The sequence below is a fragment of the Comamonas sp. SY3 genome, from assembly GCF_041730275.1.
Classification (GTDB): Bacteria; Pseudomonadota; Gammaproteobacteria; order Burkholderiales; family Burkholderiaceae_C; genus Comamonas; species Comamonas sediminis.
This window is the reverse complement of the sequence record NZ_JBGTYN010000008.1, coordinates 1-56,695: the sequence shown is the minus strand read 5'-3', so window position 1 is coordinate 56,695 and position 56,695 is coordinate 1. Positions and strand designations below refer to the sequence as shown.

General features: G+C 65.8%; 47 protein-coding genes and 1 tRNA gene (1 of these 48 cut by a window edge). 31 read left to right on the top strand and 17 right to left on the bottom strand.

Annotated elements, in window-relative coordinates:
• The 3 genes from ACCQ08_RS12360 to ACCQ08_RS12350 all read left to right on the top strand — a co-directional run.
• A protein-coding gene (locus ACCQ08_RS12360; RefSeq protein ID WP_021025922.1) for a GNAT family N-acetyltransferase crosses the window boundary here: on the top strand, positions 1-170 show its final stretch. The gene continues 361 nt to the left of window position 1, outside the view; the window shows 170 of its 531 coding nt (coding positions 362-531); the start codon falls outside the window, past its left edge; its stop codon occupies positions 168-170.
• A gap of 141 nt (positions 171-311) precedes the next feature.
• The gene (locus tag ACCQ08_RS12355; protein ID WP_373449962.1) at positions 312-1,532 is read left to right on the top strand and encodes a methyltransferase; all 1,221 of its coding nucleotides are present in this window, start codon (positions 312-314) and stop codon (positions 1,530-1,532) included.
• Positions 1,533-1,588: 56 nt separating this feature from the next.
• Positions 1,589-2,584, top strand: coding sequence for a tRNA dihydrouridine synthase (locus tag ACCQ08_RS12350; protein WP_373449961.1), 996 nt, complete (start codon positions 1,589-1,591; stop codon positions 2,582-2,584).
• On the opposite strand, the gene ACCQ08_RS12345 is transcribed toward ACCQ08_RS12350, so the two are convergent.
• The gene (locus tag ACCQ08_RS12345; protein WP_373449960.1) at positions 2,581-4,413 is read right to left on the bottom strand and encodes a phosphatidylserine/phosphatidylglycerophosphate/cardiolipin synthase family protein; all 1,833 of its coding nucleotides are present in this window, start codon (positions 4,411-4,413) and stop codon (positions 2,581-2,583) included. The two genes, ACCQ08_RS12350 and ACCQ08_RS12345, sit on opposite strands and share 4 nt — an antisense overlap.
• A gap of 250 nt (positions 4,414-4,663) precedes the next feature.
• On the opposite strand from ACCQ08_RS12345, the gene ACCQ08_RS12340 reads away from it, so the two are divergent.
• The gene (locus tag ACCQ08_RS12340) at positions 4,664-4,915 is read left to right on the top strand and encodes a hypothetical protein (protein ID WP_373449959.1); all 252 of its coding nucleotides are present in this window, start codon (positions 4,664-4,666) and stop codon (positions 4,913-4,915) included.
• 129 nt (positions 4,916-5,044) lie between these two features.
• Here ACCQ08_RS12340 and ribD read toward each other — a convergent pair whose 3' ends face one another.
• On the bottom strand, positions 5,045-6,169 hold the full coding sequence (gene ribD / locus ACCQ08_RS12335) for a bifunctional diaminohydroxyphosphoribosylaminopyrimidine deaminase/5-amino-6-(5-phosphoribosylamino)uracil reductase RibD (protein WP_373449958.1): 1,125 nt from the start codon (positions 6,167-6,169) through the stop codon (positions 5,045-5,047).
• Between the two features lie 223 nt (positions 6,170-6,392).
• On the opposite strand from ribD, the gene ACCQ08_RS12330 reads away from it, so the two are divergent.
• Genes ACCQ08_RS12330 through ACCQ08_RS12300 form a run of 7 tightly spaced genes read left to right on the top strand, consistent with a single transcriptional unit; the run spans position 6,393 to position 13,410 of the window.
• Positions 6,393-6,929: a GspH/FimT family pseudopilin gene (locus ACCQ08_RS12330; protein WP_373449957.1), complete on the top strand. Its 537-nt coding sequence runs from the start codon at positions 6,393-6,395 to the stop codon at positions 6,927-6,929.
• Positions 6,930-6,949: 20 nt separating this feature from the next.
• Positions 6,950-7,636, top strand: coding sequence for a type IV pilus modification protein PilV (gene pilV / locus ACCQ08_RS12325; protein ID WP_373449956.1), 687 nt, complete (start codon positions 6,950-6,952; stop codon positions 7,634-7,636).
• 1 nt (position 7,637) lies between these two features.
• The gene (locus tag ACCQ08_RS12320) at positions 7,638-8,543 is read left to right on the top strand and encodes a PilW family protein (protein ID WP_373449955.1); all 906 of its coding nucleotides are present in this window, start codon (positions 7,638-7,640) and stop codon (positions 8,541-8,543) included.
• On the top strand, positions 8,540-9,331 hold the full coding sequence (locus ACCQ08_RS12315) for a pilus assembly protein PilX (RefSeq protein ID WP_373449954.1): 792 nt from the start codon (positions 8,540-8,542) through the stop codon (positions 9,329-9,331). Before ACCQ08_RS12320 ends, ACCQ08_RS12315 begins: the two co-directional genes overlap by 4 nt.
• A gap of 9 nt (positions 9,332-9,340) precedes the next feature.
• The gene (locus tag ACCQ08_RS12310) at positions 9,341-10,414 is read left to right on the top strand and encodes a hypothetical protein (protein WP_373449953.1); all 1,074 of its coding nucleotides are present in this window, start codon (positions 9,341-9,343) and stop codon (positions 10,412-10,414) included.
• A 36-nt stretch (positions 10,415-10,450) separates the two neighbouring features.
• Positions 10,451-12,970, top strand: a complete 2,520-nt coding sequence (locus ACCQ08_RS12305; protein WP_373449952.1) for a pilus assembly protein — start codon at positions 10,451-10,453, stop codon at positions 12,968-12,970.
• 11 nt (positions 12,971-12,981) lie between these two features.
• Positions 12,982-13,410 carry a type IV pilin protein gene (locus ACCQ08_RS12300; RefSeq protein WP_373449951.1) on the top strand — a complete coding sequence of 143 codons (429 nt, stop codon included), beginning with the start codon at positions 12,982-12,984 and terminating at the stop codon, positions 13,408-13,410.
• A gap of 43 nt (positions 13,411-13,453) precedes the next feature.
• On the opposite strand, the gene ACCQ08_RS12295 is transcribed toward ACCQ08_RS12300, so the two are convergent.
• From ACCQ08_RS12295 to ACCQ08_RS12285, 3 genes are read right to left on the bottom strand one after another with little or no spacing between them, the layout of a single operon-like run.
• The gene (locus ACCQ08_RS12295; protein ID WP_230775004.1) at positions 13,454-13,900 is read right to left on the bottom strand and encodes an RNA-binding S4 domain-containing protein; all 447 of its coding nucleotides are present in this window, start codon (positions 13,898-13,900) and stop codon (positions 13,454-13,456) included.
• Positions 13,866-15,335 (bottom strand): sensor histidine kinase, encoded by a 1,470-nt coding sequence (locus ACCQ08_RS12290; protein WP_239809137.1) that lies wholly within the window; start codon positions 15,333-15,335, stop codon positions 13,866-13,868. Before ACCQ08_RS12290 ends, ACCQ08_RS12295 begins: the two co-directional genes overlap by 35 nt.
• Positions 15,325-16,020 carry a response regulator transcription factor gene (locus ACCQ08_RS12285; RefSeq protein WP_312527746.1) on the bottom strand — a complete coding sequence of 232 codons (696 nt, stop codon included), beginning with the start codon at positions 16,018-16,020 and terminating at the stop codon, positions 15,325-15,327. The genes ACCQ08_RS12290 and ACCQ08_RS12285 overlap by 11 nt, the downstream gene beginning before the upstream one ends.
• A 134-nt stretch (positions 16,021-16,154) precedes the next feature.
• Here ACCQ08_RS12285 and ACCQ08_RS12280 point away from each other — a divergent pair, with 134 nt between their 5' ends.
• The 4 genes from ACCQ08_RS12280 (at position 16,155) to ACCQ08_RS12265 (ending at position 20,501) form a co-directional block, all read left to right on the top strand.
• Positions 16,155-17,114 (top strand): tripartite tricarboxylate transporter substrate-binding protein, encoded by a 960-nt coding sequence (locus tag ACCQ08_RS12280; protein ID WP_312461999.1) that lies wholly within the window; start codon positions 16,155-16,157, stop codon positions 17,112-17,114.
• A gap of 154 nt (positions 17,115-17,268) precedes the next feature.
• Positions 17,269-17,853 (top strand): tripartite tricarboxylate transporter TctB family protein, encoded by a 585-nt coding sequence (locus ACCQ08_RS12275; protein ID WP_239809134.1) that lies wholly within the window; start codon positions 17,269-17,271, stop codon positions 17,851-17,853.
• Positions 17,853-19,367, top strand: coding sequence for a tripartite tricarboxylate transporter permease (locus ACCQ08_RS12270; RefSeq protein WP_369460824.1), 1,515 nt, complete (start codon positions 17,853-17,855; stop codon positions 19,365-19,367). Before ACCQ08_RS12275 ends, ACCQ08_RS12270 begins: the two co-directional genes overlap by 1 nt.
• 192 nt (positions 19,368-19,559) lie before the next feature.
• Positions 19,560-20,501 (top strand): DedA family protein/thiosulfate sulfurtransferase GlpE, encoded by a 942-nt coding sequence (locus tag ACCQ08_RS12265; RefSeq protein WP_373449950.1) that lies wholly within the window; start codon positions 19,560-19,562, stop codon positions 20,499-20,501.
• 19 nt (positions 20,502-20,520) lie between these two features.
• On the opposite strand, the gene ACCQ08_RS12260 is transcribed toward ACCQ08_RS12265, so the two are convergent.
• From ACCQ08_RS12260 to ACCQ08_RS12235, 6 genes are all read right to left on the bottom strand, one after another.
• Positions 20,521-21,768, bottom strand: coding sequence for a putative Na+/H+ antiporter (locus ACCQ08_RS12260; RefSeq protein ID WP_373449949.1), 1,248 nt, complete (start codon positions 21,766-21,768; stop codon positions 20,521-20,523).
• 230 nt (positions 21,769-21,998) lie between these two features.
• On the bottom strand, positions 21,999-23,030 hold the full coding sequence (locus tag ACCQ08_RS12255; protein WP_373450040.1) for a transporter: 1,032 nt from the start codon (positions 23,028-23,030) through the stop codon (positions 21,999-22,001).
• 116 nt (positions 23,031-23,146) lie between these two features.
• Positions 23,147-23,311: a hypothetical protein gene (locus tag ACCQ08_RS12250; protein ID WP_239809129.1), complete on the bottom strand. Its 165-nt coding sequence runs from the start codon at positions 23,309-23,311 to the stop codon at positions 23,147-23,149.
• A 15-nt stretch (positions 23,312-23,326) separates the two neighbouring features.
• A complete protein-coding gene (locus tag ACCQ08_RS12245) occupies positions 23,327-24,424 on the bottom strand; it encodes a YeeE/YedE thiosulfate transporter family protein (RefSeq protein ID WP_373449948.1) in 1,098 nt (365 codons plus the stop codon).
• 83 nt (positions 24,425-24,507) lie between these two features.
• Positions 24,508-25,467: a rhodanese-like domain-containing protein gene (locus ACCQ08_RS12240; RefSeq protein ID WP_373449947.1), complete on the bottom strand. Its 960-nt coding sequence runs from the start codon at positions 25,465-25,467 to the stop codon at positions 24,508-24,510.
• A gap of 141 nt (positions 25,468-25,608) precedes the next feature.
• Positions 25,609-26,154: a DUF4256 domain-containing protein gene (locus tag ACCQ08_RS12235; protein WP_373449946.1), complete on the bottom strand. Its 546-nt coding sequence runs from the start codon at positions 26,152-26,154 to the stop codon at positions 25,609-25,611.
• Positions 26,155-26,260: 106 nt separating this feature from the next.
• Here ACCQ08_RS12235 and ACCQ08_RS12230 point away from each other — a divergent pair, with 106 nt between their 5' ends.
• On the top strand, positions 26,261-27,151 hold the full coding sequence (locus ACCQ08_RS12230) for a plasmid replication/partition related protein (RefSeq protein ID WP_239809125.1): 891 nt from the start codon (positions 26,261-26,263) through the stop codon (positions 27,149-27,151).
• A gap of 30 nt (positions 27,152-27,181) precedes the next feature.
• On the opposite strand, the gene ACCQ08_RS12225 is transcribed toward ACCQ08_RS12230, so the two are convergent.
• The 3 genes from ACCQ08_RS12225 to hemH form a co-directional block, all read right to left on the bottom strand.
• Positions 27,182-29,902, bottom strand: coding sequence for an AAA family ATPase (locus ACCQ08_RS12225; protein ID WP_373449945.1), 2,721 nt, complete (start codon positions 29,900-29,902; stop codon positions 27,182-27,184).
• A 90-nt stretch (positions 29,903-29,992) separates the two neighbouring features.
• The gene (locus ACCQ08_RS12220; RefSeq protein WP_373449944.1) at positions 29,993-30,460 is read right to left on the bottom strand and encodes an N-acetyltransferase family protein; all 468 of its coding nucleotides are present in this window, start codon (positions 30,458-30,460) and stop codon (positions 29,993-29,995) included.
• Positions 30,461-30,497: 37 nt separating this feature from the next.
• Positions 30,498-31,547 (bottom strand): ferrochelatase, encoded by a 1,050-nt coding sequence (gene hemH / locus ACCQ08_RS12215; RefSeq protein ID WP_373449943.1) that lies wholly within the window; start codon positions 31,545-31,547, stop codon positions 30,498-30,500.
• Positions 31,548-31,676: 129 nt separating this feature from the next.
• Here hemH and ACCQ08_RS12210 point away from each other — a divergent pair, with 129 nt between their 5' ends.
• The 3 genes from ACCQ08_RS12210 (at position 31,677) to ACCQ08_RS12200 (ending at position 34,545) form a co-directional block, all read left to right on the top strand.
• Entirely contained in the window at positions 31,677-32,420 is a 744-nt protein-coding gene (locus ACCQ08_RS12210) for an HAD-IA family hydrolase (protein ID WP_373449942.1), read from the top strand.
• 127 nt (positions 32,421-32,547) lie between these two features.
• Entirely contained in the window at positions 32,548-33,522 is a 975-nt protein-coding gene (locus ACCQ08_RS12205; RefSeq protein ID WP_373449941.1) for a quinone oxidoreductase, read from the top strand.
• A gap of 87 nt (positions 33,523-33,609) precedes the next feature.
• Entirely contained in the window at positions 33,610-34,545 is a 936-nt protein-coding gene (locus ACCQ08_RS12200) for a LysR family transcriptional regulator (protein WP_312835380.1), read from the top strand.
• Between the two features lie 7 nt (positions 34,546-34,552).
• Here the strand turns inward: ACCQ08_RS12200 and hpnE are convergent, their stop codons facing one another.
• Entirely contained in the window at positions 34,553-35,866 is a 1,314-nt protein-coding gene (gene hpnE / locus ACCQ08_RS12195) for a hydroxysqualene dehydroxylase HpnE (RefSeq protein ID WP_373449940.1), read from the bottom strand.
• Positions 35,867-36,709, bottom strand: coding sequence for a presqualene diphosphate synthase HpnD (gene hpnD / locus ACCQ08_RS12190; RefSeq protein ID WP_133855478.1), 843 nt, complete (start codon positions 36,707-36,709; stop codon positions 35,867-35,869).
• A 582-nt stretch (positions 36,710-37,291) separates the two neighbouring features.
• Between hpnD and ACCQ08_RS12185 the strand changes: the two genes are divergently transcribed.
• The 5 genes from ACCQ08_RS12185 to ACCQ08_RS12165 all read left to right on the top strand — a co-directional run bounded on the left by ACCQ08_RS12185 (position 37,292) and on the right by ACCQ08_RS12165 (position 43,823).
• Positions 37,292-37,975 carry a response regulator transcription factor gene (locus tag ACCQ08_RS12185; protein ID WP_312835382.1) on the top strand — a complete coding sequence of 228 codons (684 nt, stop codon included), beginning with the start codon at positions 37,292-37,294 and terminating at the stop codon, positions 37,973-37,975.
• Positions 37,972-39,309, top strand: coding sequence for an ATP-binding protein (locus tag ACCQ08_RS12180; protein WP_373449939.1), 1,338 nt, complete (start codon positions 37,972-37,974; stop codon positions 39,307-39,309). Before ACCQ08_RS12185 ends, ACCQ08_RS12180 begins: the two co-directional genes overlap by 4 nt.
• A 255-nt stretch (positions 39,310-39,564) precedes the next feature.
• A complete protein-coding gene (locus ACCQ08_RS12175) occupies positions 39,565-40,533 on the top strand; it encodes a Bug family tripartite tricarboxylate transporter substrate binding protein (protein ID WP_373449938.1) in 969 nt (322 codons plus the stop codon).
• A 6-nt stretch (positions 40,534-40,539) separates the two neighbouring features.
• On the top strand, positions 40,540-42,189 hold the full coding sequence (locus ACCQ08_RS12170) for a thiamine pyrophosphate-binding protein (RefSeq protein WP_373449937.1): 1,650 nt from the start codon (positions 40,540-40,542) through the stop codon (positions 42,187-42,189).
• 86 nt (positions 42,190-42,275) lie between these two features.
• Complete coding sequence (locus tag ACCQ08_RS12165) at positions 42,276-43,823, top strand: DegQ family serine endoprotease (RefSeq protein WP_373449936.1); 1,548 nt, start codon at positions 42,276-42,278, stop codon at positions 43,821-43,823.
• A gap of 182 nt (positions 43,824-44,005) precedes the next feature.
• On the opposite strand, the gene hpnC is transcribed toward ACCQ08_RS12165, so the two are convergent.
• A complete protein-coding gene (gene hpnC, locus ACCQ08_RS12160; protein ID WP_373450039.1) occupies positions 44,006-44,884 on the bottom strand; it encodes a squalene synthase HpnC in 879 nt (292 codons plus the stop codon).
• A gap of 198 nt (positions 44,885-45,082) precedes the next feature.
• Between hpnC and ACCQ08_RS12155 the strand changes: the two genes are divergently transcribed.
• The 7 genes from ACCQ08_RS12155 to lon all read left to right on the top strand — a co-directional run bounded on the left by ACCQ08_RS12155 (position 45,083) and on the right by lon (position 56,503).
• Positions 45,083-46,294 carry an efflux RND transporter periplasmic adaptor subunit gene (locus tag ACCQ08_RS12155; protein WP_373449935.1) on the top strand — a complete coding sequence of 404 codons (1,212 nt, stop codon included), beginning with the start codon at positions 45,083-45,085 and terminating at the stop codon, positions 46,292-46,294.
• A 9-nt stretch (positions 46,295-46,303) separates the two neighbouring features.
• The gene (locus ACCQ08_RS12150) at positions 46,304-49,540 is read left to right on the top strand and encodes an efflux RND transporter permease subunit (protein WP_373449934.1); all 3,237 of its coding nucleotides are present in this window, start codon (positions 46,304-46,306) and stop codon (positions 49,538-49,540) included.
• Between the two features lie 280 nt (positions 49,541-49,820).
• Positions 49,821-49,907: transfer RNA gene (locus ACCQ08_RS12145), tRNA-Leu, on the top strand.
• A 489-nt stretch (positions 49,908-50,396) separates the two neighbouring features.
• Positions 50,397-51,710 carry a trigger factor gene (gene tig, locus ACCQ08_RS12140; RefSeq protein ID WP_230774937.1) on the top strand — a complete coding sequence of 438 codons (1,314 nt, stop codon included), beginning with the start codon at positions 50,397-50,399 and terminating at the stop codon, positions 51,708-51,710.
• A 151-nt stretch (positions 51,711-51,861) separates the two neighbouring features.
• The gene (gene clpP, locus ACCQ08_RS12135; RefSeq protein ID WP_239809109.1) at positions 51,862-52,470 is read left to right on the top strand and encodes an ATP-dependent Clp endopeptidase proteolytic subunit ClpP; all 609 of its coding nucleotides are present in this window, start codon (positions 51,862-51,864) and stop codon (positions 52,468-52,470) included.
• A gap of 101 nt (positions 52,471-52,571) precedes the next feature.
• Positions 52,572-53,843, top strand: a complete 1,272-nt coding sequence (gene clpX / locus ACCQ08_RS12130) for an ATP-dependent Clp protease ATP-binding subunit ClpX (protein ID WP_312413297.1) — start codon at positions 52,572-52,574, stop codon at positions 53,841-53,843.
• Positions 53,844-54,043: 200 nt separating this feature from the next.
• Positions 54,044-56,503, top strand: coding sequence for an endopeptidase La (lon, locus tag ACCQ08_RS12125; protein WP_239809107.1), 2,460 nt, complete (start codon positions 54,044-54,046; stop codon positions 56,501-56,503).
• Positions 56,504-56,695 lie beyond the last annotated feature (192 nt).

Genomic DNA, 56,695 nt, shown 5'->3' with positions numbered 1-56,695 from the left:
AAGAAGGCTGCACCTCGGTGACCGCCTGGGTGCCGCTGCGCAACGAGCGCGCGCTGCGTTTCCATGAGTCTGCCGGTTTCAAGCGTGAGATGTCGACCGCCAAGACGGCGACCGTCGGTGCCATCAAGATCGAAGAAGTGCGCATGCAGCGCTCGTTGATGAACCGCTGATCCTTGCTGGCCAGGCATGCACCGGCGCTGCGTTGGCAGGGCGGTGATGCCTCGCTCTCAAGAGGCCGTCCTGGACGGCCTCTTTGTTTTTTTCCCCCTTGGCAGCTGGCGCCGCGCTGGTCTGCCCCAGAAAGCATTTGTATGACCACTGCCCAGCCAGAGAGTTTTCCCACCATCCACTGGGAGGAAGGCGGCGAGTCCCGCAGCGCGCGCTGGCGCAGCGAGCGGGGCGCTGCCGCTGCCACCCGCGTGGTGCTGGCCGATGACACCCTGCCCGCCGATGTGGCCTACCGCATGGCCTGCGAAGGCACGGGGCTGTTGTGGCGCGGTGACTTTCAAAATGCGCGCATGCTGCTGCAGTCGCTGACGCGCCGGCTGGACAAGACCGGTGAGCGCAAGGCCAAGAAAAAGCCTGCCGCCCCTGCCGTGGCTGGCATGCCCACGCCGCAGCTGGCATTGCCCTTCCACCAGCAGCGCCAGTTGCAGGCGCAGCGCGCCCGCGTGCTGTCGATGGTGCTGATCGAGCTGGATCCGCAGTACACCATCCACCTGCGCCGAGCGCCACAGGTGCAGGCCGCCTGCGCTGATGCCTGGGGCGCGCCTGAGGGCGATGTGGCCCAGGTGGTGTCCTTGCGCGAACTGCAGGCGCTGGTGGGCGCCCATGAATGGCGCAAGAAGGGGGTGGAAATCCCCGCGCTGGCCAAGCTGGCGCCCAAGGCCTATGACCGCATCCATCCGCACTACGGCGTCTTCTCGCCGGTGCGGGGCGAGTATGTCGACCTGATTGCCCAGGCGCCGCTGCCGACCGCACTGGCCAAGCAATCGCTGGCCTATGACATCGGCACCGGGACCGGCGTGATCGCTGCCGTGCTGGCGCGCCGTGGCATCCAGAAAGTGCTGGCCACCGATACCGATCCGCGTGCATTGGCCTGCGCCAAGGAGAACCTGGAACGCCTGGGGGTGGACACGCGTGTGGAGCTGGCGCAGACCGATCTGTTCCCCGAAGGCAAGGCGGCTCTCGTGGTCTGCAACCCGCCTTGGGTGCCTGCCAAGCCCAGCGCGCCGGTCGAGCGTGCGGTCTATGACGAAGGCAGCCGCATGCTGCGTGGCTTTCTGGCAGGCGTGTCGGCACACCTGGTGCCGGGGGGCGAGGCCTGGCTGATCCTGTCCGATTTTGCCGAGCACCTGGGCCTGCGCAGCCGCGAGGAGCTGCTCACCTGGATCTCCCAAGCCGGCTTGCAAGTGGTGGGCAAAAACCATATCCGCCCCCGCCACCCCAAGGCCCAGGATGCCGCCAACCCGCTGCACCAGGCCCGGGCGGCCGAGATGACCACGCTGTGGCGCCTGCAGGTGGCCTGGTGATCTGCCCGATGATGCCAGTGGCCCCATCCTTGGGCGCTTGCTGAACGGGGCCAGCCATGCGCTTGTTGCTTGCGCCCATGGAGGGCCTGCTCGATTTCGTGCTGCGTGACGTGCTCACCAGCATTGGCGGTGCCGACCGCTGCGTCTCGGAGTTCATCCGCATTACCGGCAGCTTGCTGCCTGACAAGGTCTACCTGCGCACGATGCCGGAGTTGCACAACGGCAGCCGTACTGCTGCGGGCACACCGGTGCGCGCCCAGCTGCTGGGCAGTGATGCCGCCAGTATGGCGGCCAATGCCGTGCAGCTGGCGGCGCTGTCGCCCGAGGGCATTGATCTGAATTTTGGCTGCCCGGCCAAGGTGGTCAACCGCCATGGTGGCGGCGCCGCATTGCTGCAAGACCCGGCCGCCATCCATGCGGTGGTCAGCGCCGTGCGCGGGGCCGTGCCTGCGGCCATGCCGGTCTCGGCCAAGATGCGCCTGGGCTTTAACGACCGGGCGCTGATGCTGGACTGCGCCTTGGCGATGCAGGAGGCGGGTGCCTGCGAACTGGTCGTGCATGGCCGCACCAAGCTCGATGGCTACCGCCCGCCTGCTTACTGGGACCAGATTGCGCGGATCCGCGAGGCCGTGCGTATCCCCGTCGTGGCCAATGGCGAGATCTGGACCGTGGAGGACGCGTTGCGCTGCCAGGCCGAATCCGGTTGCCAGGACCTGATGCTGGGCCGTGGCATTGTGGCTGACCCGGGCCTGGCCTGGCGCATCCGCAAAGCGGTTGCCGAGCGTGATGGCCAGCCGCTGCCCGCCGGTCTGCGCGATGTGCAGTGGCCGGACCTGCTGCCGGCGTTGCTGCGCTTTTGGCACCTGGTCTGCGAGGACCTGGAGCCGCGCCAGCGCGCCGGCCGCTTGAAGCAATGGCTGAATCTGATGCGCCGGGCCTTTCCTGAAGCCGAGGATGCCTACCAGCATGTGCGGGTGATGACGGACCAGGCGGCGATCACCGTCTGGCTGGACGGCTTGCAGCAGCACGCCTCGACGGGCGTGGCTGCTTAGAGCAAGGAATCGGGCGTGAAGGGGCTGATGATCTTGAGCATCAGCCGCAGCGGCAGGCTGGCATCCGGCTCGGTGGTCTGGTCCTTCAGGCGGCTGTTTTGCGGTGCCTGCCATACCAGGTCGCCATCTTTCAGCACCACATGCCAGGCGGCGCTCTCCAGCCCTTTTTCAATCATGTCTGCCGCCTGGGCAGACAGCTTGCGGCTGCGCACCAGCACCGCGATCTCGGTGTTCTGCAACTTCGAGCGCTGGTCCAGGTTCATCGATCCGACGACCAGCAGTTGGCCATCGAGGACCAGCACCTTGCTGTGCAGCATGACGCGGCGCCCTTCGCGGAAGCTGTTCTGCCCGCTGCCCAGGCCAAAGGCGGCGCGCAGGTCACTTTCGTCGCTGACCAGTTCATACAGCTCGACACCATCACGCAGCAGGTTTTCGCGGTGGCGGGCATAGCCGATGTGCGCAATCGGCGCGTCGTTGGAGGACAGCGAGTTGGTCAGAATGCGCACCCGCACGCCGCGCTGCACGGCATCCTTGAAGGCCTGGCGCATCGTTTCGCCGGGCACGAAATACGGCGAGACGATCAGCAAATCCTTTTTGGCATAGCCCAGCAGCTGCACCAGGCCATCCACCACCGAGTCCGCGCTGGGGCTGTGGCCGGGGTTGCGGGTTTCGGCCAGCACGCGCAGTTGTGCCAGGCGCTTGTTCTCCAGCACGCCCGGTGCGGCGCTCAGCGGGTTGGTCTGGCCATCGGAATCGACGGACGGTATCTTGCTGGGGGCGTCCGCCATCACCACCGAGTGGGCCCAGACCAGCGGAACACTGCGCAGGTCCATCGGCTGCATATCCCAGGCACGTTCACGCTGCTCTTCGGAGATGGCGCCGCCCGGGCGCGGTTCGCCATCCGGCGGGGAAGGCAGTGCGCCGCCGGTCGCCGCGCGCGCTGCCGGCGTAGAAGGGCTGTCGGCTGCATCGTTGTCGCCGCCTTTGCTGGGCCGGGCCAACAAGGTCTTCTGCATGTCCTCCAGCTCCTGTTTGCTGATGAGCGACTGCACCGGGTAGGCGCGCTCATTGTTCCAGTAGGTGTCGAAACTGCTGGACAGGTCCTGTACCGCCTGTCCCACGACGAGCACATCGGTGTCGAGGAAATTGGAGCTTTCGTCGTTGTCGAAATAGGCATCGCCGAGATTGCGCCCGCCCATGATGCCCATCGTGTTGTCGGCAAGGAACAGCTTGTTGTGCATGCGCTGCTGCGCGCGCTGGAAATCGGTGGCCGCATTCCACATGCGGCTGATCGGCGAGTCGCGGTCGCCGGGCAGCGGATTGAACATGCGCATCTCGATATTGGGCTCGAAGGCCAGCCGCATCACCTGGGCGTTGCGCCCGGTGCCGTGGAAGTCATCGAGCAGCACGCGCACGCGCACGCCCCGGCGCGCTGCGTTCACTACCCCTTCGAGCAAACGCGCAGTGCTGGCGTCGGCATGGATCGCGTAGTACTGCACATCCAGCGTGTACTTGGCGCCTTGCACCAAGGCCAGCCGCGCGCCGTAGGCCGCTTGCGCACCGGCCAGAATCTCAAATCCCGAGGCGCCAGGGCCTGCCTTGCTTTCCGCCTTCTGGCGCTGCTGGCTGATCTGCACCAGCGGGCTGCTGGCCGCCGGGGGCTGGGCCGATGACGCGGGCCGATCCACCTGGGCCGGCAGCTTGCTGGCGCATGCGCTGAGCAGAAAGCTGGTGCACACCCATACCAGCCCGGACCGCAGCTTGCGCCATGATGAACTCGGGACAGAACTTGACGGGGATAGGGTGGAGGGCGGCAGAGCTATCGGCATGGCAGCAGGGTTCAATCAGTGGGCTGGCGCTATTGTGCGTGAGCGGCGGCCATTGCGGGTGCCGCCGCTGTGCTTTGGCGGCGCTGTCGTACAGCGGCAGGCGGCTGGGGCGTCGTGGCGCCGCAACGTGCTGGTACCGGTGCGTGGATCCCCAGCAGGGTTTGTGCCCAGGTGGTTTCTGCAAGCATCTCGCTAGGATTGCAGAAAACATCCGAAATCTTATTTGCAATAGCCACGAGGAGGGCCGCTGATGTACCGATCACTGCTTTTTTACACCATCGCCCTGGTGCTGGCGGCCATCGCGATGCCACCCTCCCATGCCTGGGCAGCGCGCCCCAAAAAGACCGAGGCAACGCAGGCGCCCAAGAAGCAGGCCAAAGTCAAGGTCAAGCGCCAGCGCAGCAGCAGTGCTGAAACCCCGGCCGAGCGCGACCGCCGCCTGCTGCGCGAATGCCAGGGGCTGCCCAATGCGGGCGCCTGCCTTGGCTACGCCAGCCGCTGACACCACCTGCTGACACCAGCGGTGGCAGGTCGCTACCAAGCGTGGTCGCGCGCCTGGACGGCCTGGTGTTTGGCAAGCGCCAACCTTCGGTTTGCCGGGCCGAGTCAGCGGCGCTGCAGCAAGCCTGACTCAGAACGCCCCATGGCCCTGTACACGGGCCAGCACGCGCCAGTCGGCGCCCAAGGGCTCGATGGAGCGGATGTCCAAGGCCGGCGCCTGGTCCAGTTGCTGCAATGCCATGCCGGCAAACGCGGGCAGTCCCTGGCCGACCAGCTTGGGCGCCAGGTAGAACAGGCATTCATCGACCAGACCCGCCTGCAGCAGCGCGCCATTCAGGATGCCACCTGCTTCCACATGCAGTTCATTGACTTCACGCTTACCCAGGTCTTGTATCAAGGCCGCCAGGTCGATGCGGGCGTTGGAATCTGCTGAGGCTTGACCCGGCAGTCGCACGATGGTCGCACCTGCGGCCTCCAGTGCGGCCTGACGGGCGCTGTCGTCGCTGCGGGTGTAGATCAGCACCTCGCGTTGCGCCGCAAAGATGCGGGCCTGCGCAGGCGTGCGCAACTGGCTGTCGAGCACCACCAGCCGGGGCTGGCGCGGGGTGTCCACATAGCGCACATCCAGCGCCGGGTCATCGGCCAGCACGGTGCCGACGCCGGTCAGGATCGCGCAAGCCCTGGCCCGCCAATGGTGGCCATCGGCCCGGGCGGCCTCGCCGGTAATCCACTGGCTGCTGCCATCGGGCAATGCGGTGGCACCGTCGAGCGACATCGCCGCCTTGAGCCGCACCCAGGGTTGCCTGCGCACCATGCGGCTGAAAAAGCCAATGTTCAGCTCGCGCGAGGCCTCCCCGCCGTCTTGCGGCGCACATACCACCACCTCGACCCCGGCAGCCCGCAAACGGGCAAAGCCATTGCCGGCGACCAGCGGGTTCGGGTCCGTGATGGCACCTACGACCTTGGCGATACCGGCTGCAGCCAGCGCTTCACAGCAAGGGCCCGTGCGGCCATGGTGGGCACAGGGCTCCAACGTGACATAGGCGGTGGCACCCACGGTGCTGTGGCCCCGGGCAGCGGCATCGCGCAAGGCCATGATTTCTGCATGGGGCCCACCGGCACGCTGGGTGTGGCCCTGGCCGATGACCTGGCCATCGGCAGCCACCAGCACGCAACCGACGCGGGGATTGGGGGAGGTAATGAACAGGGCGCTGGCAGCCAGGTCCAGCGCGGTTTGCATCGATTGATCAGTCATGGAGCTTTGTCGCAATAGGGGCCATACCTAGACGCATGGCAGTCAACGGCAGGCCGGCTTGGCGATTATCGGCGCAAGACCGCGCCAGCGCTGCATGGCCTGATTTTCAACGCGAGCGAATTTAATTTTTTAATGGAAAGAGGGCTTTACGCGGTGGCATGAAATATAAATAATCAAAACCATGAATTCAATAGTTTTCATTAATTTATGGAGATATCGATGTTTGCGCAGGCATCGGGGGCTGACCGCTGTTGAGCTGATGGTCGTCATCAGCCTGTTGGCGATTATCGCGGGGCTGGCCGCGCCCAGTTTCAGCGGCCTGCTGCAGCGCTGGCGCGTGCAGCAGTCTCTGGAGGCCCTGCATTCGGCGATCCATCTTGCGCGCTCCGAGGCGGTCAAACGCAGTGGGCGGATCGCGTTGCAGCGCATCGCCGCCAGCGGGCACTGCCAGGCGCGCGCACGAACCAACGATTGGAGCTGTGGCTGGCAGGTCTGTGCGCATGAACTGGGCCAGCAGCAATGTGCGCCGGATGCGCTGGTCCTTCAGCGTTATGAGGTGCCGCCAGGTCTGCAGGTGCAGCGCAGCAGCTTGGGGGAGGGCATCCGGTTTGACCGCTGGGGCATGCCGGTGGCGGGTTTCAGCTTTTCGCTGCTCCCCAAGGGCAAAGGCCTGGAGGATGCCGCGGCCAAAGGGCTGTGCACCAGCCGAGGCGGCCGCGTGCGGGTTGCCGATAGGCCGCCCTGTCCTGTACGGGGCTGAAAGGGCGCCTGCCTATGTTCATGCCATCCCATCCCCAAGCCTCCTTCTCGCGCGGCATCAGCTTGCTGGAGTCGATGGTGGCCATCGTGGTCCTGGTCCTCGGGGTGTTGGCGATGCTGGGGATGCAGTTGCGCACGCTTGCAGATACGCAGACCAGTACCCGGCGCGTGCAGGCCCTCCGCTTGATCGAAGACCTGGGTGAACGCATACGTGCCAACCCCCATGCCTGGGACCAGCTGGACCGCTACGTCAGCGACTGGCAGGACGCGGCGGCGGCGCCTCCGGCCTCTGCATGCAGCGCCCGGCCCTGCAGCGCTGCGGAGCTGGCGGACCACGAACTGGCGCAGTGGCGGCTGCAGGTGGCACGCAGCCTGCCGCTGGGGCAGTCCCGGATTTTTCTGGCACCGGGCGAAAACCAGGCAGCCAACCGGCGCCAACTGGGCGTGATGATCCGCTGGGCCGAGAGCTCGCATGCCATGCGGGGCTCGCCCGACCCCGCGCCGTACCGCAACCCGGTCGATACCACCCGAAGTGTCGGCGAAGGAGCCCGCGCCGACGCGGTAGCGGAACGCGGCGGCGAGGTGGTCTGCCAGGATGACGATGGTGATCTGCGCTACACCTGCCATTTGCAGTACCTGGCCCTGAACGCACGCTGTGCGGTAGAGCGCATGGGCAGCAACGTGCACTACCACTGCGGGGGGACTTGATATGCAGCGCCACATCCGTCCGGCCGGGGCCTTTGCGCTGACTTCCGCGCCGTGCCGCCTAACGGAGAGCAGGCAGCAAGGCTTCAGTCTGGTCGAGCTGATGGTGGGCATGGCGCTGGGCTTGCTGGTGATCGCCGCTGCCAGCATGGCCATGCTGGCTTCCCGCAGCCTGTCGCTGACCGTTAGCGATGCCAGCCACTTGCAGCAGCAGGCCAGCTATGCGTTGCGCATCATCGGGCTGCAACTGCGCCAGGCGGGCGGTTTGTACCTCAACCTGAACCTGCCCGCCGGCGCCGGCGCCGGTGCATCGGTCAGCGCCGCACTGGCGCCAGCGGCTTTCGAGACCACGGCACCAGCCTCAGGCAGCGCCCGCGGCTATGCCCCTCGAATGGATGCGCTGCGCGGCAGCCATAACAGCCTGGTGACCGGCTACCGGCGCTACAAGGAGCCGGTCTTTGCCCAGCCCGGCCTGGCTGCGCAAGCGCGCAACTGCCTGGGCGGGCCGGTGGATGCCAGTGCCGATCAGCGGCTGGAATCGCACTTCAGGCTGCGCGGCCATGTGCTGCGTTGTGGCGGCAACGATACCGCTGCGTCGCCCCAGCCGCTGGTCGACAACGTAGCGGCCTTTGAGCTGCGCTATTTGCGCATGCAGGCAGCGGGCATGGCGCAGCCGCAGCTCCAGTATGTGAATGCGCAGCAGGCGGGCCGCGACTGGTCGGAGGTGGTGGCGGTGGAAGTGTGCCTGGTGCTCTTTGGCAGCCGGCCCAGTTCGTTGCCGGCAGGCAGCGGTTATACCGGTTGCGATGGCGAATGGGTGGCCGTCGCCGATCTGCCGGGGCCGCGCAAACAGCGGATGCACCGCGTCTTTCGCAACCTGTTCCAGTTGCGCAGCCAGGGCAGCCTATGAGACGCCCTCACTACCTTCATCCTGTCAGCCTTGCGCAGCACGCACGGGGTGCCGCGTTGCTGACCGTGCTGGTCTTCAGCATGCTGTCGATGCTGCTGGCCTTGTGGGCGGCGCGGACCGCCTGGTATGGCGAACTGGTGGTCGGCAACGATGCCGATTACCAGCGGGCCTTTGAAGCTGCAGAAGCCTTGCTGTTGGACGCCGAACTCGATATTCGCGGAGAGCGGGCCGATGGCCGACCCTGTGCTTATGGAGGGCTGCCTCATGGGGCGGCAGCCAGTGTGTGCCGCCGCGGCGGCGCTGCCAAGGTGCCATTGGAGAACGCCGACCTGCCTGCCTTCTTGGCAACACTCAGCGCCCAGCCGCAACGCTGCATCGATGCGCTCTGTGCCAAGCGCGTCGGGCGCCAGGATATCTGGAATGCGCCTGCCGCAGGTACGCCGGCCCGGCAAGCCGGCGAGCAGGATTTGTTTGCGCTGATACGCGCTGGCACGGGCGCACGCTATGGCCAGTACACCGGCGCGCAGCTGGGCGATGCAGACCGGCCGGCCCATCCCATTCTGGCTGAGCGGGGTGACGCACAGGCCGGTGGCTGGTACTGGATCGAGGTCATCCCCTATATCGACAGCCAACCCGGTTTGATCAGCAATGCGCCTGCGCAGCAGCTCGAACTGGTGGGCCTGTCTCCGCATGTGGTCTACCGCATCACCGCCGCCGCCTTTGGCCGCAAGCCGGACACCTTGGTGGTACTGGAGCAAAGCTACGCCCGGCCCCGGCGCAAAGATTGAGAGGCAGCTATGAATGGCAAGCACACCGGCAGGGTTTCACGCCGCAACTCCACCAGCGCTCAGAGCCTGGCACTGGCGTGGGCGGCTCTGGTACCGGCTGCGGCCGCGTCATTGGAGCTGGCCACCGAGCCTGCCGGTGGCGCCAGCGCCGTCGTGGCACCGAATGTCATTGTCTCCGTCGATGACTCGGCCGCGATGCAGCGCCGCATGGGCAGCACCGAGCCCGGTCTGGCCAGCATCACCGCCCCCGATGGCGAGGGCATCTGGGACACGCGCGCGCAGCGCATCGCCGTGCTGCGCCATGCGCTCAAGGACGTATTGGGCGATCACCAGCAACTGCCCGATGGCGCGATACGCCTGGCCTGGCAGGCGATGTGGAACCATGGCGCAGCGCCCGGCGGCGGGCCGGCGGGCATGGTGCAAGGCCAGCGCCGCCAGTCTGGCGCCAGCTCGGTCAACAGCCCGCGTCTGGCCAGCAACGGCATGCAGGCGCTGCAGGGCCGGCATCGCCAGCATGCTCTGGCCTTTGCCGACTCGCTCCGTACCGGCCACAGCAGCGACCTGCACCACCTGTTCGGCCAGGCCGATGCGTACCTGCGCAGGCCGCTGAGCCCACAAGGCCCCTGGTCCAGCCAACCGGGCGCTGGCACTGCTGCCAGCAGTAGCTACCTGGGCTGCCGCCGCAACTACCACATCGTGCTGGCCGGCAGCCGCTGGGATGGCCCGGCCACCGGCGGCGCGCAAGACGACCACAGCCGCGCAAAAGTCCTGCCCGATGGCCAGGTCTATGGCGGTGGCAGTGCCGCGCAAAGGGCCGTCACCCGGCTTTACAGCGATGCGGTGCCCAGCACCTTGGCGGACTGGGCTTTTCACAGCTGGGCCGACCCTTTGCAGCGCGCAGGCCTGAGCGGCAGCCTGCTGCCTGAAGCCGATTACCGCGATGCGCTGCGCAGCGAGCGTTTTGCCGATGGCCTTGGCCCGCCTGCCGAGCTGGAACGCTACTGGAACCCCCGCTACAACCCCGCCAGCTGGCCCCATATGCAGACCTATACGGTTGGCATTGGACGGGAGGCCAGCACCTAGCCCGGCGCGCCCCACATCCTGGCGCCTGCGCAGCACATGCCATTGGGCTATGACGGCAGCTTTGCAGCGCTGGCCAAAGGGGAGGCCGTCTGGCCCGATATGCATGCGCAAGGCGAGGGCGTGCGCGCGCTGGACCTGTGGCATGCGGCCCTCAATGGGCGAGGGCGCTTTTATGCAGCAACCGAGGCGCCCGACGTGGCAGCAGCGCTGCGCCGAATCTTCGCAGAGATACAGGCCCAGAACACGGGCGGCGCGCAGCGCGCAGCGGCTGCCAGCACAGGCGCGGTCAGCGCCAGCCAGGCCATTGCGCAGGATGCCCTGTTGTTCACGGCCAGCTACGACCCCGGCCGTGCCTGGGCTGGCGCCATTCAGGCCCAGGCGATGGCCAGCGATGGCCGCTTGCAGCCGGCACCCGGCTGGGGCGGGCAGACAACGGCGGACAAGCTCGATGCGATTGCCTGGCAGCAGCGCCTGGTGCTGACGTGGGGCGATGTGCAGCAGCGCGGCGTGCCTTTTCGCTGGGCTGCGGATGACCGCTACTTGAGTGCGGCGCACAAGCTGGCCCTGCAAGGCCACGCCGATGGCGCGCAGGGCCAGGCCAGCGGCGAGCAGCGGCTGAACTACCTGCGGGGCGAGCGCCGGCATGAGGCCCAGCACGGCGGCCGCCTGCGCAACCGGCATTCGCGCCAAGGCGATATCGTGCATTCGCAGATCTGGAACCTGGGCAGGCCTTCTGCGCGCCATACCGACGCGGGCTATCTCGACTTTGTGCTGCGCCACCAAAGCCGCTTGCCAATGCTCTATGTCGGTGGCAATGACGGCATGCTGCACGGCTTCTCGGCCCGCAGCGGCGAAGAAAAGATCGCCTATGTGCCCCGGGGCGTGATCCCCGGTCTGCGTGCTTTGACCAGCCCAGGCTACGATGGCCAGCACCGCTATTGGGTCGATGGCTCGCCATTGGCTGGCGATGCCAACCTGGGCAGCACCAGCAGTCCGCGCTGGCGCACTTTGCTGGCAGGCACCTTGGGTGCGGGAGGCAAGGGCTACTTTGTGCTCGATGTCACCGAGCCCGAGACCGGGTTTGCCGAGGCGCAAGCCGCCGGTCTGGTGCTGATGGACCGCAGCTGGCATGCGACGGAATCCGCACCGCGCTGCGATGCGGAGACGGGCGCGGCATGGCAGGCTTGCACACAGCTGGCCGAGGCCTTTGCCGATATCGGCCATATCACTGCCAGCCCCTCCCGCGACGACATCGACCCGCAGCGCACGACGCAAATCGCCCCGCTCAACAACGGCCGCTGGGCGCTGGTGCTGGGCAATGGCTACAACAGCACCAACGGCAGGCCGGTGCTGCTGATCCAGTACCTCGACGGCGCGCAAGAGCTGCTGCGTTTGGTGGCGACCGGGGCCACCACGGCGCAGGCCTGCAGGCAGCAGGCCGCGCCGCAGGCAGCGTGCCGCTTTGTGCAAGACAACGGCCTGTCCGCGCCCAGGCTGGTCGATATCAATGGCGATGGCCGGCCCGATGTGGTCTATGCCGGTGACAACCAGGGCAATCTCTGGAAGTTTCTGATCAGTGCCGACAACGATGCGGCATGGGGTGTGGCGCAGTGGGGCGCGCTGGCGGCAACGACCAGCAACCAGGGCACAGCGGGCATGCCGCTCTACCAGGCCCGGGGCGGCACGCGCAGCGCGCCCGGGCAGCGCAGCCGGCCCCAGCCCATCAGCACGGCGCCCCTGGTGCGCAGCAACGACCGCCTGCGCACGCTGCAGCAGGCGGGCGGCCAGCGCCAGGTGCCCGTCGGCGGCTTGATGGTGGCCTTTGGCACCGGCCGCAATGCCAGCCGCCAGGACCCGCAGGATAACAGTGTGCAAAGCCTCTATGCCGTGCTCGATACCAGCCGCTACAAGAGGGTGGGCGAGCGCGGTGAGCGGGTCGAGGTCTGCGCCTCGGCCGCCGATGCGCAATGCCAGTCGGCACTGGGCAGCGATGCCGATTTGCCCAGCCCGGTGGCGCCAAGCCAGCTGCTGCAGCGGCGCATCCATCCCAACCCCGCCAATGCCCGCAGCAGCGACCGCCGCCAGTTCTGGGCGATGGAGGAAAGCGAAGGCGCCGATGCGCTGGATTGGAACCAGCACCGAGGCTGGTACCTTGATCTGCCCGAAGCAGGCGAGCGCCTGCTGCAGCCCTTGGGTTTTTACAGCGGCAGCAACCTGCTGGCAGTGATCAGCGAGGTGCCCGCGCATGCCCGTGATCGCGACCCTGGCCCGGAGCGTTGCGAGCCGGTGGAAGGCACTGCCGCACGCCAGTATTTCAGCCTGGTCAATGCCATCGATGGCTCGCGGCCGCGCTTGCAGCTGCTGGATGCCGATGGCGATGGGGTGTTTGATGCGCAGTCCGACGGCCGGGCATCGCGCATGTCGCTGGGCGCCGGCCCGCATGCGATGCTGCGCGTGCGCGATGATGAGGGGCAGCAGCGCATCCGCCTCGACGGCGAATCGCTGCGTGATCTGCCCGAAGTGCCGATCCGGCCCACCTGGCGCCAGGCGCGATGAAAAGGGCCGGCATGCAGATTCGGTCCTCGCCGGCCAACGCGGGCTTGACCCTGGTGGAGCTGATGGTTGTCGTGGCCATCATCGGCATCCTGAGTGCGGTGGCCTTGCCCAGCTACAGCGAATATCTGCGCCGAGGGCACCGCACAGAAGCCCGAACGGGGCTGTTCCAAGCCGCGCAATGGCTGGAGCGCGCCGCCACCGCCAACGGTGTCTATCCGCTGGAACTGCCTGCGGCGCTGACCTGGCAGGAGCTGTCGGGCAAGCGCTACACGATTGGTTTTGCCGACGGCAACAGCCCTGCGCGTTATACCCTGGTCGCTACCCGTAAACCGGGGCCGCAGCAGCGGGACCGCTGCGGCAACTACACCTTGACGCAGGATGGGCGGCAAGGCAATCTGCAGCTGGCGCAGGGCAGCAGCACGGCCGAGTGCTGGCGCTGATGCGCGGACTGCTTCGGTCAGAAGAGGCTGCAAATGCAGACGATTATTGCGCGCTCCAGCGGTCGTTCCAGCTGCGCAGCTCCTGCATGTCGCGGCGGTCTTTCTTCGTGGGGCGGCCGGCCTGCAGGCTGTTGGCAGGCTCGGGCGCCAGGCGGCGCTGCTCGCTGAGCACTTCGCGCTGGCGGATGCTGTCGGCAGTCTCCTCGTACATCTGCTGGGCCACCGGGGCGGGGCCGCGCGTAGCGGCCATGCCCAGCACGGCGACGGTGCGCGGTGTCTGCGCCTGCAGCAGCTCGACCGTGTCCTGCGCGCGCACTTCCTTGGAGGGTTTGGCCACGGTGCCATTGACCTTCACATGGCCCTTGTGGATGGCCTCGACCGCAATGGCGCGGGTCTTGTAAAAGCGGGCGCACCACAGCCATTTGTCGATGCGCATCGTGGGTGTCTGGTCGGTCTCAGTGTGGGCCATCTTCGGCAGGTGGTTGGACATTCGGTTTGAACTCTACTACAGCATCAAAACCTTGGATATGGCCATGGTGCAGGCGGTTGTGCAACGACAGCCGCGCGCCCAGCGCCGTCACGATGGAGTGGCAGATCGCCAAGCCCAGGCCCGAGCCGTCGCGCAGGTTGCCGGTGACAAAGGGCTCGGTCAGCCGCGCCTGCATCTCCGCGCTGACCCCGGGACCCCAGTCGCTGATGCGCAAGCTGGCAGCCGGGCCTTGCTGCGTCAGCTGCAGCAGCAGTGGCGCATCGGGTGGCGAGTGCTGGATGGCGTTGTGCAAAAGGTTGCGCACCAGCTCGCGCAGCATCCAGGGGTGGGCGGCCAGCAGCACCTCATCGCTTTGCAGCTCGAACTGCAGGTTCTTGTCGGCCAGCAGCGGAGACAGCTCGATCACCATGTCCCGCACGATGGCTGTCAGGTCGACGGTCTGCGTGTGTTCGGACTGGTGCAGCTGCTCGACCTTGGCGAGCGACAGCATCTGGTTGGCCAGCAAGGTGGCGCGGTCCACGGTGGCGGCGATCTCGCTGAGCGCCTGCTCGGGCTCCACATCGCCGCGCTGGGCCGACTGCACCTGCACCTTCAGCACCGCCAGCGGCGTGCGCAGCTGGTGCGAGGCATCACGCACAAAGCGCTTCTGGTGCTGCACCAGGTGCGACAGCCGCGCCATCACCCGGTTGGTGGCATCGACCAGGGGCAGCACTTCCGAAGGGGTGGCGGCCGGGGTTTTGAGTGGCTGCAATGCATGGTCGCTGCGCGCATTGAGCTGGTCGCTCAGCTGCAGAATCGGCAAGGTGGCGCGCCGCACCACCACCACCACGACAACGGCAATGCAGCCAAACAGCAAGGCCTGCTGCACCAGGGTGCCCCAGAGCATGTCGCGGGCCAGCGATTCGCGGATCTCCAGGGTCTCTGCCACCTGGATCAACGCCATGCCCCGGCCCGTGGCGCTGGCCACCGGCTGCAGCAGCGCGGCCATGCGCACCGGCATGCCCCGGAACTCGGCATTGTAGAAATCAACGAGCGCGGCGTAGGGCGGCTGCTGGGCGATGCGCCCGCGCCAGATCGGCAGCTCGGCAAAGCCGCCAATCAGCTCCCCGCTCATGTTGGAGACGCGGTAGAACAGCCGCGACTGGTTGTCGGCCTCGAAGGCCTCCAGCGCCGAATAGGGCACGGCCGAATCGACAATCGCCAGGTCGTCGTAACCGGCGACGGTCAGTTGCTCGCCAATCACCTTGGCCGATGCCAGCAGGCTGCGGTCGTAAGCGGTGTTGATGGCCTGCAGCGACTGCCGGTAGAGGCTGCTGGTGTTGTAGATGATGAACACCACAACGGGCAGCAAAATGCCCAGCAGCAGGTTGCGGCGCAGCGAGCGGATGCGCGGCGGCTGGGACCGGCCCGGGGCCTTGCTGCTGTCAGGCGCCATCGGCGGCACCGGGCTTGAGCAGGTAGCCCAGGCCGCGCAGGGTCATCAGCTGCATGTTTGTCGGCGCCAGCTTTTTGCGCAGGCGGTAGGCCACTACCTCGACCGCCTCCAGCTGCACATCGGTCTCGCCCGCAAAGACGGCGCTGAACAAACGCTCCTTGGTCACCGCCTGGCCCATGGGCTGGCTCAGCACGCGCAGAAAAGCCACCTCGCGCGGCGTCAGTTCAAACAGCTTGCCGCGCCAGTAAAACGATTCGGACGCCTTGTCATAGCGCAGCGCCATGCCGGGCGCCACAGCCGGTGCTGCGGGCTCGGCCACCAACGGCTGCGCGCGCCGCACCAGCGCGCGGATGCGCGCTTCCAGCTCGTCCAGGTCAAAGGGCTTGGCCAGGTAGTCATCGGCGCCCGAGTTCAGGCCCAGAATGCGGTCGCCGACGGTGCCACGCGCAGTCAGGATCAAGGTGGGGGCGGCCAGGCCTTCGCTGCGCGCCTGGGCAATGATCTCCAGCCCGTCCATCGTCGGCAAGCTCAGGTCCAGCACCACCACATCGGGCGCGAGCTTGCGCCAGGCCGGCAGCGCCGCACCGCCATCGGTGATGGGCGTAACCTCCATGCCCCGCCGGCGCAAGGTGCGCTGCAAGGTGGTCTGCATCGTGGGGTCGTCTTCGATCAGCAAGAGGTGCATGGCGGGAGTGTGCACCAATTCCTCGGCGCCTCCAGACTCGGTGTTTTCCCTAGCTCTGGACCGCCTGGCTGACAGCCATTTGACAGCTAGGGCCGCGATGATTCAGGCACTAACAACACGATCAGGAGACAACCATGCGCCGTGATGCATTCCTCAAATCCATGCTTGCGCTGGCCGCTGCCGGCAGCCTGCCGATGCAGGCCTTTGCTGCCACCAATGTCAAGATGCTGCTGCCCGCCAACCCCGGTGGCGGCTGGGACACGACCGGCCGTGCGCTGGGCAAGGCGTTGCAGGATGCCGGCGTCGCTGGCACCGTGACCTATGACAACAAGGGCGGCGCCGCAGGCGCCATCGGCCTGGCGCAGTTCGTCAATGGCAGCAAGGGCGATCCGAACGCGATGATGGTCATGGGCGCCGTCATGCTGGGCGGCATCATCACCGGCAAGCCACCGGTGGACCTGAACCAGGCTACGCCGCTGGCGCGCCTGACCAGCGAATACAACGTCTTCGTGCTGCCCGCCAACTCGCCCTACAAGAGCATGGCCGAAGTGGTCGCCCAGCTCAAGAAGGACCCTGGCTCGATCAAGTGGGGCGGCGGCTCGCGCGGCTCGACCGAGCACATTGCTGCGGCGATGATTGCCCGTGCCGTGGGTGTGGACCCGGCCAAGATCAACTATGTCGCCTTCCGGGGCGGCGGTGAGGCGATTGCTGCCGTGCTGGGTGGCAATGTCACCATCGGCGGCAGCGGCTTCAGCGAGTTTGCCGAGTACATCGCCACCGGCAAGATGCGCCCGATCGCCGTTACCTCGGCCCAGCGCCTGGAAGGCTCGACCGTGCCCACGCTCAAGGAGCAGGGCATTGATGTGGAAATCGGTAACTGGCGCGGCGTCTATGGCGCGCCTGGCATCTCGGCAGACCAGCGCGCACAGCTGATCAGCATGCTGGAAAAAGCCACCAAGAGCGCCAGCTGGGCCGAGTCCATGAAGAAGAACGACTGGACCTCGGCCTGGCTCGCCGGCGATGCCTTCAGCCAGTTCGTCACCGCCGAGTTCGCCAATCTCAAGGACACCATGACCCGCGCTGGCATGGTCTAAGCGCAGCCGGCATGGCCGCTGGCGGCCATGCGCTGCGCATTGCGCTTCCCTTTGCCATCTGTCTGAGGCACCGGCCTGGCCCGGTGCCCGGCTGGGCTGTTGCCGCCTGATCGGTGGCGCGGGGCGGCGCCGTCATCTTTTCAGGAGTTTCGATATGAGCAACACCGCAGATTCTTCGGGGCCCGGCGCCAACGGCGCCGCCGCGCCTGCGCCGGAGGCTTTCGAGCATGCGCACACGCCGCGCACCACCTCGCAGCTGCTGGTCGGCATAGCGGTCCTGGTGATCGCCGGCCTGCTGTCCTGGGGTGCTTTGCACATCCCCTCGCAAGCGGGCTACAGCGGCGTGGGGCCTGATTTTCTGCCCTGGCTGTCTGCCAGCGTGCTGGGCCTGTGCGGCATCTGGCTGTGCTGGGAGGCGCTGACCGGCGGCTTCCACCACCTCGATGCCCCCGATGGCGCCCAGCATGGTGACTGGGGCGCGCTCACCTGGGTCTGTGCGGGGCTGATCAGCAGCGCGGCGCTGATCACTACGTTGGGCTTCATCCTCAGCTGCAGCCTGTGCTATGTGCTGGCCACGCAAGGGCTGCGCCGCGCAACCGGCCAAACGCAGGCGGGCTCGTTCAAGACCATGGGCAAGGACCTGGTGACGGGTCTGCTGATTTCTGCGCCCGTGTTCTGGGCCTTTACCCAATTCCTGGCAATCAACTTGCCCGGACTGACCGAGACAGGGTGGCTGTGATGGATATTTTCAATGCACTGATCCAAGGCTTCATGACGGCGGCCACGCCGGTGAACCTGCTCTGGGCCCTGGTGGGCTGCGCGTTGGGCACGGCGGTGGGCGTGCTGCCCGGCATCGGCCCTGCGGTGGCGGTGGCGATGCTGCTGCCGATCACGGCCAAGGTCGAGGTGACCGCCTCGATGATCTTCTTTGCCGGCATCTACTACGGCGCCATGTATGGCGGCTCGACCACCTCAATCCTGCTCAACACCCCCGGTGAGACGGCGAGCATGGTAACGGCGATGGAGGGCAACAAGATGGCCAAGAGCGGGCGCGCCGGTGCGGCGCTGGCGACCTCGGCCATCGGCTCCTTTGTGGCCGGCACGATTGCGACCGTGGTGGTGACCTTGTTCGCACCGACCGTGGCCGAGTTTGCCGTGCGCCTGGGCCCGCCCGAGTACTTCATGCTGATGGTGCTGGCCTTTACCACCGTCAGTGCGGTGCTGGGCAAGAGCAGCCTGCGCGGATTGACCGCCTTGTTCCTGGGCCTGGCCGTGGGTTGCATCGGCATGGACCAGATCACCGGCGCCGCGCGCTACACGATGGGCAAGCCCGAGCTGCTCGATGGCATCGACATCGTGCTGGTCGCCGTGGGCCTGTTTGCGGTGGCCGAGGTGCTGTACTTTGCGCTCTACGAAGCCAAGACCCGCGATACGCAAAACAAAATGGGCCGCGTGCACATGACGCGCCGCGACTGGAAGCGCTCGGTACCCGCCTGGATCCGTGGCACGGTCATCGGCACGCCGTTTGGCTGTATCCCTGCGGGCGGCACCGAGATCCCGACCTTTCTGAGCTATGCGGCCGAGAAAAAACTGGCCAAGGGCGATGACAAGGCCGAGTTCGGCAGCACCGGCGCCATCGAAGGCGTGGCCGGCCCTGAAGCGGCCAACAATGCGACGGTGACGGCGGCACTGATCCCGCTGCTGACCCTGGGCATTCCCACCAGCAACACCACCGCGGTGCTGCTGGGTGCGTTCCAGAACTACGGCATCAACCCCGGCCCCCAGCTGTTCACCAGCTCGGCAGCGCTGGTGTGGGCGCTGATTGCCTCGCTCTACATCGGCAATGTGATGCTGCTGGTGCTGAACCTGCCGATGGTCGGCATGTGGGTCAAGCTGCTGAAGATCCCCAAGCCGCAGCTCTATGCCGGCATCCTGATTTTCGCCACTGTCGGCGCCTATGGCATGCGCCAGAGCACCTTCGATCTGTTCCTGCTGCTGGGCATTGGCGTGCTGGGCGTGGTGATGCGGCGCTTTGACTTCCCCACCGCCCCTGTGGTGGTGGGCATGATCCTGGGCCCGCTGGCCGAGGCCCAGATGCGCAACGCGGTCGCCATTGGCGAGGGCAGCTGGACCATCTTCCTGCAGCGCCCGATGTCGCTGACCTTGATCATCATCGTGCTGGCGGTGCTGATCGTCCCCCGGGTTTTGAAGTGGATGGGCAACAAAAAGGCGCTGCAAGCTGCAGCGGCCTGATGCCCGGCACCTCCACCGGTCCTTCTCTTGGCACCCTGCGGGGTGCCTTTTTTATGCCTTTGCCATGCGCGTCGTTCCCGTGCTGCAACACTGTATTGCCCATTTGCGGGCTAGGCAGTGGCGGTGCCATGGCCTACCATTTGCAGATTACCAACTGGTGCTGCCAAGGCAGCGTGGAAACGGCCTGCGTTCATGGATTTCATTGTTGCCCTGGTGCGCGAATACGGTGTTGGCATCGTCTTTCTCAATGTGCTGATCGAGCAGTTGGGCGCGCCCATTCCCGCTTATCCGGTGCTGATGGTCACCGGTGCCATCCACGGCGGTTCGCTGCCGCAGCAGTTGCTGCTGATCGCGGTGGCGGTGTTGGCGGCGTTGGTCGCAGATGGCGTCTGGTATGCGATGGGGCGGCGCTACGGCAGGCGGGTGCTGGCCCGGGTCTGCAAGATTTCGCTGTCGCCCGACTCCTGCGTGCAGAACACCGAATCGCTCTACGGCCGCTGGGGCGCCAAGTCGCTGCTGATCGCCAAGTTTGTGCCCGGCTTTGCGTCGATTGCCAGCGCGCTGGCCGGTGCCGTGGGCACCACGCCGAGCCGCTTTGTGCTGTTCGATGGCCTGGGCGCCTTGCTCTGGGTGGGCTCGGCAGTGCTGCTGGGGGGGCTGTTCAGCTCCACGGTCGAGGACCTGTTGGCCGTGCTCGCGCAGCTGGGCCAGTGGGGCTTGCTGCTGCTGGGCATTGTGTTTGCCGTCTTCATTGCGCGCCGCTGGTGGAGCCGCCGCCAGGTGATCCGCTCGCTGCGCATGGAGCGGCTCACCGTCGATGAACTCAATGACATGCTCGGTGGCGATGAACTGCCCGTCATCCTCGATGTGCGTGCCGGCACGGCGTTCGAGGCATCGCACATCCCCGGCGCGCATTCCTATGATCCGCATGCCAAGGGTGCGCGGCTGCCGGCCATCGACCCCGAGGCCTCGGTCATCATCTACTGCGCCTGCCCCAATGAGGTATCGGCTGCCCGCATGGCCCAGCTGCTGCGCCGCGCCGGCATCCGGCGGGTGCGGCCGCTGCTGGGCGGTATCGATGCCTGGGTCGATGCGGGCTACCGGGTGCAGGGCAGCAGCGCCGCACCTGCGTGACAGCTTTCAAGGCCGGGTTTTACAGGCAGAGAAAAGCCAGTGCTGCAATGGCCGTGGGCAGCAAGGCGCCCAGCAACAGGCCGCCAATGCTGATGGTGGCGTTGCTGAAGCCGTGCTTGAGCAAGGCCACACCGGCGGGGTTGGGGGCATTGGCAATCACCGTCAGGCCACCACCGGCGACGGCACCGGCCATCAGCATGTACTTGGCCGCGTCGCTCATGCCTTCGATCTGCGAGCCCAGGTAGGTCAGTGCCGCGTTGTCGGTGATGGCGGTCAGGCCCAGCGCCCCAAAGAACAGCACCAGCGGTGCCATGCTGGCCACCAGCGGCTGCAGCCACCAGCTTTGCAGGCCGCCCAGCACCACCAGGCCGGCCAGGAAAAAGCCCACCAGCAGTGCCTCCTTGAGGATCAGCGGGCTTTGGTACCTGGCATAGGCATGGGTGTAGCCCAGAAACAGCAGAAACACGCCCAGGAACAGCACCGGGTGGTGGGCCAGCACGACCACCGCCGCCAGCAGGGCCGCATGCACGGCCACCACACCCAGCGGCATGGCCGGCTGCGCATCGTCGCTTGGCGGTGCTGCTGCCAGATGGGCGCGCATGCACCAGGCAGCAATACTGGCGTTGACCAGCACCGCAATCACCGCTTTCCAGCCAAACTGGCTCAGCATGAAGGCGCTGTCCCAGCCCCAGGTGGCCGCCACCATCAGCACCGGCGGGGCGGCATAAGAGGTGAGCGTGCCGCCAATCGAGATGTTGACGAAGAGCACGCCCAGCGCCAGGTACTTGAGGCGGGTGGGCATGCGCGGGGTGAAGACCAGCGGGGCCAGGGTCAGTGCGGCAATGGTCATCGCTGCTGGCTCGGTGATCAGCGAGCCCATCAGCGGCACGGCGGCCAGGCCCAGCCAGGCCAGGCTCAGGGCGGTGGGCAGCGGCGTGGCGCTGGCCAGTGTGGCCAAGCTGCGCTGCACCGTCATCACGATGGGGCGGGACGCCGCCATCACCATGACGACAAAGACGAACAGGGGTTCGGTGTAATTGCGCGACTCGGCGTAGTCAATGGCCTGGGATGGCCCGCTGGCAAAGGCCATGACACCGATCAGCACCATGGCCCAGAAGCCGAAGACGATCTCGACCTCGCCCAGCAGATGGAAGACACCCGCGTGGCGCGGGTAGCGGTGTGACAGGCGCTCGAATTGCTTGGCAAGAAAGGTGTGGGCCAGCGCGATGGCAAAGATGCCAGCGGCCAGGTGCTTGATCGCAAACATGAAGGTGCTCCGATGCGAAGCATGCAAGCGTTTGCAGGCGGCGGGGCGTGCACGTGGGTGGCAGCGGCCGCAGGCAAAAGTGTGCAGGCAACAATGTTCCAGCGAGGCGGCCCGACCTTCGCTCACAACCTGCCGCTACACCCTATGTGACGACACCCAAGCCCTCCATTTTACAAAAAAATAATCAGTTATGAGTTTTCAATGTCTTTTTGCAGACGCGCAACACGGTCTCAGGCCGGCGGGTGGCGGCGCTTGCTACGCAGCCACCAGGCCGCGATCAACGAGAACAGCACGATCACCCCGACCAGCAGCCAGAAGCCCAACGGATCCTGGCTGAGCGGAATGCCGCCCACATTCATGCCAAACAGGCCGGCCATCATGTTCACCGGCAGGGCCAGCACGGTGATCATCGTCAAGGTGTAGAGCGAGCGGTTGGTGTCTTCGTTGATGCCGGCGGCAATCTCTTCCTGCAACAGCTTGATGCGCTCTTCGAGCGACTGCATATCGCGCAGGAAGACGGAAAACTCCTCGCTGGCCGCACGCAGCGCATGCAGGTCTTCATCCTGCATCCACTGCGGCGGCGTCTGCAGCAGGCGGAACATGGCCGAAGGCTCAGGCGCCAGCAGGCGCTTCAAGCGCACCAGCAGGCGGCGCAGCGCGCCCAGCTGGCGCGGCTGCATGCGGGTGCGCCCGCCCAGCATGGTGTCCTCGATCTGGTCAACGCGGTGGGTCACATCGCGCACGATGCGCACCAGCACATCGGCCTGGGCGCGCAGCAGGCGCTCCAGCAGCTGCGGGCTGGAGCCGGGCGTGTCACCCTGGCGAATCTGCTGGCGCAGCGCATCGACCGAGCGCAGCGGGTGGGCGCGCGCCGATATCACCCACTGGGGCGAGGCCTGGATCCACATCGTGTGGATGTCGCTGGACTCGAACTGGAAGTCGAAATCGATGTCGTTGATGACGGCGAGCAGCGCATCATCCATGCGCTCGATACGGGTCGAGGCCAGGCCATCGCGCAGCGCCTCGAAGTACTGCTCATCGAGCGCCGCATACTGCTGCAGCCAGCGCAGGCAGTGGGCATGGGAGAGGTTGAAATGCAGCCAGATAAAGCCCGTGCTGTGGGGCGGCGCGGCCAGCCAGGCCTGCGCTTGCTCGGCATTCAGCGCGGTGGCCGGGCCATGGCCGTCAAAGGCATAGCCCCAGATCAGGCCGCTGTTGTCGTGGGGGGAGACCAGCGGGAGCGGGTCGGGCTCCCGCGGCAGGGGTTCTCGTTCAAGATAGCACTCCGGGGACGGGCGGTTGCCCCTCGCCAAACCCGGTATTTTTGGCCGCTATCGTGAATTTTTCATGACAAAGCCATGACGCGCCCCGGGCGCACTCAGTCGGGCATCGAGCAGTGGCCGCCGCTGGCGTGCTGGCCCGAGCCCGCAGCGATCAACGGGGCCTCGTAGCGCAGGTCAACGGGCTGGCTGTGGACATAATCCCAGGCGATGAAGGCGACCAGCAGCACCCAGAACGTGCTGCGCAAAACGGTGGTGTTCATATGCGGCTCCTGCGCTTAAAAACCAAAATGGCGGCGAATGCGCAGCCCGAAGATCGTGCCGGCAAAGGCCAGCGGCACCCAGATCCAGCCATGGATGCTGCCGGTGCTGATGCCCGAGAGCATGGCGCCGACATTGCAGCCGAAGGCCAGGCGCGAGCTATAGCCCAGCACCAGGCCGGCCACCAGGGCCACCAGCCACTGCGTGCCGGTCAGCGCCTTGGCGGCGGCGGGCTTGCCGGCTGCCATCCACAGCGCACCGGCCAGAATGCCGATGTTGGTGATGCTGGTGATGTCCAGCAGCACGGTCTCGTGCAGACGCTGGGCATTGCCCGGCTGGCTCCAGAACCAGTTGCCTGCCAGGTCCACGATGCCGGTGCCATTGGCGACCTTGGCGGCCCAGAGGCCAAAGCCATAGACGACGCCCCATGGCTGGCCGGCAATCACCAGGTTCAGGGTCGCGAAGATGGCCAGGCCGATCGCGCCCATGACCCACTTGCGCTGCCACAGGCCGGGCATGCTGCGCTGCTGCGCCGCATTGGCCTTGGCGCAATAGGCCTTGACCGCAAAGCCGATGACGGCCAGCGCCGCCAAGGTGGCGAGCAGCGCAGGCAGCCAGCCCCAGGTGCTGACCAGGCCCATGGCCGGCATGCGGCCCAGGTCCAGCCACCAGCCCAGATGCAGCGATCCCAGAAAGCTGCCGATCGCGAACATCGGCAGGATGGCTGTGTTCATCGGGATGCCCATGCCCGCCTTGTACAAGGTGCCGCTGCCGCAGCCATCGGCAATCTGCATGCACAGGCCAAACACAAAGGCCCCCACCAGCAGGCTGATGCTGGGTGGGCCCAGCGCGGCCGTCAGCTCAGGGTAGTGGCCCAGCAGCGGCATGGCCATGGCGGCGGCCAGTGCCAGCAGCAGCAACTGGCCAAATACGCCGCGCGGGTCCTTGTCCTCAACCAGCATGCGCCAGCCGGTGGTAAAGCCAAAGCGCTGGCCGGCCAGGATGGCACCCAGACCGATACCAACCAGGAACAGCGCCGCCTGGCGCAGCGATACCGACCACAGCAGCCAGCCAAAAAAGGCCGCCATCAGGATCGACAAGGGAAGTCGTTTCATCACGATCACCGTTGAGAGTCAATACAACAAAAAGCTGCCAGCACCTTTGCGGGAGTGCTGGCAGCCAAAGAACCGGGTCTGGCTTACTTGAACTTGCGCTGCCACCATTGCTTGGCGTCATAGGCCAGCGATTCGGCGCGGCCGGGCTGGTTTTCCATCGCCGGGGCATCGGGCTGCTGGGTCCAGTCCACCATCGAGCCGGCATACAGCTTGACATTGGGCAGGCCAGCCATCTCGCTCAGGCCAAACCAGTCGGTGGCGGCCCAGTGGCCGGTATTGCAGAAGGCGACAGTGTCCTGGCCGTCCTTGCGGCTGACCTTGTCGGCGATCTGCCGGGCAGTGGCCGGGTCGACAAACTGAGCCGTGCCCTTGACAAACCACTGGTTGAAATCCAGCTGCTGCGCGCCGGGCAGGGTGCCCGAGAGCTTGGCCGCTGGCGCCCGCGTCTTGCCCTGGTAGAAGGCATCGGGGCGGGAATCGACCAGCGCGGCATTGCTCAGATCCACATGGGAGCGCACCTGGTCACGCGTGGCGATCAGGCTTTCGTCCAGCACGGGCTGGTAGCTGCTGGCCTGCACCTGGGGCGCCTCGGTGCTGACCGGCTTGCCGTCGGCCACCCAGGTCTTCATGCCCCCGTTGACGATGGACAGCTCCTTCAAACCCAGCACCTTCAGGCTCCAGTAGACCCGTGCCATCGCGCCAAAATCGGTGGCATCGGCGCCAGTGGATACGACCACCGCATGCGTGGCCGGGGTCAGGCCCAGCGACTGCACCAAGGCCGTGAGCTTGGGCAGATCGGGCAGCTCTCCGGGGTTGGTGGCCGGGCCGCGCCACTTGCCATAGGGCGCATTGAGCGCGCCGGGGATATGGCCTTCGGCATAGAGCTTGGGCTCGCGGATATCGATGACGACAGGCGCAGCAGCGCCTTGCTGGGCGCTGGCCAGCTCGGCCGGGCTCAAGAGCGGTTGCGCGGCATGGGCTGCCGTGAGCCAGCTGCTGGCCAACAGGGCGCTGGCCACAGCCAGATGGCGAAAGGTTGTCATGGCAATAGCTTGTAGAGGCAAATCAATGGGCTCTATTGTCCCGCGATTGCAGTCTGCGAGCAGGTTGTGCGCAGATTGAATATATGGCGGTAAGGTTATATACCCTGAGGGAATAAAGGCCGCGCTGCCTGCCTGGTTTGTCTAAACCCAGAGCCCGGCGCGAAAGCCGCGTGCCGCGTAATAGGACTGCACGCCATTGTGGTAGCTGAACACGCGCTCATAGCGCCGGTCGCCAAACAGTGCGCCCCCAAGGCGGCGCATCTCCTGGGGCGTGGCCAGCCAGCTCGAGGTCTTGCAGTCAAACGCGCCCAGGGTCTGCAGATGGCGGTACTGCAGCTCGTCGAGCAATTGCACGCCCATCGCGTCGGCCATGCCCTGCGCACTGCCGGCGGGCCTGTTCTCCTTGCGCGCGGCCAGTGCCTGCTCGTCAAAGCAGAGGCTGCGCCGGCCGCTGGGGCTTTCGGCGGCGCAGTCGGCAAACAGCAGCTGGCCGCTGGCACTGTCCTGCAAGATGACATCAGGCTCGCCGCCGGTGGCCTCCATCTGGGCCAGCGCTTGGTGGGCGGCCGTGTTCCTGTCCAGGCGCTGCAGCACCTGCGCCCATGCCAGTTGGGAGTGGCGCGGCATATGGGCCTCAAAGCGTGCCTGCAGCAGGGCCATCAATGCCTGCAGTTCGGTCTTGTTCATGGCGTTCAAATCCTTGTCAAGCGGCTGCCACTTTTGCGCACTTCTACAATCGGCGCAAGCTTTTTCAAGGATTACCCAACGGCGGCACCTGCCGCCGCGCTGCATTATGGATATTGTTGTCAACGAAGAACTCAAGGCCTACATCGACCCGCTGACCCCTGACGAGCATGCCTCGCTGGAGCGCAGCATCCTGGCCGAAGGCTGCCGCGATGCGCTGGTGCTCTGGGGCAATGTGCTGGTTGACGGCCACAACCGCTACGGCATCTGCCAAAAGCATGGCCTGCCTTTCAACACGGTACAGAACACCCAGTTCCAGTCGATGGAGGATGTCTACCTGTGGATGATCGACCAGCACCTGGGGCGCCGCAGCGTGTCGGATTTTCAGCGTGGCGTATTGGCGCTGCGCAAGCGCGAGATTCTGGAGCACCGCAAGCTGGAGAAGGCCCACCCGGTGGCTGCACAGCCGGCCGAAGGCGAGGCGCCAGCGGTCAGCAACGCCGATGAGGCTTTCTCGCCGGTCGATGCCGCCGAGCTGGAAAAGGTCGCCACCCGCGAGGCCATCGCCAAGGCGGCCCGGCTGTCGAGCAGCCAGGTGGCGCAGATCGAGAAGATCCAGAAGAGCGCCGCGCCTGCGCTGGTTGAGGCCTTGAAGGCCGGCGATATCTCCATCAATGCTGCCGCCGTGGTGGCCAGCCTGCCGCATGACGAGCAGCAGGCCGCTGCCCAAGGCGGCAAGGATGGCTTGAAGCAGGTGGTCAAGCAGGTGCGCGAGGCCAAGCGCAAGCCCAAGGAGGAGGCCCCCGAAGCCCAGGAACCGGCCAGCGCACCCTCGGCCGCGCATGGCGCCGAAGCGGTCGATGCCGCGCTGGACAAGGCCCAGCAGCAGATCAGCGACCTGCGCGCCCGCGTGCAGGAGCTGGAACTGGAAAACGCCCAGCTGCGCCTGCAGCTGGCGGCAGCGTCGTCGCAGGATCTGCCGGTCCCCGACGAGGCCTGATCGAGGCTTTCTGCCTTTCGCCCTCCGCCTTTAATCCAGCGGCGGGCGCTTGGCCGGCTTGGGCAGCAGCCGCTGGCGGGAACGCTGCGCACGGGGCCGCGCAGCGTCGGCACGCTGGCAGGCCAGGCGGTATTGCAGCAGGCTGGCCTCGGCCGCCTGCACCAGCGCAAGCGGCAGGCGCTGAGCCTCGGGCATCGGGTGCGGGGCGCTCGCGGGCAGGTCGCACTGGTCCATCAACAGCGCCAGGCCCTGACCCACATGCGCGGCCGTGTAGACATGGAACTGCCCGGCCTCCACCGCCTGTACCACCCGCTCGGCCAGCATCAGATGGCGCTGGTTGCGTGCGGGGATCAGCACGCCGTGGCTGCCATCCAGGCCTTGCTCGGCGCACAGGTCAAACCAGCCTTCGATCTTTTCATTGAGGCCGCCCACGGGCAGCACCTCGCCATGCTGGTTGAGCGCGCCGGTGACGGCGATGCTCTGGCGCAGCGGCAGGCCCGACAGCGATGACAGCAGCGCATAGAGCTCGGCGCAGCTGGCCGAGTCACCTTCGACACCACTGTATTCCTGCTCGAACACGACCGAGGCATTGAGCGCGAGTGGCGCCAGATGGCCAAACAGGGCCGTCAGATAGCCTTGCAGAATCAGCACACCCTTGTCGTGGATGGGGCCGGACATGGCCACCTCGCGCTCGATGTTCATCACCCCTTCCTGGCCGGCATGGGTGCGCGCGCTGATGCGCACCGGCAGGCCAAAACGGTGGTCGCCGGTGTCGATCTGCGACATGCCATTGATCTGGCCGACCTGGCTGCCGGCAAAGGAGATCAGGTGCTCGCCGTCGCTGATCGCCGCATGCAGGTCCTGCTCCATCGCGTTGTGGCGCAGGCGCTGCGCGGCCAGCGCGGCTTCGACATCGGCGGCCTGCACCAGACGGTCCTGCCCTGAGCGCCGGGCGCGCTGCGCGCTCTCCAGCAGCAAGGCTTCGAGCTGGTTCAAGCGGCCGCTTTGGCGCTGCTGGTCATCGGCCTCGCGGTGGGATTGCTCCAGCAGCCGGGCGACCGCACCGGCGTCGCAATGCGGCATCTGGTAGAGCTTGCAGCGCTGCGCCATCAGTGCAGCGGTGGCGCGGTAGGTGGCGGCCGAGGCCTTGAACTGCTCGGCAAAGTCGACCTTGACCCGAAAACGCCGCGCCATGTCGGGGTCGCTCTCCTGCAGCTGGTAGTAGGCCTCTTCGGAGCCGACGAGTACGAGCTTGAAGTTCAGCGGCAGCAGCTCGGGCAGCATCGCGCCGCTGCTGCTGGGGCCTTGCGCGGCATGGGCATCTTCAATGCGCAGTTGGCGCGTGCGCAGCACCCGGCGCAGTGCCTGCCAGCTGTCCTCGTCGCCCAGCAGGTCGCGCAAGTGCAGCATCAAAAAACCGCCATCGGCACGCAGCACGCTGCCCGCGCGGATGCAGGAGAAATCGCTGCGGCGCTCGTCCTCCTCGGGCGGGTCGATGGTGCCAAACAGGTTGCGCAGGCTGGGCTGGTCCTCCAGCACCACGGGGGCATAGGCCTCGCCATGGTGGTCGACGATCAGGTTGAGCTGGCTGAGCGCGCGCAGCGCCTTGCGCTTGGCCTCCAGCAGGGCGCGGGCATCGTCGCGCGCATCCTGGCTTTCGCCTTCGCCCTCGATGCTGTCGGTCTGGTCGAGCAGCGCATCGGCATCCTGCGCAATGCTGCCCGGCACCCACAGCGCCATGTTCTTGAGCCACTCGGCCTGCATCTGCGACAGCCAGCGCTGCAACGTGGCTGCATGCTCGGCGCTGGGCGTCAGGCCATCGAGCACCTGCGCCGATGCGGCTTGCCAGAGCGGCGTGGCCAAGGATTGGTAGAACAGGTTCAGCGCCGCATCGCGCGCCATCTGTGCCTGCCGCACCTGGCCCCGGAACTGTGCCAGCTGCACGCGCAGCTGGTATTCCAGGTCTTCGGCGGGTGCTGCAGTGCCGGGGGCCTCTGCGGCGTCCTCGCCTTCTCCGGGCGCCAGCAGCAGTGCAGGGTCGGCCTCGGTATCTGCCTGGGGCAGGGTGGCATTTTCCAGCACGGGCGGCTGCTCTTGCTGCACACCAGCCGCAGGCGGGCCGGCATCCGGGCCGGTGGGGTCGCCAGGCGCGTTGTCCTGGCTGTCCACCACCAGCTGGCCTTCCTCGCGGCGAATGCGCAGGCCGGCGCCCTGCGCCCAGTCGTGCAGCGTGCCAAAGGCAGCTTCTTCCGCCTGGCGGGCCTGGTTGTACAGCTGCTCGATCTGGCTGCGGTGCTGCGCTTGCTGCACGGCTTTGTCGAGCTGCTCGGGCAGCTTGTCGACCATGGCCTCGATGCGGCGGCGCAGGCTGCGGCCCTGGCCGGCGGGCAGGCGCAGCGCCTGGGGGCGCTCGGGCACGGCGAAGTTGTGCACAAAGGCGATATCTTGCGCAGCGGGGCGGCGCTGCGCCTCGGCCTGCATGGCTTGGCGCAGCAGCGATGTGCGGCCGCTGCCTTCCTCGCCCAGCACAAACAGGTGGTAGTCGGGCGGGTCCATCGCCAGGCCAAACTCGGCCGCCGCCTGCGCGCGTTGCTGGCCGATCCAGGAGAAGGGCTCCTGCACCAGCTCGGCGGTGCTGGCAAAGCCCAGTTGGGCCGGGTCAATGCGCAGGCGCAGCTGGTCGGCCTGCAGCAGCTCGGCGCACAGCAGCGGGTTGGCAGGTGGGGAAGGGGTCAATGGCGTGTCGGACAAGGGGATATTTTTCTGGAGGGCCCCAGGCGCGCGGGGCGTCTGGGGCCTTGTGGGTGGGTCGAGGGGTGCCTGGGCAAAGCGCAAACGGGGCTAGAGCGCCAGCCGCATGATGTGCTGCGGGCCGTAGCCGCCATCCAGGTACAGCTCGCCGGTGTCTTCAAAGCCGCACTGGCGGTACAGCGGTATCGCGGCGGCATTCTTGCAGTTCACCGTCAGAAACACCGCAGCGGCGTCCACGCCTTGCGCCCGCAGGTAGTCGGGCAGCGCCTGCAGGCTGCGCTTGGCCAGGCCCTTGCCCTGAAAACGCTGGTCGACGAAGAAGCTGCGCAGGCCCACGCTGTCCGCCGACGCAAAGGGGTAGTGCTGCGCGTAGTCCTGGTCGATCAGGAAAAAGCCGGCGATCTGCCCGCCATCGCCAATCAGATGGGCGCCGAGCCGGGGATGCAGCTCGGCCAGGGTCTGCGCGATCGGGGCGACAAAGGGCCGCTGCGCCTCGTGCAGCGACAGGCCCAGCACGCGCTCGCGCTGCTCGGGCCGGTAAGGGGAGAGGATGGTCATCGTGGTGCGGTCTCTGGCGGCGTGGTGCGGGGGCGGCTCAGCGGGGCTGGAATGGCGCCGTGCCGGTGTCCCAGCCTTGCAGATGCTGCAGGGCCAGTTCGCGCAGCGCCTGGATCCAGCGGGGCTGGTCGTTCAAACAGGCAATGTAGTCGAACTGCTGGCCGCCTGCATGCACGAAGGCTTCGCGCACCTCCTGGTTGATCTCTTCGAGCGTTTCCAGGCAATCGGCGGGAAAGCCCGGGCACATGACCTGCACATGGCGCAGGCCTTGCTGGGCCAGCGCGATCAGGCTCGGCTCGGTATAGGGCTCCAGCCATTTGGCCTTGCCAAAGCGCGACTGAAAAGTAAGCATGTACTCGCTATCGGCCAGGCCCAGCTCGGCGGCCAGCAGGCGGGCCGTCTCCTGCGAGTGCTGCTGGTAAGGGTCGCCCAGGCGTACATTGCGCTCGGGGATGCCATGGAAGCTCATCACCAGCTTGGGCGCGCGGCCGTCCAGCTGCCACTGCTTGCGCACGCTCTGGGCCAGTGCCTGGATATAGCCGGGATCGCGGTGGTAGCTGCGCACAAAGCGGATCTCGGGGATGTCGCGCGCGCTGGCGCACCAGGCATTGACTGCATCGACCACGCTGGCGGTGGTGGTGGCCGAGTACTGCGGGTACAGCGGCAGCACCAGCACGCGGCGCACGCCCTCGGCCTTGAAGGCATCGAGCTGGCTCGCGATCGAGGGGTTGCCGTAGCGCATCGCTGGCCGCACCAGCACCTGGTGGCCCGCTTCGCCCAGGGTGCCGCGCAGCAGCTTGGCCTGCTTCTCCGTCCAGACGGCCAGCGGCGAGCCCTCGGGCATCCAGACGCTGCGGTACTTGGCGGCCGACTTGGCCGGGCGGGTGCGCAGGATCACCCCGTGCAGCAGCGGCTTCCAGACCAGCGGCGGAGTCTCGACGACGCGCTGGTCGCTCAGGAACTCGGCCAGGTAGCGGCGCGTGGCTGCCGTGGTGGGCGCATCCGGTGTGCCCAGGTTGCACAGCAGAATGCCGGTTCTGTCAGGAAGGGGTTGGCCAAGAGGCTCGGGTCGGAAGCGTGAAACCATGGCTGGGATTGTCGCAGCTTGGCAGCGGGCCCCGGCGCATACCCCTGGCCGCAGCGGGCCTGCGCGCCATTGTCCGACACCGGACCGCTGGGGCGCGCTGGCCCGCAGCGATCCGCTATGCTTGGCGCCATGCTCGATCTCTCCCGAATCCGTGCCATCAGCCTTGATCTGGATGACACCCTCTGGCCGGTGCTGCCGACCCTGAAGGCGGCCGAAGCCGCACAGCACGCATTTTTGCTGGCCCATGCGCCGGCGACCGCCGCATTGCTGCAGGACGCGGCCGAGGCCCAGCGCATCCGCCAGTCGGTGCGCGATGACTTTGTGCACCTGTCGCATGACATGACGCATTTCCGCCAGCAGTTCATCCGCCGCGCGCTGCAGCAAAGCGGTGGCGATGAGGCGCTGGTCGAGGCCGTATTTGCCCAGTTCTTTGCCGCCCGCAACCGGGTGACCTGGTTTGCCGAGGTCGAAGACGCGCTGGCCTGGCTGTCCTCGCGCTACCCGCTGGTCGCCGTCTCCAACGGTAATGCCCAGCTGGACCTGGTGGGCCTGTCGCCCTGGTTTGTGGCCAGCACCAGCGCGCGTGAGGTGGGCGTGGCCAAGCCCGACCCGCGCATTTTTGCAGCCGCTTCCGAGCGCGCCGGTATCGGTCTGCCCGCCTTCTTGCATGTGGGCGATGACGCCGAGCTGGATGTGCAAGGCGCCTTGGCCTGCGGCATGCAGGCCGCCTGGGTGCAGCGCCAGGAGCTGGACCACCACCAGCGTACCGAGGCAGGCCTGGCCTTGCGCTGGCCGTTGAGCAGCCCCCCGCCCCAGGCGCTGGTGCGCAATCTGACCGAGTTGTGTGAGCTGCTGGGGCGTCCCGCTGCCTGACAGTGCAGCATCGCCATGGGCGGTGATTGCTGCACCCACTGCAGCTATCAACTGTATGGTGCGCTATTTATCAGTAGCCGTGCAGGCTCTAAGCTGGCGCCATCGACAAAACCGCAAGGAGTGATGCATGGCGCAAGTGATTCGTTTGGCAGCGGCCGGTGGCCCGGAATGCATGCAAATGCAGCAGTGGGAAATGGCCGCACCCGGCCCGGGCGAGGTCTTGCTGGCGCAGCAGGCAGTCGGTGTGAACCCGCTCGATGTGCTGCAGCGCAAAGGTATTGCGCCCATCCCGCTGCCCTCGGGCCTGGGACTGGAAGGCGCAGGCACCGTGCTGGCGCTCGGCTCTGGGGTGAGCCAGTTTGCCGTCGGCGACCGGGTGGCCTATGCCACCGGCCCGCTGGGCGCCTATGCCAATGAACGCCTCTACCCGGCCGAGCGCCTGGTCAAGCTGCCCGATGGTATCAGCGCCGAGCAGGCCGCCGCCGTGCTGTTCAAAGGCATTACCGCGCAGTACCTGCTGACGAGCACCTATGCCGTCGGCCCCGGCACCATCGTGCTGCTCTATGGCGCATCGGGCGCAGTGGGGCAGTTGATGGCCTCCTGGGCCAAGCATTGGGGCGCCACCGTCATTGGCGTCGTCTCGAAACCGCAAAGCCAGGCACGGGCGCTGGCCGCCGGTTGCGACCAGGCACTGGTGTTCGATCCCCAGACCCTGGCCGCACAGCTGCGCGACGCCACCGGCGGCCGCATGGCCGATGTGGTCTATGACGGCCTGGGCAAGCTGTCCTTTGCCGCATCGCTGGACTGCCTGCGCCCCCGGGGCCTGATGGTGTCCTTTGGCGCGACCACCGGTGCACCGCCCGCCATCGACATGGCCACGCTCAACGCCAAGGGCTCGCTCTACATCACCCGCCCCTCGCTGGCCGCGCATACCGCGACCGCGGCCGAGTACCAGCAGCGCGCCAGCGCCGTGCTGCAGGCGGTGGAGCAGGGCATCATCCAACCAGCCATTGGGCGCCGCTATGCGCTGGCGGAAGTGGCTGCCGCGCATGCCGATCTGGAGGCGGGGCAGACCCAGGGGGCTGTGGTGCTGCTGCCTTGATGCCAAGCCGCTGCAGCGGCGGCATCGCCGCATCGTCCACCGTGTCTTGGCCTATAGTGCGGACACCAGCCACTCCGCCCCACCACCATGCCCCTGCTCGACAGCCAACACGCCGATGAACTCAGCGCCTTGCTGGCGGTGTTCGATGCCGGGTCCTTTGTCGCAGCCGCTGCGCAGTTGCAGCGCCACCCGACGGTGCTGTCGCGCCGGCTGAGTGCGCTGGAGGCACGGTTGGGGATTCGCTTGCTGGAGCGGTCCACGCGCCAGCTGCGGTTTACCAGCGCAGGCCAGCATTTTGTGGCCCAGGTGCGCGAGGCCATGGCCTTGCTGGACCAGGCGCAGCGCCAGGCCAGCGAGGCCGCAGCAGTTGTGCGCGGGTCGCTGCGGCTGTCGTTGCCGGCCAGCATGGGGCGGCGCTGGCTCAGCCCCATGGTGGCGGGGTTTGCCAAGGCCCATCCGCAGGTGGTGATGGATGTGGAGTATGCCGAGCGCTTTGTCGACATCATCGGTGAGCATTTTGATGCCGCGATCCGCATCGGTTCGCTGGCCGACAGCAGCCTGGTGGCGACCCGGCTGTGCGACCACCGGCGCCTGGTCTGCGCTGCACCCAGCTATCTGGCCGAGCAGGGCTGGCCGCATACGCCGCAGGATCTGGCCCGGCACCGTTGCCTGGGCTTTACCGGGCTGCGCAGTTATCCGCAGTGGCAGTTCTCGCGCGGGGCCGAATCCTGCCTGGTCAGCATCCGCGCCAGCATGGTCAGCAATGACAACGAGGCCTTGCTGGTGGCCGCACGCCAGGGCCTGGGCATCATTGCGGGCGGCGACTGGCTGCTGGGCCCCGAAGTGGCCGCGGGCCATTTGCAGGAAGTGTTGCCGCAGTGGCAGCTGCAGGCCGATGCCGGCATCTACCTGGTGCGGCCGTCCAGCCAATGGAGCAGTGCCGCATCCAGCGCCTGGCGCGACTGGGTGATTGCGCATTTTGCGCAGGGTGCGCCTTGGCGCCAGGCTGCGGGTGCTATCTGAATCCTGATCAGGCCAGCGCGTGGGCGGCGGCGATGCCGCTGCGCACGGCGCCTTCCAAGGTAGCGGGGTAGGGCCCGTCGATATAGTCGCCGCAGGCCAGCAGGCCGGGCGCAATCAGCATGCCGGGGCGCTGCATGCCGGGGGTACAGGCAAAGGTGGCGCGTTTTTCGACAACGGTTTTGAGGGGCTGCAAGGCCAGGCCCAGTTGGGCTTGTGCCTGGGCGATGACCTGCTGCTCGATCTCGGCGCGGTCGCCTTCGCTGGTGCTAATGACAAAGGCCAGGAGGCCGGCAGGGTCGCTCAGCTGGGCACGGTCAAACACAAACTGTGCCGGCTGGCTGGGGCTGCTGTGCAGCGCCAGCCAAGGCGCATGCAGGCTATGGCCTTGGACGTCGGGGGCCGGGTTCCAGGCGTAGACCGTGGCAATGGCGGTATGCGTCAGGCTCCCGGCGTCGTCGGCCCAGGCCAGGGCTTCGGCATGGTCGTTGGCTGGATGGGAAAACGCGGCTTGCACCAGGCGCGCGGCCTCCCAGGCCGGGCAAGCCAGCAGGACCTGGTCATAGTGTTGGCCCTGGATCTGCCAGCCAGCACCGGCCTGCACCAGCTGCGGCACCCGGCTGCCCAGATGGCAGTCATGGCCCCGGGCCTGCAGCCAACTGGCGGCGGCAACGGGAAACAGCTGGCCCAGGTCCACCAGCGGCAGCCAGAAGTGCGAACCCTTGTCGACCGCGAACAGGCTGTCTTGCAGCACGCGCAGAAAGACCTGGCCGCTGGCCTGGTGCAGGGGGGTGTTCAGCGCCGAGATGCACAGCGGGTCAAAAAACTCGGCCAGCAGGCGCGGGGGCAGGCCGGCGCAGAGATCGGCCACGCTGGCCTGTGGCGCGCAGCGAAAGCCCTGGCGTTGCCAGGCAGCGGCCCGGCGCAGCAGATGCAGCCGCTCCAGCAAGGACCAGCCTTTGGCCGTCGCGATGCCGATCAGCGCATCCCAGGGCGGGGATCTGTCAGGAAAACGGATGCCCCGGCCATCGGGGTAGCGCATGGCCAGCGGCCGTTGGATGAACGACGCATCGGTGCTGACGCCTACTCGCTCCATCAGCGCGCGGCAGGCGGTGTAGGCGCCAATCAGAATGTGCTGGCCGTTGTCGACGGTGATCTCTTCGCGGCTGGGCAAGGCCAAGGCCAGACCGCGCGCGCGGCCGCCCCAGTGGGCTGAGGATTCCCAGACCGTCACTTGGTGGGCGCTGGCCGAGGCGAGCTCGACGGCGGCGGCCATGCCGGCCCAGCCGCCCCCGACCACGGCGATGCGTTGGCTGCGGGCCACTTACATGCGGCCCAGGGCTTGCATGCGCCAGGCCAGCCAGAGCTTGCGCAGCGGCGTCAGACTCACGCGCTGGTGCAGCACCTGGAACTTGTCCTGCTCGATCTCGCGCAGCAAGGTGCGGTAGATGCTGGCCATCATCAACCCGGGCTTTTGCGCACGGTAGTCGGCCTGCGGCAGCAAGGCCAGAGCCTCGTCATAGAGCTGGTGGGCGCGCTGGGCCTGGAAACGCATCAGCGCCTCGAAGCGGTCCGAGTACTTGCGGTTGAGAATCTCGTGCGCCTTCACATCGAACTGCTGCAGTTCGTTGACGGGCAGGTAGATGCGGCCGCGCATCGCGTCCTCGCCCACATCGCGGATGATGTTGGTGAGCTGGAACGCCAGCCCCAGCTTGTGCGCGTACTGCGTGGTTTGCGGGCTGGTCTGGCCAAAGATGCGGGCTGCCACTTCGCCGACGACGCCGGCCACCAGGTGGCAGTAACGCTGCAGGCCGGGAAAATCCAGATAGCGGGTTTGCTCCAGGTCCATCTGGCAGCCCTCGATCACCGCCAGCAGGTGTTCGGCCTGGATCGAGAATGCGCTGGCATGCGGCATCAGCGCCTGCATCACGGGGTGGCTGGGCTGGCCGGCAAAGCTTTTGCGGACCTCGCTCTGCCACCAGGCCAGCTTGGTCGCTGCCACGCCCGGGTCGCTCACCTCGTCGACGACATCGTCAACCTCTCTGCAAAAGGCGTAAAAGGCGGTGATCGCTGCACGCCTGTCCTTGGGCAGAAAGAGGAAGGCATAGTAAAAGCTGCTGCCTGAGGCGGCGGCCTTGTTTTGAACATACTGCTGGGGCGTGGTCATAAGCGCCGTATTGTCCCATGGGCCAGAGGCCCGGGAAGCGATTACCCCGGCGACAGCGGCTCCAGCCGTTGCCGCGCCTTGCCGCGCGGGTACCTCGGGCGGGGCGCCGCAGCCTGAACTGCCTGCAGCAACGGGGTGAGCGCTTGCACAGCTTTGTTGACATTGCCCGCGGACTGCGCTGGCGGATACCAAGGCATACAGGTTTCTTCAACGAATTCATCGTGGTAGGGCGGTGCGGGAACCAGAAGACCTGGCGTTGCCGAGGGGGTGGAAGTCTTTTGTTGCAATAGTGCCTCGTTATTGACATGTGCCCGTCCATATAATCGCGGTCGCCATGGAGCACTAGGGAGGGTTCATCCCGCCAGGACGCGAGGACCAAAGCCAACTACAAGTCCGGACGTTCACCGATAAGGCGGTATGCGCGAAGGCAGGTTGCGCACAATGCGATTGACGCAGTGTGTGCCGCTTATTTCTCTGCCAACCATCATGCGGGTCGCGGGCTGATCGCCATTGAGGGGGTCAGCCCGTGTTCCTTCTGGGCCTGCTTCCCATCCCGTTATTGGGCGCTTGCATAATGCTGCCATGCGCATACTCCTGGTAGAAGATGATCAGATGATTGGCGAAGTGGTGCTTGATGCACTGCGTGCCGAATCCTGGGCGGTGGATTGGGTCAAGGACGGGGCGATGGCGCAGACGGCGCTGGCGACGGCCGGCTATGACCTGGTGCTGCTGGACCTGGGCCTGCCCAAGGTGGACGGGCTGCAGGTGCTGCGCGAGATGCGTGCGCGCCAGGTCCGCATCCCCGTGCTGGTGGCGACGGCGCGTGATGCCATTGCCGAGCGGGTGGCGGGGCTTGATGCCGGCGCTGATGACTACATCATCAAACCCTATGACCTGGACGAGCTGCTGGCGCGCATCCGTGCGCTGCTGCGCCGTGCCAGCGGCCGGGCCGAGCCCGAGTACTGCTGGGGCCAGGTGCGGCTGGTGCCCGCCTCGCGCGAGGCCTTTGTGGCCGGGCAGCCGGTGCAGCTGTCGGCCCGTGAATGGGCGGTGCTCGAGCCCCTGATCGCCCGGCCTGGCCGCGTGCTTTCCCGCGCGCAGCTGGAGGAAAAGCTCTACTCCTGGCGCGATGACATCAGCAGCAATGCGGTCGAGGTCTATATCCACGGGGTGCGCAAAAAACTGGGTGCCGAGCTGATCCAGAATGTGCGCGGTCTGGGCTATCTGGTGCCGGTCGAGTCTCCTCGAAACGGGGAGGCCGCTTGAGCGCAGCGCTGTGGGCCGGCCGGCCTTTTTCGCTGCGTGCGCGGCTGATCTGGGCGCTGCTGGCCGTCGTGGTGGTGGCCGCCGGGCTGCAGGCCGTCAGCATTTACCGCACAGCGCGCGCGGAGACCGAGGCGCTGTTCGATGTGCAGATGCAGCGCATTGCGCTGGCGCTGTCGGCCGGGCTGGCCTCCGAGGTGGCCTCGGACGCGCTGGCCGATCCGCAGGCCAAGGCGCAGGACATGATCGTGCAGATCTGGCGCTCCGACGGCATCATGCTCTACCGCTCCAGCAACTCGCGCCTGCTGCCCCAGGTTGCCGTGCTGGGCTTCAGCGATGCGCGCGCCCATGGCGTGGCCTTTCGCATCTATGCGCTGCAGACGCCGACCCAGGTCATCCAAGTGGCGCAGGAGGCGGCATCGCGCGGCCAGATGGCTGGCCAGGTGGCCTTGCGCTCCATCGTGCCGGTGCTGCTGCTGGCCCCGCTGATCATGCTGGTGGTCTGGTGGGTGGTGGCCCATACCTTGGCGCCGCTGGCGCGCACGCGCGAGCAGCTGGCGGCGCGCCAGGCCGATGACTTGTCACCGCTGGCCGATGCCGATCTGCCGCTGGAAGTGCAGCCGCTGGTGCAGGAGATGAACCTGCTGCTGGCGCGCTTGCAGGCTGCGTTTGATGCGCTGCAGCGCTTTGTCGGCGATGCCGCCCACGAGCTGCGCACACCGCTGGCGGCCCTGCGCCTGCAGGTGCAGGGGCTTGCCCGCGCGCCCGATGATGCTGCGCGGCGTGTGGCCAGCGAGCGGGTGATGTCGGGCATCGACCGGGCCACGCGCATGGTCGAACAATTGCTGCATCTGGCCCGCCAGGAGGCTGGGCAGATGCAGGCAGCGCCTGCGCAGCCGGTCGCCGTGGCCGCGCTGTGCGAGATGGCGGTGGATGAGCTGCAACCGCTGGCCCAGCAGGCGGGCTTGGCGTTGCAGAACCAGCTGGATGACACCTTGGAGCCCGTGCAGGGCCAGGCCGATGCGCTGGGCCTGTTGCTGCGCAATTTGCTGGAAAACGCGTTGCGCTACACCCCCACCGGTGGCCAGGTGCTGTGCCGTTGGTACCGCGATGCGCAAGGGCAGCGCGTGCTCAGCGTCGAGGACAGCGGGCCCGGCATCGTCCCCGAGGAGCGCGAGCGGGTGCTGGACCGCTTCTACCGCGTGCCCGGCACCAGCGCGCATGGCAGCGGGCTGGGGCTGGCGATTGTCAGTGCGGTGGCACGCCAGCACGGCGCGCAGCTGCTGCTGGATGCGTCGGAGGAGCTAGGCGGTCTGCGCGTGCGGGTCATCTTCTAAGAGCCACTAATACGACCCTTGATACGTCGTTGCAAAGCCTTGCCGTACTACTGTACTGCCTGCGGCTTTGCGTCTAGTCTCAACCGCAAACCTGTGGTTTGCTGGGTCGTCTTAGCGGCTCTGAGCGCAAATGGCGCAAACTGATTCGTTGTAAATATCAGCTTATTCAATCTGCGAACTTCTAGGGTTAGCAGGGGGAGGGGGCTGTCGGTACCTAAGGGATAAAGGAGCGCACAAGAACCTCAGGAGACCGGCATGAACCCGTGGACCATCGCGCTCAGTGCAGCGCTGTTGGGGGTGTGGGGCGCTGCAGCGCAGGCCCAGCCCAAGGCTTTTCCTCAGCAGCCCATCAAGCTGGTAGTGGGGTATTCACCGGGCGGCTCGGTCGATATCGTGGCGCGGCAGTACGGGCACAAGCTCTCCGAGCTGCTGGGCCAGAGCGTGATTGTCGAGAACAAGGCCGGCGCCAGCGGTACTCTGGCCGCCAATGCGGTGAAGAACGCCACGCCCAATGGCTACACGCTGTACTTCGTGGCCAGCCCCACGATCAGCATCACGCCGGCCGTGACGAGCACCAGCTTTGACCCGGTCGCCGATTTCTCTCCGATCGGCTCGGTGGTCAAGTACACCAATGTGCTGCTGGTGGGCGCGCAGTCGCCGTTCAAGTCGCTGCAGGAGCTGGTGGCCTTTGGCAAGGCCCAGCCCGGCCAACTGACCTATGCCTCGGCGGGCAATGGCTCGTCCAACCACCTCTCGGGCGTGCTGCTGGCCAAGTACGCGGGCATCACGATGACGCATGTGCCTTTCAAGGGCAATGCACCGGCCATGGCCGAGCTGATGGCCAACCGCGTGTCGATGTTGTTTGACCTGAACACGACGGCGGTCACGCAGGTGCAAAGTGGCAGCGTGCGCGCGCTGGCGCTGACATCGCCGCTGCGCAACCCGCAGCTGCCCCATGCGCCGACGATGGTGGAGTCCGGCTACCCGGACTTCAATTTCGAAGGCTGGATCGGCCTGCTGGCGCCGGCCAGGACCGCACCCGAGGTGGTCGAGGCGCTGGCCCAGGCCAACCAGAAAATTCTGGCCGATGCCCGCTTTGTTGCCGACATGGAGCGCTCGGGCTATGCGATCGACCCGGTCAGTACCACCGATCTGAAAAAACGCATTGCCAGCGACTACCACTTCTTCAAGCAATTGGCCCCGAACGTTCAGGCCAGCGAGTAAACCACCATGTCACACACTTTCAATATCGGCGACCTGGTCGCCCAGTTCCTGCATGCGATCGATACCGAGCTGGTCTTCGGCATCATCTCCGTGCACAACATCCCGATCATGGATGGCATTGCCCGCCAGGGCGGCATCCGCGTGGTGATGACGCGCGGCGAGATGGGCGCAGCGCACATGGCCGATGGCTATGCCCGGCGCAGCGGCAAGCTGGGCGTGCTGGTCTCCAGCACCGGGCCGGGCGCGGCCAATACAGTGTCGGGCTTGCTGGAGGCATCGTTTGCCTCCACGCCGCTGCTGCACATCACCGGCCAGGTTCCGCGCAAGTTTCTGGGGCGCGATACCGGCGCCACCCACAATGTGCGCGACCAGCTCGGCATGCTGCAATCGGTCTGCAAGGCCAGCTACCGCATTGAGCGGGCCGAAGACGCACTGCGCATCTTGCAGCAGGCGGCCACCGAGGCGCTGGCGGCGCCGATGGGGCCGGTCAGCATCGAGATTCCGATCGATGTACAAAAGCAGCCCATCCCGCAAGGCGATGCGGGCGCAAGCCTGGCACTGCCGCCCATGCCCGCACGCCCCCGGGCCAGCGATGCCGACATCGCGCAGCTGGCCGAACGCGTGCGTGCGGCGCGGCGGCCCATGCTTTGGGTGGGGCGCGGTGCCATTGATTGCGGCGCGCCCTTGCAGCAGCTGCTGGACAGGGGCTTTGGCATGGCATCGAGCTGGGCCGGGCGCGGCATTGTGCCCGAGGACCATGCCTGCAACCTGGGCGGCCTCAACGGCACCGGCGCGCCCGAGGTGATCGCCTTCTACGAGAGTGTGGATCTGATGGTGGTAGTGGGCTCGCGGCTGCGAGGCCAGGAGACCGTGGACCAAGGCCTGGCCTTGCCCAGCCAGCGTGTGCAGATCGACCTGGACCCCGCCGCCGAAGGCCGCAGCTATGACTGCGCGCAGTTTGTCTGTGGCGATGCCCGCGATGTGCTCGAACGCCTGGTGGCGGCGCTGGGCAACTACCAGGCCGAGCCTGGCTACCGCGAGCAGTTTGCCAATATGAAGCAGCGCGCCCGCCAGGCGTTTGCCGGCACCCTGGGCCCCTATGCCGGATTTGCCGAGCAGCTCAGAAGCCAGCTGCCGCGCAATGCGGTATGGGCGCGCGATATCACCGTCGCCAACTCCACCTGGGGCAACCGCCTGTTCGAGGTCTATGGCCCCCGCGACGCCATGCACCCGGTGGGCGCTGGCATTGGACAGGGCCTGCCGCTGGGCATAGGGGCCGCCTTTGCGGCCAGGGGCGCCAAGACCGTGGTGCTGAGCGGCGATGCCGGCTTCATGATGAATGTCTGCGAGCTCTGGACCGCCATGCAGGAGCAGCTGGACATGCTGCTCATCGTCATGAACGACGCGGGCTACGGCGTGATCAAGCACATGCAGGATGCCAACTTTGGCGGCCGGCGCGTCTACGGCGATCTGGCGCCGCCGGACTTTGCGCTGCTCGCCCAATCGGCCGGCATGGCCTACCGCAAGCTCGGCCGGGCCGATGGCCTGGCAGAGGCGGTGGCGCAGCTGGCGGGCGCGCCCGGGCTGGCGATTCTGGAAGTGGACATGCTGGCCATCGGTGAGGCGCCGCCTTATTTTCCGTACCAAAAATCCTGAGGCCCTTGCGTCTAAGTTTCTTCTAAGTCTGGGCAGGCACATTAGCCCCATCGACACCATGCAAGTGGTATTTGGGAGTACAAAAAATGTCTGTTCCTTCTTTTCAACTCGGTTCGCGCAAACTGGTAGCTGCTTTGCTGACGGCAGGTGTGTTGGGCGGCGTGGGTGCTTCGGCACTGCAGCATGTGCAGTGGAGCGCCCATGCACAAGGCGCGCCTGCGGTGGTGGCGCAAGCGGCCCCGGCTGCGGCGCCGATGGTCAGCCTGCCCAATTTCAGCACCATCACCCAGCAGGCCGGGCCTGCGGTGGTCAACATCAGTGTGCGCGGCACGCGCAAGGTCTCCGACGATGAGGATGACGGCGACGATGCCGACGCCGCGTCCTCGGCCAACCGGGGCCAGCAGATCGACCCCAACGACCCGATGCTGCAGTTCTTCCGCCAGTTCGGCTTTGGCGTGCCGCAGCAAGGCATGCCGCGCGGGTTTGGCCGCCAGGTGCCGCAAGAGGTGCCGATGGCCGGTGAGGGCTCGGGCTTCATCATCAGCCCCGATGGCACGATCCTGACCAATGCCCACGTGGTCAAGGGCGCCAAGACGGTGACGGTCAAGCTGACCGACCGGCGCGAGTTCAAGGCCAAGGTACTGGGCTCGGACCCCAAGACCGATATCGCGGTGATCAAGATCGATGCCAAGGATTTGCCCGTTGCCAAGATTGGTGACTCCAAGGCCATCCAGCAAGGCGAATGGGTGCTGGCCATTGGCTCGCCCTTTGGCTTCGAGAACTCGGTGACTGCCGGTGTGGTCAGCGCCAAGGGCCGTGCGCTGCCCGATGACAGCTCGGTGCCCTTCATCCAGACCGATGTGGCGATCAACCCCGGCAATTCCGGTGGCCCGCTGATCAATGCCCGCGGCGAGGTGGTGGGCATCAACTCGCAGATCTACAGCAAGAGCGGCGGCTACCAAGGCCTGTCCTTTGCGATCCCGATCGACCTGGCGGTCAACATCAAGGACCAGATCGTCTCGCACGGCAAGGTCGACCATGCCCGCCTCGGCGTGGTGATCCAGGAGGTCAACCAGGCCTTTGCCGATTCCTTCAAGCTGCCCAAGCCCGAAGGCGCGTTGGTGGCCAGTGTGGAAAAAGGCGGCCCCGCCGACAAGGCCGGCCTGCAGCCTGGCGATGTGATCACCGGCTACAACGGCCAGGCGATTGTCTCGTCCAACGACCTGCCTGCGGCCATTGCCACGGCGCGGCCTGGCACCCAGGCCGAGCTGCAGGTGTGGCGCGGCGGCAAGGCCACCAGCTTGCAAGCCACGTTGGGCGGCAATGTCAGCAAGGGCGAGCAGGTGGCAGGCAATGAGAAGGTCGGCAAGGGCAAGCTGGGCCTGGCGCTGCGCGAGCTGACGCCGCAGGAAAAGCAGGCCAGCGGCAGCCAGCAGGGCTTGATCGTCGAGCAGGCGGCCGGACCTGCAGCGCTGGCCGGTGTGCAGCCTGGTGATGTGGTGCTGTCGGTCAATGGCGCGGCGGTGAAAGGCATTGAGGATCTGCGCAAGCAGGTGGCGCAGTCCGACAAGTCGGTGGCGCTGCTGATCGAGCGCAATGGCCAGAAGATTTTTGTGCCGGTGCAACTGGGCTGAGCGCCAGTTCAACGGTCCTGAGAAAGGCGAGACCATGACAAGCGTATTCCCCAGCTGGGCAAGGGATGGCTGAGCCCTGAGCCGCCTGGCCGCAAGGCCCGTAAACACTCTCCTCGGGGGTTCCCATAACCCCTTTAGGCCGGATCGCAGGATTCGGCCTTTTTTTGCGGGTAGATAGCGGCTTACATGCGCCAGGCGCGCCACAGCATCAGCGGCACATCGCCCTTGCCAATGGTGCGGCGCTGCCACAGGCTCTGGCCTTGCAGCGCCTCGACCTTGTCCAGAATGCGCAAGCCCCCTTGCACCACCAGGCGCAGCTCCCAGCCGGCGCGGCCGGGCACGCGGTGCACCAGCGGCGCGCCTTCTTCCATCAGGCGGCGCGCCCAGGCGGCCTGGTCCATCACCAGCTGGCGCAGCGCAGGGCTGTCCTGGCGCTGCTGCATCGCGGCGGCGGTGATGCCGGCGGCCTGGCAGTCGGCATCATTGAGGTAGTAGCGGCCACGCGGAATATCGACCCCCAGGTCCTGCCAGAAGTTGATCAGCTGCAGCGCGCTGCAGATCGCATCGCTCTGGGCCAGCGACGCGGCGTCGTTCACGCCATACAGATGCAGCAGCAACCGCCCCACCGGGTTGGCCGAGCGGCGGCAGTAGTCAAGCAGCTCGGCGCGGTCGGCATAGCGCGCGCTTCGGGCGGTCTTGTCGATGTCCTGCATGAAGGCGCTGATCAAATCATCCAGCAAGGCGACCGGCAACTGCCACTGCACGATGGCGGCCTGGAGCGGCGCAAACACGGCCTGCCAGCGCGCCTGTGGCGGCTTTCCATCAGCAATATGGGCCAGCGCATCGCGGTAGGCCTGCAGCTCGGCCAGGCGGGCGGGGGCATCGGCGTCGCCCTCGTCGGCAATGTCATCGGCTGTGCGCGCAAAGTGGTAGATAGCGGCGATGGGAGGGCGCAGTGCCGGCGGACACAGCCAGGAGGCCACCGGAAAATTCTCGTAGTGGGTGACGGGCGTGGCGGCAGCCGCAGAAGAGGAGGGCGTGGAATCTTTCACAGCGCCGATGCTAGCGCATCCCGCACGCTGTGGCTGCCAAGCATTGACAGGCGGGAGCGAACTGTCTAAATTAGTGACCGTTTGGTCATTAAGGGCCCTCTGCACAGCGCGCGTCCGGGTGTTGGGCAGAGGGTCCTTGGTGCATTTCCCTCTTTTTCTTCTGCCGGGCCAGGGTCTTCTTGGCCTCTCACCGCCCGCATGCACACCATGTTCCTACCTCTTCGAGCGCCCAGCGCGCGTGCCGCAGTGCTGCTGCTATCAATGGCGGCATTGGCCAGCTTGACGGCCTGTTCACGCCAGGAGTCCCCGCCCGAGCCGATTCGTGCGGTCAAGCTGCAAACCGTGGGCGCCGCGCCGCTGCAGGCGCAGTCGGCGTTCGCCGGCGATATCCGTGCCCGTACCGAGGCGCAACTGGGTTTCCGGGTGGCGGGCAAGGTGCTCAGCCGCAACGTGGAGCTGGGCCAGGCCATCAAGCCTGGGCAGCTGCTGGCCCAGCTCGATGGTGCTGACTACGCGCTGGCGGCCCAGGGGGCGCAGGCGCAAGTGCAGGCCGCCACCACGCAGCGTGACCTGGAAGCGGCGAACTACCGCCGCTTCAAGGAGCTGCGCGACAAGAATTTCATCAGCGCGGCCGAGATGGAGCGCCATGCGGCGGCGCTGAAATCGGCCCAGGCACAGCTGGACCAGGCCAAGGCCAACGCGGCCAGCCAAAGCAACCAGACGGCCTATACCCGCCTGGTGTCGGAGGTGGCCGGTGTGGTGACTGCGGTGAATGTGGAGCCTGGCCAGGTGGTGTCTGCCGGCACGCCGGTGCTGCGTGTGGCCAAGGATGGTGCGCGTGATGCGGTGTTTGCGGTACCCGAAGACCGCATTGCGCAGCTCAAGCCCGGCCAGCCGGTGCAGGTCAAGGTCTGGCCTGAGGAGCAGTTGCTGGGCGCGCATATCCGCGAGGTGGCGGCCAGCGCCGATGCCGCTACGCGCACCTACCAGGTCAAGGCCTCGCTGGATGCGGCGCCCAATGATGCGCTGCCCAAGCTGGGCGCCACGGTGACCGTGCTGCCGCCCGAGCGCCCCGCCGGCGCCGACAAGGCGGCCGATGTGATCAAGCTGCCTTTGTCGGCGCTCTGGGACCAGGCCGGCAGCAGCAAGGTCTGGGTGTATGACCCGGCCAGCTCCACGGTGCAACCCCAGGCAGTGGTGGTGGCGCGCATGGACGGCAATGACGCCGTCATCCAGAGCGGTCTGCAGGCCGGGCAGCAGGTGGTGGTAGCCGGCGTGCATGTGCTCAATGCCGGCCAGAAGGTGACGGTGTTCCAGTCCAAGTACGCAGCCTCCGCGCCTGCGCAGAACCAGGCCGATGCACCGGTGGTGAATGCGCCTGCTGCGGCAGGTGCGGCCGCGGCTGCGCCCAAGCAATAAGAGGTGACCATGCAAACACCTCAGAACACGCCGCAAGGCGCTGGTCCGTCCTCGCCGGCCCCCGGCCCCGATGGCGAGAAGCACAGTAGCAGCAAGGGCTTCAACCTCTCGCGCTGGGCGCTGCAGCATGTGCCGCTCACACGCTATCTGCTCATCATGCTGCTGGTGCTGGGCATCGGCGCGTATTTTCAGCTGGGCCAGGATGAGGACCCGCCGTTCACCTTCCGTGCGATGGTGGTCTCGGCCGCATGGCCAGGCGCCACGGCCCAGCAGATGGCCGAGCAGGTCACCGACAAGGTCGAGCGCACGTTGCAGGACGTGCCCAATGCCGACAAGATCGTCAGCTACTCCAAGCCCGGCGAGATGCTGGTCATCCTGAACCTGCGCGAAGACACGCGCCCGCAAGATGTGCCGCAGACCTGGCTGGCGGTGCGCAAGAAGGTGGGCGATATGCGCGCCACCTTGCCCCAGGGCGTGCTGGGGCCCTTCTACAACGATGACTTCGGCGATGTCTACGGCGTCATCTATGCGCTGCAGGGCGAGGGGTACAGCTACGCCGAGCTCAAGGAGTATGCCGACAGCGTGCGCCAGAGCCTGCTGCGGGTCAAGGATGTCGCCAAGGTCGAACTCTTTGGTGTGCAGGACGAGAAGCTCTATATCGAGATCTCGCGCAGCAAGCTGGCCCAGTTGGGGCTGGACATGAACCAGGTCATTGCCCAGCTCGGCCAGCAAAACGCCGTGCAAAGCGGGGGCGAGGTGCAGGCCGGTGCCGACCGGGTGCAGGTCGAGGTGACGGGCGAGTTCCGCCAGCTCGACGACGTCAAGGCCATGCCGATCCGTGGGCCCAATGGCAACCAGCTCAAGCTGGGCGATATCGCCGACATCTACCGCAGCTACCTGGACCCGGCCAAGACCAAGGTGCATTACCAGGGCCAGCCGACCGTGGCGCTGGGCATCTCGATGCGCAAGGGCGGCGATGTGATTGCACTGGGCAAGCACCTGCATGAGGCGGTGGACAAGATTGTGCCCACCTTGCCGGCCGGCTTGAGCCTGGAAAACGTGCAGGACCAGCCCAAGGCCGTGTCCACGTCGGTCAACGAGTTTGTGCGTGTGCTGATCGAGGCGGTGGTGATTGTGCTGGCCGTGAGCTTTTTGAGCCTGGGCATGCACATCCGCAAAGGCAAGGATCCGTTGTGGCGCCGCATCACCTTGGACCCGCGCCCGGGGCTGGTGGTGGGCATCACCATTCCGCTGGTGCTGTGCGCCACGTTCCTGGCGATGTGGTACTGGGGCATTGGCCTGCACAAGGTATCGCTGGGCTCGCTGATCATTGCGCTGGGCCTCTTGGTGGACGACGCCATCATTGCCGTCGAGATGATGGTGCGCAAGATGGAAGAAGGCTATGACAAGCTGAGCGCGGCCACCGCGGCCTATGACATCACTGCCAAGCCGATGCTGACGGGTACCCTGATCACGGCAGCAGGCTTCATGCCGATCGGCATTGCCAAGTCCACGACCGGTGAGTACACCTTTGCGATCTTTGCGGTGACCGTGATTGCGCTGGTCATCAGCTGGGTGGCCTCGGTCTACTTTGTGCCTTACCTGGGCACGGTGTTCCTGAAGAAGCCCAAGCATGCGCCGCACGAGAGCGAAGGCGGCGAGCATGCGATGTTCGACACCCCCTTCTACAACCGCTTCCGCCGCACCGTCTCCTGGTGCGTGGAGCACCGCTGGCTGACGATTGGCGCCACGGTGCTGGTGTTTGCGCTGGGCCTGTTTGGCATGGGCAAGGTGCAGCAGCAGTTCTTCCCCGATTCCAACCGCACCGAGATCCTGATGGATGTCTGGCTGCCCGAGGGATCGAGCATGGCTGCCAATGAGGAGGTGACGCGGCGCATCGAGCAGCGCATGCAGGCGCAGGACGGCATCGAATCCGTCACGTCCTGGATCGGCTCGGGCGTGCCGCGCTTCTACCTGCCGCTGGACCAGATCTTCCCGCAGTCCAATGTGTCGCAGCTGATCCTGCTGCCCCACAGCCTGGCCGACCGCGACAGCCTGATGAAGCGCCTGCCGACCTTGCTGGCGCAGGAGTTTCCGGAAGTGCGGGCCCGCGTCAAGCTGCTGCCCAGCGGCCCGCCGGTGCCGTACCCGGTGCAGTTCCGCGTGATGGGCCAGGACCCCCAGCTGCTGCGTGCGCTGGCCAGCGAGGTGCGTGCCAAGCTGGAGGCCTCGTCCGATATGCGGGGCGTCAATGACAACTGGAACGAGTCCATCAAGGTGCTGCGCCTGGAAGTGGACCAGAGCAAGGCCCGCGCGCTGGGCGTGAGCAACCAGAGCATTGCCCAGGCCACGCGCACCCAGCTTTCGGGCAACACCATTGGCCAGTACCGCGAAGGCGACAAGCTGATCGACATGGTGCTGCGCCAGCCGGTGGATGAGCGCCAGGCCGTCACCGATGTGGGCAATGCCTATGTGGCATCGAGCAGCGGCCAGGCCATCCTGCTGTCGCAGATTGCCAAGCCCAGCTTTGTCTGGGAGCCGGGCATTCTGTGGCGCCAGGGGCGGGAGTATGCGATCACCGTGCAAGGCGATGTGGCCGCCGGCCTGCAAGGTCCGACGGTGACACAAAAGCTCTGGCCTGATCTGCAAAAGCTGCAGCAGGGCTGGGCCGACAAGGGCCTGAACCAGTACCGCATCGAGATTGCCGGTGCGGTGGAGGAAAGCGCCAAGGGCTCGGATTCCATCATGGCGGGCATGCCGATCATGGTGTTCATCGTCTTCACCTTGCTGATGCTGCAGCTGCACAGCTTCAGCCGCTCGGTGCTGGTCTATATCACCGGCTTCCTGGGCATTGCAGGCGTGACTGCGGCCCTGCTGCTGCTGAACCGGCCCTTTGGCTTTGTCGCCTTGCTGGGCGTCATCGCACTGATGGGCATGATCCAGCGCAACTCGGTGATCCTGATCGACCAGATCGAGGCCAACCATGCCGCCGGCCTGTCGACCTGGGATGCGATTGTCGAAGCGGCCACCCACCGCTTGCGCCCGATTGCGCTGACCGCTGCAGCCGCCGTGCTGGCGATGATTCCGCTGTCGCGCAGCATCTTCTGGGGGCCGATGGCCGTCGCCATCATGGGCGGCCTGGTCGTTGCCACGGTGCTGACCTTGCTGGCGCTGCCGGCGATGTATGCGGCCTGGTTCCGCGTGAAAAAGGAGCACAGCGACGTGCCACTGTCGGCTGCCGTTTGAGTGGCTTGCCAGGGACCCTCGGCATAACCCTCGCCAAGCGGGATGGACGCAGATCGGGATGAGATGCAAGGCGTCTTTTGCAGTCAATAGCGAGCTATTGACAAGGAAGACAACACAGCAGATCGCCCGAGACCGCGTTCAGACCACGGCAGGGAGTTATGCAGAGGGTCCCTTAGCGAGTTTTTGCCGAGGTTTGCCCAAGGCAGCAATGGCTTGCATTAGAATCGTGGATTGACCTAAAAGCAGGCAGTTGGCGGGCAAGCCGGCTGCAGCTGTAACCGCGCGGGTGGCGAAATTGGTAGACGCACCAGGTTTAGGTCCTGACGCCAGCAATGGTGTGCGGGTTCGAGTCCCGCCCCGCGCACCAAAATTTAATAGCAGAAGGTACAAGCACCATCTGCTGTTGCAATGCATATGAGCCGAATTTCCAACAGGAGATTCGGCTTTTTTCTTGGCGTTTTGCGCCAGCGGCTGCCGGCATCAGGGTCTGACCCTGCGCCATGGCGGTATTGGCATCCAGGAAAAGAGCTGGCTTTATATATAATGTTCGGTTTCGGTCGATGGCGCCTTGCGCTGCACCGCTTTCGTGACAACGGTGGTTTTTGCCGGGTCACGCCAGGTGTTGCTTGCTACTGAATGCGCTGTCATCGTTTGATTTTTGGGTGTGCTGGGCTTAGGGCCAGTCGCCTATCTACTGGGACCCCAGGTTGTAAAACGGTGCCAATCCCCGTTGATGCCATCCCCGATGTGACACGGACAGTCCTCGCATCGGACGCAAGCTTTGCCGCTTGCAGGCTGGCTTGAATGGCGTTTGCACACCGTGGCCGGAAGGGTTCGTGCCTAACTAGGATTAACCATGGCAGTGAATGTTGAAACCCTTGAAAAGCTCGAGCGCAAAATTTCGCTGAGCTTGCCTCTCGCATCCGTGCAAACCGAAGTGGACAGCCGCTTGAAGCGCCTGGCCCGCACCGTGAAGATGGACGGCTTCCGTCCCGGCAAGGTGCCGATGAACGTGGTGGCACAGCGCTATGGCTATTCCGTTCAGTACGAAGTGCTCAACGAGAAGGTCGGCGAGGCGTTTGCCAAGGCCGCCAACGAAGCCGAACTGCGCGTGGCCGGTCAGCCCAAGATCACTGAAAAAGAAGGCGCACCTGAGGGTGAGCTGGCATTTGATGCCGTGTTCGAAGTGTTCCCCGAAGTCAAGATCGGTGACCTGGCTTCCGCGGAAGTCGAGAAGCTGGCTGCCGACGTGGACGACGCTGCCATCGAGAAGACCATCGACATCCTGCGCAAGCAGCGTCGCACCTTCGCCCAGCGCCCAGCCGACACGGCTGCCGTTGATGGCGACCGCGTGACCGTGGACTTCGAAGGCAAGATCGACGGCGAACCCTTCGCTGGCGGCAAGGCTGAAGCATTCCAGTTCCTGATCGGCGAAGGCCAGATGCTCAAGGAATTCGAAGACGCAGTGCGCGGCATGAAGACCGGCGAATCCAAGACCTTCCCGCTGGCATTCCCTGAGGACTACCACGGCAAGGAAGTGGCTGGCAAGACCGCCGACTTCCTGGTGACCGTCAAGAAGGTGGAAGCCGCCAACCTGCCCGAAGTGAACGAAGCGCTGGCCAAGTCCCTGGGCATTGCTGACGGCTCCGTCGAAGGCCTGCGCGCCGACATCAAGAAGAACCTGGAGCGTGAAGTCAAGTTCCGCGTGCAGTCGCGCAACAAGCAAGCCGTGATGGAAGCCCTGGTGTCCAAGGCTGAGCTGGACCTGCCCAAGGCCAGCATTGACGCCGAAGTCGGCCGTCTGCTGGAAGGCGCCCGTGAAGAGCTGAAGCAACGCGGCATCAAGGACGCTGAAAAGGCGGAAATCCCTGCTGACGTGTTCCTGCCCCAAGCCGAACGCCGCGTGCGTCTGGGCCTGGTGGTGGCCGAGCTGGTCAAGGCCAACAAGCTGGAAGCCACGCCTGAGCAGATCAAGGCCCACATCGACGAGCTGGCATCGAGCTACGAGAAGCCGGAAGACGTCGTGCGTTGGTACTTTGGTGACCGCCAGCGTCTGGCCGAAGTCGAAGCCGTTGTGATCGAAAACAACGTGACCGAATTCGTGCTGGGCAAGGCCAAGGTCAGCAACAAGACCGTGTCCTTCGACGAACTGATGGGCCAGCAAGGCTGATAAGCGCGCGGGGCGGCCATGGCCGCCAGCGCGGCGGCCAGCTGAAAACAGGGGCTTGTGCTTTTGGGCGCAGGCCCCATTTTATTGGGGTACAGTTAGCGCAGTCACAGTGCATTGACGCTAGCTTCCACCTATCCTGAACGGAGATGTAATGAGCGCACAAGATATTCAGAACTTGGGTTTGATCCCGATGGTGATCGAGCAATCGGGCCGTGGTGAGCGCTCGTTTGACATTTACTCGCGCCTGCTCAAGGACCGCGTGATTTTCCTGGTCGGTGAAGTCAACGATCAGACTGCCAACCTGGTGGTCGCCCAGATGCTGTTCCTGGAAAGTGAAAACCCCGACAAGGAGATTTCGCTCTACATCAACTCGCCTGGCGGCAGCGTGACGGCCGGCATGGCCATTTACGACACCATGCAGTTCATCAAGCCGCAGGTCTCGACGATGTGCCTGGGCTTTGCCGCGAGCATGGGTGCTTTCCTGCTGGCCGCTGGCGAGAAGGGCAAGCGCTACTCGCTGCCCAACTCCAAGATCATGATCCACCAGGTGCTCGGCGGCGCCCGTGGCCAGGCGACGGACATCGAAATCCATGCCCGCGACATCATCCGCACCAAGGAGCAGATGAACCGCATCCTGGCCGACCGCACCGGTCAGCCCTATGACAAGGTCAAGGCCGACACCGAGCGTGACTACTTCATGACGGCGCCCGAAGCGCAGGAGTACGGTTTGGTCGATACTGTGGTAGAAAAGCGCCCATAAACCCGCTTTTCTGGACAAGCGGCCCCAACCCTACCGGTTGAGGCCGCTTTGTAGTTGGTTATCATTGTTTCCACATAGATTCGATTGAAGGCATTGCCCCCATGGCCGAGAAAAAAGGCTCATCCAGCGAAAAAACCCTGTACTGCTCCTTCTGCGGCAAGAGTCAGCACGAGGTGAAGAAACTCATTGCCGGACCGTCGGTGTTCATCTGCGATGAGTGCATCAACCTCTGCAACGACATCGTGCGCGACGAGGTGGCGGCAGAAGGCAAGGAGGGCGAGAAGGCCAAGGGCAATGATCTGCCGACACCGGCCGAGATCAAGGCGGCCCTGGACAACTATGTCATCGGCCAGGATCCTGCCAAGCGCACATTGGCGGTAGCGGTGTACAACCACTACAAGCGCCTGGCGCACAAGGACAAGGCGGGCAAGGACGATGTGGAGCTGGCCAAGAGCAATATCTTGCTGATCGGCCCCACCGGCTCGGGCAAGACCTTGCTGGCCCAGACGCTGGCCCGCCAGCTGAACGTGCCCTTTGTGATGGCGGACGCCACCACGTTGACGGAAGCGGGCTATGTTGGCGAGGACGTCGAGAACATCGTGCAAAAGCTGCTGCAAAGCTGCAACTACGATGTCGAGCGGGCCCAGCGCGGCATCGTCTACATCGACGAAATCGACAAGATCACGCGCAAGGCAGACAACCCCTCGATCACCCGCGATGTGTCGGGCGAAGGCGTGCAGCAGGCGCTGCTCAAGCTGATCGAAGGCACGATGGCCTCGATCCCGCCCCAAGGCGGTCGCAAGCACCCGAACCAGGATTTCCTGCAGGTGGACACGACCAACATCCTGTTCATTTGCGGCGGCGCGTTTGCCGGGCTCGAGAAAGTCATCGAGAACCGTTCCGAAGCATCGGGCATCGGTTTCAGTGCCACCGTCAAGAGCAAGCAGCAGCGCTCCATCTCCGAGGCGTTCCGCGACATCGAGCCGGAAGACCTGATCAAGTTCGGCATCATCCCCGAGCTGGTAGGCCGTCTGCCGGTGGTCACTGCGCTGGCCGAGCTGTCGGAGGACGCGCTGGTCCAGATCCTGACCCAGCCCAAGAACGCGCTAGTCAAGCAGTACAACAAGCTGCTGGGCATGGAAGGCGTGGAGCTGGAAGTGCGCCCCGATGCGTTGACCGCGATTGCGAAGAAGGCGCTGGCCCGCAAGACCGGTGCCCGGGGGCTGCGCTCGATTCTGGAGCAGTCGCTGATGACGACCATGTTCGATCTGCCGACCACCGACAATGTGGCCAAGGTCGTGGTCGAAGAGGCGACGATCAACGAAGGCAAGCCGCCCCTCCTGGTCTACCGGGAAGCGGCAAAGAAGGCCTGATGGGCCTGATGGCAGAGCGCCCCGCTGGGGACTCTGCCATCTGTGTTTTACGAGGGTCGCCTGGCGCTGCCGGGTTGTATCCAAAGGGCTTGAGGGTGTATTTGCCGGCCTGCACCCGCCCCGGCCCCTGGTTTTTGATGGCCAAGGGTTGAAAAATCACTTTTACGAATCATCTTCGTACAAGTTTCAAAAGGATTTTCATGTCCGACAACCACACCCCTTCCTCCCATTCCCTGGAATTGCCCATGCTCCCGCTGCGGGACGTGGTCGTTTTTCCGCACATGGTGATCCCGCTGTTCGTTGGTCGTCCCAAGAGCATCAAGGCCTTGGAGACCGCGATGGAGGGCGACCGCAAGATCATGCTGGTGGCCCAGAAGACAGCCGCCAAGGACGATCCCACCGTCAACGACATGTTCAACGTTGGTTGCGTCTCGACCATCCTGCAGATGCTCAAACTCCCCGACGGCACCGTCAAGGTGCTGGTCGAGGGCGTGCAGCGCGCGCTGGTGCAGGAGATTGCGGAAGGCGAGGACTACTTCACCGCCCGGATCGAACCGGTAGAGGCCGGCGACAGCGCCGACAAGGCCAGCGAGATCGAGGCCCTGCGCCGCGCCGTGATGCAGCAGTTTGACCAGTACGTCAAACTGAACAAGAAGATCCCGTCGGAGATCCTGACCTCCATCTCCGGCATCGATGATGCCGGCCGTCTGGCCGACACCATTGCCGCCCACCTGCCGCTGAAGCTGGAGAACAAGCAGGCTGTGCTGGAGCTGCAAAAGGTGCAGGACCGCCTGGAAAACCTGTACGACCAGCTCGAACGCGAAGTCGACATCCTCAATGTCGACAAGAAGATCCGTGGCCGCGTCAAAAAGCAGATGGAAAAGAGCCAGCGCGACTTCTACCTGAACGAGCAGGTCAAGGCGATCCAGAAGGAGCTGGGCGAGGGCGAGGACGGCGCTGATCTGGAGGACCTTGAGAAGAAGATCAAGCTCGCCAAGATGACGCAGGATGCGCGCAAGAAGGCCGAAGGCGAGCTCAAGAAGCTCAAGCTGATGTCGCCGATGTCCGCCGAAGCCTCGGTGGTGCGCAACTACATCGAAACCCTGGTGAACCTGCCCTGGGGCAAGAAAACCAAGGTCAAGAAGGACCTGGTGGTGGCCGAGGACGTGCTCAACGAAGACCACTATGGCCTCGACAAGGTCAAGGACCGCATCCTCGAATACCTCGCGGTGCAGCAGCGCGTCGACAAGGTCAAGGCACCGATCCTGTGCCTGGTCGGCCCACCTGGCGTCGGCAAGACCTCGCTGGGCCAGTCGATTGCCAAGGCCACCGGGCGCAAGTATGTGCGCATGGCGCTGGGTGGCATGCGCGACGAGGCCGAGATCCGGGGTCACCGCCGCACCTACATCGGCGCGATGCCAGGCAAGGTGCTGCAGAACCTGTCCAAGGTCGGCACGCGCAATCCGCTGTTCCTGCTCGATGAAATCGACAAGCTGGGCATGGATTTCCGGGGCGACCCGTCCAGTGCCTTGCTGGAGGTGCTCGACCCCGAGCAGAACAGCAAGTTTGGCGACCACTATGTGGAAGTCGACTTCGACCTCAGCGATGTGATGTTTGTCGCCACCTCGAACTCGATGAACATCCCGCCGGCGTTGCTGGACCGGATGGAAGTGATCCGCCTGGCCGGTTACACCGAAGACGAGAAGACCAATATCGCGATGCGCTACCTGCTGCCCAAGCAGATCGAGAATAACGGCGTCAAGGCCGGTGAACTCGAGTTGCGTGAGGACGCCGTGCGCGACATCGTGCGCTACTACACCCGTGAAGCCGGTGTGCGTTCGCTCGAGCGTGAACTGTCCAAGATCTGCCGTAAGGTGGTCAAGAACATCCAGCTGGGCAAGGCGCAGGCACCGGTGCAGGTGACGGCCGACAATCTGCCCGACTACCTGGGCGTGCGCAAGTTCACGTATGGCCATGCCGAGCAGAAGAACCAGGTGGGCCAGGTCGTCGGTCTGGCGTGGACCGAGGTGGGCGGCGATCTGCTGACCATCGAAGCAGCGGCCATGCCTGGCAAGGGCGTCATCAACCGCACCGGCTCGCTGGGCGATGTGATGAAGGAATCGGTCGAGGCGGCCCGCACCGTGGTGCGCAGCCGTGCGCGCTCGCTCGGTATCCGCGATGACGTGTTCGAAAAGCGCGACATCCACATCCACGTGCCCGACGGCGCCACCCCCAAGGATGGCCCCAGCGCCGGTGCCGCGATGACGACCGCGCTGGTGTCGGTGCTGACCGGGATCCCGGTGCGCGCCGATGTGGCGATGACCGGCGAGATCACCTTGCGTGGTGAAGTGACAGCCATCGGTGGCTTGAAGGAAAAGCTGCTGGCTGCGCTGCGTGGCGGCATCAAGACCGTGATGATCCCGGAAGAGAACGTCAAGGACCTGGCCGAGATCCCCGACAACGTCAAGAGCGGTCTGGAGATCGTGCCGGTGCGCTGGATCGACAAGGTGCTGGAAGTGGCGCTCGAAACCACGCCTGCGCCGCTGAGCGACAGCGATGCGCCAGCTGCAGAACCTGTGCCGGTGGTGCCGGCCGCTGCGGTGGCTGCCACTGCTGCCAAGGCCGCGCCAGCGCGCCGCTCGCGTGCCGTCAAGCACTGACGGGCTGCGGTCCTGACCGGAAAACCGGCCCGTCATCAAAAACGGGCCGGTTTGCCAAAAAGACCAAAAAATATGCGTTACAATGCATACCATCGCGGAGCCCGGTATATAATAGCGGACTTCCGGTAAAGCGGATATGCGGGAATAGCTCAGTTGGTAGAGCGATACCTTGCCAAGGTATAGGTCGACGGT

What these genes read in the sequence shown, in the direction of transcription:
- ACCQ08_RS12240 (WP_373449947.1), bottom strand. Translation starts at nt 25,467, where the DNA reads ATGACAACCTTTCGCCATCTGGCTGTGGCCAGCGCCCTGTTGGCCAGC.
- ACCQ08_RS12300 (WP_373449951.1), top strand. Translation starts at nt 12,982, where the DNA reads ATGCAGATTCGGTCCTCGCCGGCCAACGCGGGCTTGACCCTGGTGGAG.
- ACCQ08_RS12285 (WP_312527746.1), bottom strand. Translation starts at nt 16,020, where the DNA reads ATGCACCTCTTGCTGATCGAAGACGACCCCACGATGCAGACCACCTTG.
- ACCQ08_RS12185 (WP_312835382.1), top strand. Translation starts at nt 37,292, where the DNA reads ATGCGCATACTCCTGGTAGAAGATGATCAGATGATTGGCGAAGTGGTG.
- tig (WP_230774937.1), top strand. Translation starts at nt 50,397, where the DNA reads ATGGCAGTGAATGTTGAAACCCTTGAAAAGCTCGAGCGCAAAATTTCG.
- pilV (WP_373449956.1), top strand. Translation starts at nt 6,950, where the DNA reads ATGCCATCCCATCCCCAAGCCTCCTTCTCGCGCGGCATCAGCTTGCTG.
- ACCQ08_RS12305 (WP_373449952.1), top strand. Translation starts at nt 10,451, where the DNA reads ATGCCATTGGGCTATGACGGCAGCTTTGCAGCGCTGGCCAAAGGGGAG.
- ACCQ08_RS12220 (WP_373449944.1), bottom strand. Translation starts at nt 30,460, where the DNA reads ATGACCATCCTCTCCCCTTACCGGCCCGAGCAGCGCGAGCGCGTGCTG.
- lon (WP_239809107.1), top strand. Translation starts at nt 54,044, where the DNA reads ATGTCCGACAACCACACCCCTTCCTCCCATTCCCTGGAATTGCCCATG.
- ACCQ08_RS12245 (WP_373449948.1), bottom strand. Translation starts at nt 24,424, where the DNA reads ATGAAACGACTTCCCTTGTCGATCCTGATGGCGGCCTTTTTTGGCTGG.
- ACCQ08_RS12155 (WP_373449935.1), top strand. Translation starts at nt 45,083, where the DNA reads ATGTTCCTACCTCTTCGAGCGCCCAGCGCGCGTGCCGCAGTGCTGCTG.
- ACCQ08_RS12230 (WP_239809125.1), top strand. Translation starts at nt 26,261, where the DNA reads ATGGATATTGTTGTCAACGAAGAACTCAAGGCCTACATCGACCCGCTG.
- ACCQ08_RS12320 (WP_373449955.1), top strand. Translation starts at nt 7,638, where the DNA reads ATGCAGCGCCACATCCGTCCGGCCGGGGCCTTTGCGCTGACTTCCGCG.
- ACCQ08_RS12270 (WP_369460824.1), top strand. Translation starts at nt 17,853, where the DNA reads ATGGATATTTTCAATGCACTGATCCAAGGCTTCATGACGGCGGCCACG.
- ACCQ08_RS12175 (WP_373449938.1), top strand. Translation starts at nt 39,565, where the DNA reads ATGAACCCGTGGACCATCGCGCTCAGTGCAGCGCTGTTGGGGGTGTGG.
- hpnD (WP_133855478.1), bottom strand. Translation starts at nt 36,709, where the DNA reads ATGACCACGCCCCAGCAGTATGTTCAAAACAAGGCCGCCGCCTCAGGC.
- ACCQ08_RS12235 (WP_373449946.1), bottom strand. Translation starts at nt 26,154, where the DNA reads ATGAACAAGACCGAACTGCAGGCATTGATGGCCCTGCTGCAGGCACGC.
- ACCQ08_RS12250 (WP_239809129.1), bottom strand. Translation starts at nt 23,311, where the DNA reads ATGAACACCACCGTTTTGCGCAGCACGTTCTGGGTGCTGCTGGTCGCC.
- ACCQ08_RS12260 (WP_373449949.1), bottom strand. Translation starts at nt 21,768, where the DNA reads ATGTTTGCGATCAAGCACCTGGCCGCTGGCATCTTTGCCATCGCGCTG.
- ACCQ08_RS12210 (WP_373449942.1), top strand. Translation starts at nt 31,677, where the DNA reads ATGCTCGATCTCTCCCGAATCCGTGCCATCAGCCTTGATCTGGATGAC.
- ACCQ08_RS12150 (WP_373449934.1), top strand. Translation starts at nt 46,304, where the DNA reads ATGCAAACACCTCAGAACACGCCGCAAGGCGCTGGTCCGTCCTCGCCG.
- ACCQ08_RS12165 (WP_373449936.1), top strand. Translation starts at nt 42,276, where the DNA reads ATGTCTGTTCCTTCTTTTCAACTCGGTTCGCGCAAACTGGTAGCTGCT.
- ACCQ08_RS12200 (WP_312835380.1), top strand. Translation starts at nt 33,610, where the DNA reads ATGCCCCTGCTCGACAGCCAACACGCCGATGAACTCAGCGCCTTGCTG.
- hemH (WP_373449943.1), bottom strand. Translation starts at nt 31,547, where the DNA reads ATGGTTTCACGCTTCCGACCCGAGCCTCTTGGCCAACCCCTTCCTGAC.
- ACCQ08_RS12340 (WP_373449959.1), top strand. Translation starts at nt 4,664, where the DNA reads ATGTACCGATCACTGCTTTTTTACACCATCGCCCTGGTGCTGGCGGCC.
- ACCQ08_RS12355 (WP_373449962.1), top strand. Translation starts at nt 312, where the DNA reads ATGACCACTGCCCAGCCAGAGAGTTTTCCCACCATCCACTGGGAGGAA.
- ACCQ08_RS12345 (WP_373449960.1), bottom strand. Translation starts at nt 4,413, where the DNA reads ATGCCGATAGCTCTGCCGCCCTCCACCCTATCCCCGTCAAGTTCTGTC.
- clpX (WP_312413297.1), top strand. Translation starts at nt 52,572, where the DNA reads ATGGCCGAGAAAAAAGGCTCATCCAGCGAAAAAACCCTGTACTGCTCC.
- ACCQ08_RS12295 (WP_230775004.1), bottom strand. Translation starts at nt 13,900, where the DNA reads ATGTCCAACCACCTGCCGAAGATGGCCCACACTGAGACCGACCAGACA.
- ACCQ08_RS12280 (WP_312461999.1), top strand. Translation starts at nt 16,155, where the DNA reads ATGCGCCGTGATGCATTCCTCAAATCCATGCTTGCGCTGGCCGCTGCC.
- ACCQ08_RS12290 (WP_239809137.1), bottom strand. Translation starts at nt 15,335, where the DNA reads ATGGCGCCTGACAGCAGCAAGGCCCCGGGCCGGTCCCAGCCGCCGCGC.
- ACCQ08_RS12170 (WP_373449937.1), top strand. Translation starts at nt 40,540, where the DNA reads ATGTCACACACTTTCAATATCGGCGACCTGGTCGCCCAGTTCCTGCAT.
- ACCQ08_RS12315 (WP_373449954.1), top strand. Translation starts at nt 8,540, where the DNA reads ATGAGACGCCCTCACTACCTTCATCCTGTCAGCCTTGCGCAGCACGCA.
- clpP (WP_239809109.1), top strand. Translation starts at nt 51,862, where the DNA reads ATGAGCGCACAAGATATTCAGAACTTGGGTTTGATCCCGATGGTGATC.
- ACCQ08_RS12205 (WP_373449941.1), top strand. Translation starts at nt 32,548, where the DNA reads ATGGCGCAAGTGATTCGTTTGGCAGCGGCCGGTGGCCCGGAATGCATG.
- ACCQ08_RS12265 (WP_373449950.1), top strand. Translation starts at nt 19,560, where the DNA reads ATGGATTTCATTGTTGCCCTGGTGCGCGAATACGGTGTTGGCATCGTC.
- ACCQ08_RS12350 (WP_373449961.1), top strand. Translation starts at nt 1,589, where the DNA reads ATGCGCTTGTTGCTTGCGCCCATGGAGGGCCTGCTCGATTTCGTGCTG.
- ribD (WP_373449958.1), bottom strand. Translation starts at nt 6,169, where the DNA reads ATGACTGATCAATCGATGCAAACCGCGCTGGACCTGGCTGCCAGCGCC.
- ACCQ08_RS12310 (WP_373449953.1), top strand. Translation starts at nt 9,341, where the DNA reads ATGAATGGCAAGCACACCGGCAGGGTTTCACGCCGCAACTCCACCAGC.
- ACCQ08_RS12275 (WP_239809134.1), top strand. Translation starts at nt 17,269, where the DNA reads ATGAGCAACACCGCAGATTCTTCGGGGCCCGGCGCCAACGGCGCCGCC.